This is a genomic window from Amycolatopsis bullii, from assembly GCF_014654205.1.
Taxonomy (GTDB): domain Bacteria; phylum Actinomycetota; class Actinomycetes; order Mycobacteriales; family Pseudonocardiaceae; genus Amycolatopsis; species Amycolatopsis plumensis.
The window spans coordinates 57,672-112,733 of record NZ_BNAW01000018.1; the positions used below are offsets into that span (position 1 = coordinate 57,672).

Annotated in this window: 59 protein-coding genes, 1 tRNA gene and 1 pseudogene (2 of these 61 running past the window's edge); 27 read left to right on the top strand and 34 right to left on the bottom strand. The window is 71.7% G+C overall.

Features of this window, described 5'->3' with window-relative positions; genetic code table 11:
- Positions 1-118, top strand: the end of a protein-coding gene (gene acs, locus IE317_RS21170) for an acetate--CoA ligase (RefSeq protein ID WP_191312654.1). Its footprint begins 1,874 nt before the window's first position; 118 of the gene's 1,992 nt are visible here — the last part of the coding sequence; its start codon lies beyond the left edge, outside the window; its stop codon occupies positions 116-118.
- A gap of 143 nt (positions 119-261) precedes the next feature.
- Positions 262-747: a DUF6319 family protein gene (locus IE317_RS21175; protein WP_191312656.1), complete on the top strand. Its 486-nt coding sequence runs from the start codon at positions 262-264 to the stop codon at positions 745-747.
- A gap of 54 nt (positions 748-801) precedes the next feature.
- On the opposite strand, the gene IE317_RS21180 is transcribed toward IE317_RS21175, so the two are convergent.
- Both IE317_RS21180 and IE317_RS21185 read right to left on the bottom strand, forming a co-directional pair.
- On the bottom strand, positions 802-1,077 hold the full coding sequence (locus tag IE317_RS21180; RefSeq protein ID WP_191312658.1) for a hypothetical protein: 276 nt from the start codon (positions 1,075-1,077) through the stop codon (positions 802-804).
- Between the two features lie 298 nt (positions 1,078-1,375).
- Positions 1,376-1,729 carry a cupin domain-containing protein gene (locus IE317_RS21185; protein WP_191312815.1) on the bottom strand — a complete coding sequence of 118 codons (354 nt, stop codon included), beginning with the start codon at positions 1,727-1,729 and terminating at the stop codon, positions 1,376-1,378.
- 118 nt (positions 1,730-1,847) lie between these two features.
- Here IE317_RS21185 and IE317_RS21190 point away from each other — a divergent pair, with 118 nt between their 5' ends.
- Positions 1,848-2,564 carry a VIT1/CCC1 transporter family protein gene (locus IE317_RS21190; protein WP_191312659.1) on the top strand — a complete coding sequence of 239 codons (717 nt, stop codon included), beginning with the start codon at positions 1,848-1,850 and terminating at the stop codon, positions 2,562-2,564.
- Here the strand turns inward: IE317_RS21190 and IE317_RS21195 are convergent.
- Positions 2,561-4,018 (bottom strand): peptide MFS transporter, encoded by a 1,458-nt coding sequence (locus IE317_RS21195; RefSeq protein ID WP_191312661.1) that lies wholly within the window; start codon positions 4,016-4,018, stop codon positions 2,561-2,563. The two genes, IE317_RS21190 and IE317_RS21195, sit on opposite strands and share 4 nt — an antisense overlap.
- Positions 4,019-4,207: 189 nt before the next feature.
- Here IE317_RS21195 and nhaA point away from each other — a divergent pair, with 189 nt between their 5' ends.
- From nhaA to IE317_RS21210, 3 genes are read left to right on the top strand one after another with little or no spacing between them, the layout of a single operon-like run.
- A complete protein-coding gene (nhaA, locus tag IE317_RS21200) occupies positions 4,208-5,464 on the top strand; it encodes a Na+/H+ antiporter NhaA (protein ID WP_229902825.1) in 1,257 nt (418 codons plus the stop codon).
- Between the two features lie 42 nt (positions 5,465-5,506).
- Positions 5,507-5,998 (top strand): phage holin family protein, encoded by a 492-nt coding sequence (locus IE317_RS21205; protein WP_191312663.1) that lies wholly within the window; start codon positions 5,507-5,509, stop codon positions 5,996-5,998.
- 5 nt (positions 5,999-6,003) lie between these two features.
- Positions 6,004-6,930 carry an alpha/beta fold hydrolase gene (locus IE317_RS21210; RefSeq protein ID WP_191312665.1) on the top strand — a complete coding sequence of 309 codons (927 nt, stop codon included), beginning with the start codon at positions 6,004-6,006 and terminating at the stop codon, positions 6,928-6,930.
- Here the strand turns inward: IE317_RS21210 and IE317_RS21215 are convergent.
- Positions 6,917-8,005, bottom strand: a complete 1,089-nt coding sequence (locus tag IE317_RS21215) for an FAD-dependent monooxygenase (RefSeq protein WP_191312667.1) — start codon at positions 8,003-8,005, stop codon at positions 6,917-6,919. The two genes, IE317_RS21210 and IE317_RS21215, sit on opposite strands and share 14 nt — an antisense overlap.
- A 109-nt stretch (positions 8,006-8,114) precedes the next feature.
- On the opposite strand from IE317_RS21215, the gene IE317_RS21220 reads away from it, so the two are divergent.
- Entirely contained in the window at positions 8,115-8,996 is an 882-nt protein-coding gene (locus IE317_RS21220; protein ID WP_191312669.1) for a GntR family transcriptional regulator, read from the top strand.
- On the opposite strand, the gene IE317_RS21225 is transcribed toward IE317_RS21220, so the two are convergent.
- The 4 genes from IE317_RS21225 to nth are packed head-to-tail and all read right to left on the bottom strand — an operon-like array spanning position 8,993 to position 12,156.
- Positions 8,993-10,177 carry a MarP family serine protease gene (locus tag IE317_RS21225; RefSeq protein WP_191312671.1) on the bottom strand — a complete coding sequence of 395 codons (1,185 nt, stop codon included), beginning with the start codon at positions 10,175-10,177 and terminating at the stop codon, positions 8,993-8,995. The two genes, IE317_RS21220 and IE317_RS21225, sit on opposite strands and share 4 nt — an antisense overlap.
- A 4-nt stretch (positions 10,178-10,181) precedes the next feature.
- Positions 10,182-10,880 (bottom strand): NUDIX hydrolase, encoded by a 699-nt coding sequence (locus IE317_RS21230; protein WP_191312673.1) that lies wholly within the window; start codon positions 10,878-10,880, stop codon positions 10,182-10,184.
- Complete coding sequence (locus IE317_RS21235) at positions 10,877-11,476, bottom strand: TlpA family protein disulfide reductase (protein ID WP_191312675.1); 600 nt, start codon at positions 11,474-11,476, stop codon at positions 10,877-10,879. Before IE317_RS21235 ends, IE317_RS21230 begins: the two co-directional genes overlap by 4 nt.
- Positions 11,473-12,156, bottom strand: a complete 684-nt coding sequence (gene nth / locus IE317_RS21240) for an endonuclease III (RefSeq protein WP_229902832.1) — start codon at positions 12,154-12,156, stop codon at positions 11,473-11,475. Before nth ends, IE317_RS21235 begins: the two co-directional genes overlap by 4 nt.
- A 226-nt stretch (positions 12,157-12,382) precedes the next feature.
- Here nth and IE317_RS21245 point away from each other — a divergent pair, with 226 nt between their 5' ends.
- The 4 genes from IE317_RS21245 (at position 12,383) to IE317_RS21260 (ending at position 16,246) form a co-directional block, all read left to right on the top strand.
- Positions 12,383-12,634, top strand: a complete 252-nt coding sequence (locus IE317_RS21245; RefSeq protein WP_003081722.1) for a hypothetical protein — start codon at positions 12,383-12,385, stop codon at positions 12,632-12,634.
- 149 nt (positions 12,635-12,783) lie between these two features.
- Positions 12,784-13,458: a Crp/Fnr family transcriptional regulator gene (locus IE317_RS21250; protein WP_003081747.1), complete on the top strand. Its 675-nt coding sequence runs from the start codon at positions 12,784-12,786 to the stop codon at positions 13,456-13,458.
- A 432-nt stretch (positions 13,459-13,890) separates the two neighbouring features.
- Positions 13,891-15,144 carry an MFS transporter gene (locus tag IE317_RS21255; protein ID WP_191312679.1) on the top strand — a complete coding sequence of 418 codons (1,254 nt, stop codon included), beginning with the start codon at positions 13,891-13,893 and terminating at the stop codon, positions 15,142-15,144.
- 40 nt (positions 15,145-15,184) lie between these two features.
- Positions 15,185-16,246 (top strand): DNA polymerase III subunit beta, encoded by a 1,062-nt coding sequence (locus tag IE317_RS21260; RefSeq protein ID WP_191312681.1) that lies wholly within the window; start codon positions 15,185-15,187, stop codon positions 16,244-16,246.
- A 1-nt stretch (position 16,247) separates the two neighbouring features.
- On the opposite strand, the gene IE317_RS21265 is transcribed toward IE317_RS21260, so the two are convergent.
- Both IE317_RS21265 and IE317_RS21270 read right to left on the bottom strand, forming a co-directional pair.
- Positions 16,248-17,165 (bottom strand): hypothetical protein, encoded by a 918-nt coding sequence (locus IE317_RS21265; protein ID WP_191312682.1) that lies wholly within the window; start codon positions 17,163-17,165, stop codon positions 16,248-16,250.
- A 31-nt stretch (positions 17,166-17,196) separates the two neighbouring features.
- Positions 17,197-18,180, bottom strand: a complete 984-nt coding sequence (locus tag IE317_RS21270; protein ID WP_229902826.1) for an Lrp/AsnC family transcriptional regulator — start codon at positions 18,178-18,180, stop codon at positions 17,197-17,199.
- Positions 18,181-18,245: 65 nt separating this feature from the next.
- Here IE317_RS21270 and IE317_RS21275 point away from each other — a divergent pair, with 65 nt between their 5' ends.
- Both IE317_RS21275 and IE317_RS21280 read left to right on the top strand, forming a co-directional pair.
- A complete protein-coding gene (locus tag IE317_RS21275; RefSeq protein ID WP_191312684.1) occupies positions 18,246-19,067 on the top strand; it encodes a VOC family protein in 822 nt (273 codons plus the stop codon).
- Positions 19,064-20,230, top strand: a complete 1,167-nt coding sequence (locus tag IE317_RS21280; RefSeq protein WP_191312686.1) for a carboxylesterase family protein — start codon at positions 19,064-19,066, stop codon at positions 20,228-20,230. The genes IE317_RS21275 and IE317_RS21280 overlap by 4 nt, the downstream gene beginning before the upstream one ends.
- Here the strand turns inward: IE317_RS21280 and IE317_RS21285 are convergent.
- The 7 genes from IE317_RS21285 to IE317_RS21315 form a co-directional block, all read right to left on the bottom strand.
- The gene (locus IE317_RS21285; RefSeq protein ID WP_191312688.1) at positions 20,208-20,462 is read right to left on the bottom strand and encodes a glutaredoxin domain-containing protein; all 255 of its coding nucleotides are present in this window, start codon (positions 20,460-20,462) and stop codon (positions 20,208-20,210) included. The two genes, IE317_RS21280 and IE317_RS21285, sit on opposite strands and share 23 nt — an antisense overlap.
- Positions 20,459-21,229 (bottom strand): MBL fold metallo-hydrolase, encoded by a 771-nt coding sequence (locus IE317_RS21290; RefSeq protein ID WP_191312689.1) that lies wholly within the window; start codon positions 21,227-21,229, stop codon positions 20,459-20,461. Before IE317_RS21290 ends, IE317_RS21285 begins: the two co-directional genes overlap by 4 nt.
- Positions 21,226-22,044 carry an NUDIX hydrolase gene (locus IE317_RS21295; protein WP_191312691.1) on the bottom strand — a complete coding sequence of 273 codons (819 nt, stop codon included), beginning with the start codon at positions 22,042-22,044 and terminating at the stop codon, positions 21,226-21,228. Before IE317_RS21295 ends, IE317_RS21290 begins: the two co-directional genes overlap by 4 nt.
- 106 nt (positions 22,045-22,150) lie before the next feature.
- Entirely contained in the window at positions 22,151-23,275 is a 1,125-nt protein-coding gene (locus IE317_RS21300) for a hypothetical protein (RefSeq protein WP_191312693.1), read from the bottom strand.
- Positions 23,276-23,311: 36 nt separating this feature from the next.
- Complete coding sequence (locus tag IE317_RS21305) at positions 23,312-23,938, bottom strand: hypothetical protein (RefSeq protein ID WP_191312695.1); 627 nt, start codon at positions 23,936-23,938, stop codon at positions 23,312-23,314.
- A complete protein-coding gene (locus IE317_RS21310) occupies positions 23,938-24,393 on the bottom strand; it encodes a RidA family protein (RefSeq protein ID WP_103340129.1) in 456 nt (151 codons plus the stop codon). The genes IE317_RS21305 and IE317_RS21310 overlap by 1 nt, the downstream gene beginning before the upstream one ends.
- A gap of 3 nt (positions 24,394-24,396) precedes the next feature.
- Positions 24,397-24,558 (bottom strand): DUF4177 domain-containing protein, encoded by a 162-nt coding sequence (locus tag IE317_RS21315; RefSeq protein ID WP_003068074.1) that lies wholly within the window; start codon positions 24,556-24,558, stop codon positions 24,397-24,399.
- A gap of 127 nt (positions 24,559-24,685) precedes the next feature.
- On the opposite strand from IE317_RS21315, the gene IE317_RS21320 reads away from it, so the two are divergent.
- From IE317_RS21320 to IE317_RS21330, 3 genes are read left to right on the top strand one after another with little or no spacing between them, the layout of a single operon-like run.
- A complete protein-coding gene (locus IE317_RS21320) occupies positions 24,686-24,934 on the top strand; it encodes a hypothetical protein (RefSeq protein WP_191312697.1) in 249 nt (82 codons plus the stop codon).
- Positions 24,935-24,955: 21 nt separating this feature from the next.
- A complete protein-coding gene (locus tag IE317_RS21325; RefSeq protein ID WP_191312699.1) occupies positions 24,956-25,963 on the top strand; it encodes an ArsA-related P-loop ATPase in 1,008 nt (335 codons plus the stop codon).
- Positions 25,960-27,081 (top strand): ArsA family ATPase, encoded by a 1,122-nt coding sequence (locus tag IE317_RS21330; protein WP_191312701.1) that lies wholly within the window; start codon positions 25,960-25,962, stop codon positions 27,079-27,081. Before IE317_RS21325 ends, IE317_RS21330 begins: the two co-directional genes overlap by 4 nt.
- Before the next feature lie 82 nt (positions 27,082-27,163).
- Here the strand turns inward: IE317_RS21330 and IE317_RS21335 are convergent, their stop codons facing one another.
- Entirely contained in the window at positions 27,164-27,460 is a 297-nt protein-coding gene (locus tag IE317_RS21335; RefSeq protein WP_103340124.1) for a WhiB family transcriptional regulator, read from the bottom strand.
- A gap of 344 nt (positions 27,461-27,804) precedes the next feature.
- On the opposite strand from IE317_RS21335, the gene IE317_RS21340 reads away from it, so the two are divergent.
- Positions 27,805-29,988, top strand: a complete 2,184-nt coding sequence (locus tag IE317_RS21340) for a transglycosylase domain-containing protein (protein WP_229902827.1) — start codon at positions 27,805-27,807, stop codon at positions 29,986-29,988.
- An 80-nt stretch (positions 29,989-30,068) separates the two neighbouring features.
- Here IE317_RS21340 and IE317_RS21345 read toward each other — a convergent pair whose 3' ends face one another.
- Positions 30,069-31,769 carry a serine/threonine-protein kinase gene (locus tag IE317_RS21345; protein ID WP_191312703.1) on the bottom strand — a complete coding sequence of 567 codons (1,701 nt, stop codon included), beginning with the start codon at positions 31,767-31,769 and terminating at the stop codon, positions 30,069-30,071.
- Positions 31,770-31,888: 119 nt separating this feature from the next.
- Here IE317_RS21345 and IE317_RS21350 point away from each other — a divergent pair, with 119 nt between their 5' ends.
- Both IE317_RS21350 and IE317_RS21355 read left to right on the top strand, forming a co-directional pair.
- The gene (locus IE317_RS21350; RefSeq protein ID WP_191312705.1) at positions 31,889-32,869 is read left to right on the top strand and encodes a metallophosphoesterase; all 981 of its coding nucleotides are present in this window, start codon (positions 31,889-31,891) and stop codon (positions 32,867-32,869) included.
- A 29-nt stretch (positions 32,870-32,898) separates the two neighbouring features.
- A tRNA-Pro gene (locus IE317_RS21355) sits at positions 32,899-32,972 on the top strand.
- Positions 32,973-33,014: 42 nt separating this feature from the next.
- Here IE317_RS21355 and IE317_RS21360 read toward each other — a convergent pair.
- Positions 33,015-33,788, bottom strand: coding sequence for a methyltransferase domain-containing protein (locus IE317_RS21360; protein ID WP_191312707.1), 774 nt, complete (start codon positions 33,786-33,788; stop codon positions 33,015-33,017).
- 39 nt (positions 33,789-33,827) lie between these two features.
- Here IE317_RS21360 and IE317_RS21365 point away from each other — a divergent pair, with 39 nt between their 5' ends.
- The gene (locus IE317_RS21365; protein ID WP_191312709.1) at positions 33,828-35,678 is read left to right on the top strand and encodes a prolyl oligopeptidase family serine peptidase; all 1,851 of its coding nucleotides are present in this window, start codon (positions 33,828-33,830) and stop codon (positions 35,676-35,678) included.
- A 67-nt stretch (positions 35,679-35,745) separates the two neighbouring features.
- Here IE317_RS21365 and IE317_RS21370 read toward each other — a convergent pair whose 3' ends face one another.
- From IE317_RS21370 to IE317_RS21390, 5 genes are read right to left on the bottom strand one after another with little or no spacing between them, the layout of a single operon-like run.
- Positions 35,746-35,931: a tautomerase family protein gene (locus IE317_RS21370; RefSeq protein ID WP_191312711.1), complete on the bottom strand. Its 186-nt coding sequence runs from the start codon at positions 35,929-35,931 to the stop codon at positions 35,746-35,748.
- Positions 35,932-35,963: 32 nt separating this feature from the next.
- Complete coding sequence (locus IE317_RS21375; RefSeq protein WP_191312713.1) at positions 35,964-36,983, bottom strand: GNAT family N-acetyltransferase; 1,020 nt, start codon at positions 36,981-36,983, stop codon at positions 35,964-35,966.
- Positions 36,980-38,047 (bottom strand): hypothetical protein, encoded by a 1,068-nt coding sequence (locus tag IE317_RS21380; RefSeq protein WP_229902828.1) that lies wholly within the window; start codon positions 38,045-38,047, stop codon positions 36,980-36,982. Before IE317_RS21380 ends, IE317_RS21375 begins: the two co-directional genes overlap by 4 nt.
- Positions 38,044-39,084, bottom strand: a complete 1,041-nt coding sequence (locus IE317_RS21385) for a GNAT family N-acetyltransferase (RefSeq protein WP_191312715.1) — start codon at positions 39,082-39,084, stop codon at positions 38,044-38,046. Before IE317_RS21385 ends, IE317_RS21380 begins: the two co-directional genes overlap by 4 nt.
- Complete coding sequence (locus tag IE317_RS21390; protein ID WP_191312822.1) at positions 39,081-39,800, bottom strand: hypothetical protein; 720 nt, start codon at positions 39,798-39,800, stop codon at positions 39,081-39,083. Before IE317_RS21390 ends, IE317_RS21385 begins: the two co-directional genes overlap by 4 nt.
- Before the next feature lie 321 nt (positions 39,801-40,121).
- Here IE317_RS21390 and IE317_RS21395 point away from each other — a divergent pair, with 321 nt between their 5' ends.
- The 5 genes from IE317_RS21395 to IE317_RS21415 are packed head-to-tail and all read left to right on the top strand — an operon-like array spanning position 40,122 to position 46,153.
- Positions 40,122-41,132: a glycosyltransferase family 2 protein gene (locus tag IE317_RS21395; RefSeq protein ID WP_191312717.1), complete on the top strand. Its 1,011-nt coding sequence runs from the start codon at positions 40,122-40,124 to the stop codon at positions 41,130-41,132.
- Entirely contained in the window at positions 41,129-42,370 is a 1,242-nt protein-coding gene (locus IE317_RS21400; RefSeq protein ID WP_191312718.1) for an ATP-grasp domain-containing protein, read from the top strand. Before IE317_RS21395 ends, IE317_RS21400 begins: the two co-directional genes overlap by 4 nt.
- A complete protein-coding gene (locus IE317_RS21405) occupies positions 42,367-43,620 on the top strand; it encodes a hypothetical protein (RefSeq protein ID WP_191312720.1) in 1,254 nt (417 codons plus the stop codon). Before IE317_RS21400 ends, IE317_RS21405 begins: the two co-directional genes overlap by 4 nt.
- A 23-nt stretch (positions 43,621-43,643) precedes the next feature.
- On the top strand, positions 43,644-45,455 hold the full coding sequence (locus tag IE317_RS21410; protein WP_191312722.1) for a carbamoyltransferase family protein: 1,812 nt from the start codon (positions 43,644-43,646) through the stop codon (positions 45,453-45,455).
- Positions 45,452-46,153, top strand: coding sequence for a hypothetical protein (locus IE317_RS21415; protein WP_191312724.1), 702 nt, complete (start codon positions 45,452-45,454; stop codon positions 46,151-46,153). The genes IE317_RS21410 and IE317_RS21415 overlap by 4 nt, the downstream gene beginning before the upstream one ends.
- Here IE317_RS21415 and IE317_RS21420 read toward each other — a convergent pair.
- The 5 genes from IE317_RS21420 to IE317_RS21440 all read right to left on the bottom strand — a co-directional run bounded on the left by IE317_RS21420 (position 46,119) and on the right by IE317_RS21440 (position 49,884).
- Positions 46,119-46,745 (bottom strand): TIGR03085 family metal-binding protein, encoded by a 627-nt coding sequence (locus tag IE317_RS21420; protein ID WP_191312726.1) that lies wholly within the window; start codon positions 46,743-46,745, stop codon positions 46,119-46,121. The genes IE317_RS21415 and IE317_RS21420 overlap by 35 nt on opposite strands.
- A 48-nt stretch (positions 46,746-46,793) precedes the next feature.
- A complete protein-coding gene (locus IE317_RS21425; RefSeq protein ID WP_191312728.1) occupies positions 46,794-48,182 on the bottom strand; it encodes a glutamate decarboxylase in 1,389 nt (462 codons plus the stop codon).
- Between the two features lie 72 nt (positions 48,183-48,254).
- A complete protein-coding gene (locus IE317_RS21430) occupies positions 48,255-48,731 on the bottom strand; it encodes a Dps family protein (protein ID WP_176174268.1) in 477 nt (158 codons plus the stop codon).
- 46 nt (positions 48,732-48,777) lie between these two features.
- A complete protein-coding gene (locus IE317_RS21435) occupies positions 48,778-49,200 on the bottom strand; it encodes an organic hydroperoxide resistance protein (RefSeq protein ID WP_191312730.1) in 423 nt (140 codons plus the stop codon).
- A 135-nt stretch (positions 49,201-49,335) separates the two neighbouring features.
- Positions 49,336-49,884, bottom strand: coding sequence for an NADPH-dependent FMN reductase (locus tag IE317_RS21440; protein WP_373309089.1), 549 nt, complete (start codon positions 49,882-49,884; stop codon positions 49,336-49,338).
- Positions 49,885-50,034: 150 nt separating this feature from the next.
- Between IE317_RS21440 and IE317_RS21445 the strand changes: the two genes are divergently transcribed.
- Positions 50,035-51,087, top strand: coding sequence for an alpha/beta hydrolase (locus tag IE317_RS21445; RefSeq protein WP_191312734.1), 1,053 nt, complete (start codon positions 50,035-50,037; stop codon positions 51,085-51,087).
- A gap of 196 nt (positions 51,088-51,283) precedes the next feature.
- Here the strand turns inward: IE317_RS21445 and IE317_RS21450 are convergent, their stop codons facing one another.
- Both IE317_RS21450 and IE317_RS21455 read right to left on the bottom strand, forming a co-directional pair.
- Entirely contained in the window at positions 51,284-51,892 is a 609-nt protein-coding gene (locus IE317_RS21450; RefSeq protein WP_191312736.1) for an acyl-CoA-like ligand-binding transcription factor, read from the bottom strand.
- A complete protein-coding gene (locus IE317_RS21455) occupies positions 51,873-53,141 on the bottom strand; it encodes an MFS transporter (RefSeq protein ID WP_308443404.1) in 1,269 nt (422 codons plus the stop codon). The genes IE317_RS21450 and IE317_RS21455 overlap by 20 nt, the downstream gene beginning before the upstream one ends.
- Here IE317_RS21455 and IE317_RS21460 point away from each other — a divergent pair.
- A pseudogene (locus tag IE317_RS21460) lies at positions 53,141-53,641 on the top strand (MFS transporter); the annotation flags it as partial. The gene IE317_RS21455 and the pseudogene IE317_RS21460 overlap by 1 nt on opposite strands.
- Before the next feature lie 12 nt (positions 53,642-53,653).
- Here IE317_RS21460 and IE317_RS21465 read toward each other — a convergent pair.
- Together IE317_RS21465 and IE317_RS21470 are read right to left on the bottom strand one after the other, a co-directional pair.
- Positions 53,654-54,034, bottom strand: a complete 381-nt coding sequence (locus tag IE317_RS21465) for a hypothetical protein (RefSeq protein WP_191312738.1) — start codon at positions 54,032-54,034, stop codon at positions 53,654-53,656.
- A 15-nt stretch (positions 54,035-54,049) separates the two neighbouring features.
- Positions 54,050-55,062, bottom strand: partial view of an RtcB family protein gene (locus tag IE317_RS21470; protein WP_191312740.1) — the 3' portion only. It continues 178 nt past the right edge of the window; only the last 1,013 of its 1,191 coding nucleotides appear in the window; the start codon falls outside the window, past its right edge — the gene reads right to left on this strand; the stop codon is at positions 54,050-54,052.

Below are 55,062 nucleotides of genomic sequence, written 5' to 3' on the forward strand. Positions count from 1 at the left end.
CCGTCTTTTGCGCGACGTCGCGGAGAACCGGCAGGTCGGCGACGTCACCACGCTGGCCGACTCGACGGTGATGGACCTGATCTCGTCGGGCCTGAAGACGGGCAAGTCGGAGGAGTGAGCTAGCGTTCTCCTCGTCAGAGCCCTTCCGGCTTCGCGCCGGGAGGGCTCTGCCATGACACCCCCGAGTGGCACGAGTCGAACGCATGTTCTACGCTGTGCCGCGAACCACACCCACTTCCCGGGCAAGGAGACGACACGACGATGACCGTGGATGTCCTGACGCACGACGAGGAAACGGCTTCGGCTCCGGTTTCCGCTCCGGTTCCGGCTTCGGAGGTTTCCGCCGACGAGGCGGCCGTCACCGAGTCCGCGTCCCCGGCCCCCTCGGAGGACTCGCCCGAGCCCGCCGCCGAGGAGGCCCCGAAGCCGAAGCGCGGCCGCCCGAAGGGCGCGGCGACGGCGTCGACGGCGAAGAAGACCCGCACGGTCGAGCTGACCCTGACGGTGACCGGCACCGCCGACGGCGAGTGGCAGGCCGAGCTGAAGAACGGCTCGAAGTGGGTCGCCAAGGGTCTCGAGATCCCCGCCGCGGCGGTTTCGCGCGCGGCGAAGGAGCTGCACAGCGACCTCTCCGGCCCGATCGACGAGGTGATCAACCAGGCCCGCGAGGCGCAGGCCGCGAAGGTCGCCGCGCTGGAGGCCGAGCTCGAGAAGGCCAAGCAGGCTCTGGCTGAGCTGGACGCCTGAGCTTCACTCCGGGAGACGCCCGGTCCGCTTTCCGCGGGCCGGGCGTTTCCGCTTTCAAGGCTTCAGGCGTGATTCGAAGTCCGCCAGCCAGGCCCGGAAGTCGAGCGGGCCGTACAAGTACTCGCCCGGCGCAACAGGCATGTCCGCGCCCCACAGATTCTGGATCGCGTCGAAGACCAGCTCGTCCTCGACTTTGCAGTCCGATCCGACCCATCGGCCGGCCCAGTCGGAGGCTTCGACGGCGGTGAGTCTTCCGGCGGCGAGGCCGCTCAGCACGTGCCACACCTGTCCACGGGTCGGTTCCGCTGTTTCGCCGAGCTCCAAGTGCATCGCCCTCCCCCGGCCCCGAAGAAAGCTGCCCCCACCCTCTCCGGGGGGACGTCCCAGTTCCAGTCTATCGGCTCCCACCTGCGAAAACCGGCCGTTCGTCGATCTGTGGACAACTCGCGCCAGATGACAGACAAGAGCCGGACCTGTGGATGGACGGTTGCGGCTCGGCCGAAAATCAGCTAGCAAAACCACTCCGACCCGTGGCTCAAGCGATCGACTCGCGTACCCGGGAAGTCGGCTCGGCGCACCCCAAGGGTCGGCCTGCGTACCTGGAGGGTCGGCCTGCGTACCTGGAGGGTCAGGCGATCGGTGGCCGGGCGGGCAGGGGTGACTTGAACTCGACCCACATCGAGTCCGTCAGGGCCTCGACGTGGTGCGTGACCCCGCGTGGGTGCACCACCGAATCACCCGGCTCGAGGACGGCCTCCACGCCGTCCACCGCACCGCGCAGCCGGCCCGACAACACGTAGACGATCGAGTCGTGGTCGTGCGCGTGCGGCGGTGACGCCACTCCCGCCGGGTAGTGGATCAAGTAGGCCAGTCCGCTCGCTGCGTGCTCCAGCAGCCGGAACCGGCCTTCGCCGCCGAGTAGCGGCAAGCCCTCCACCGTCACCAGCGGCTGCCACACCTGCTCTTCCATGCCGTCCATCATGACCCAGCCCGGCTGAGAGTCCACACAGGACCAGTTAGGTAAGGCACTCGTTATTTAGGCCCACCTGACCGAAAACTCTGGTCTCGCCACCATTCCGCTTCCGTGTTTCACTGGTCCGGTGACCGATACGGCCGTTGAGCACGCCCACGAACCGCACCAGGGACTGGGCGGGAAGCTGAACTGGCTGCGGGCCGGGGTGCTCGGGGCGAACGACGGCATCGTGTCCGTCGCCGGCATCGTCGTCGGCGTGGCCGGGGCGACCACGGAAAGCACCACGATCCTCACCGCCGGAATCGCCGGGCTCGTCGCCGGCGCCTTTTCCATGGCCGGCGGGGAATACGTTTCCGTGAGCACCCAGCGCGACACCGAACAGGCCTTGCTCCGGCTCGAAAAGCAGGAACTCAAGACGATGCCGGAGGCCGAGGAGCGCGAGCTCGCCGAGATCTACGAGGGCAAGGGCCTCTCACCGGAACTGGCGAGCCAGGTCGCCCGCGAACTGACCGAAAAGGACGCCCTGCAGGCGCACGCGGAAGCCGAACTCGGCATCGACCCCGGCAACCTCACCAGCCCGTGGCAGGCCGCGTGGGCGTCGCTGCTCGCGTTCTCCGTCGGCGCGCTGCTGCCGATCCTGTCCATCGCCTGGGCCGGCGTCTCCCTGCGGGTGTGGGCGTGCGCCGCCGCGGTCGTCGTCGGCCTCACGCTGACCGGGTGGATCAGCGCGAGGCTCGGCGACGCGAACGTGGTGCGCGCGATCATCCGCAACGTCGGTGTCGGCGCGCTCACCATGGTCGTGACCTACTTCGTCGGCGTCATCTTCGGGGTCACCGTGGGCTAGTGAACGCCCTTCATCAGCTTGCGGATGAAGGGGATGCCCAGGAACAGCAGCACGCCGACGGCGACGGCGATCCCGCCGACCGTGCCGAAGTACGGCGCCTCGTCGTCGACCGAGTAGTACTCGGAGAGCTTGCCCGACATCGCCGTGCCGAACGACACCGACAGGAAGTTCAGCGCCACCATCTGCGTCGGGAACGCCGCCGGGGCGAGCTTGGTCGACAGCGACAGCCCGACGGGCGAGAGGCACAGCTCGGCCATCGTGAAGACGAACAGGATGCCGATCAGCGCGAGCAGCGGGCTGGCGTTCTCGCCGCTGCCCGCCATCGGCAGGAACAGCAGGAACGCCACGCCCATCAGCACGGTGCCGATCACGAACTTCATCGGTGTCGACGGCTGACGCTCGCCGAGCTTCGTCCACAACGCCGCCAGCAGCGGCGCGAACACGATGATGAACACCGGGTTGATCGAGTTGACCCAGGCGACCGGCATCTCCCAGCCGAACAGGTTCCGGTCCAGCCGCTGGTCGGAGTAGACCTCGACGACGGTGAACTGCTGCTGGTACAGCGAGAAGAACACCGCACTGGCGATCCACATCGGGATGAACGAGAAGACCCGGCTGCGCTCGTCCCCGGTGATCTTGCGGCTGGCCAGGATGATCACGAAGTAGCTCACCGAGATGATCCCGACCACCCAGACGACGACGTCGGCGAGGTTGCCCGGGTTGACGACCCCGGTCAGCAGCAGGACGAGGACGACGGCGACCAGCACGAGCGCGACACCGGCGGCGAGCAGCCGCCGGGACGCGGGCAGCGGGTCCGGCACCGCCTTCGCGCGCTCGCCGAGGTTCTTGCGGCCGAGGGTGTACTGGACCAGGCCGAGGGCCATCCCGATCGCGGCCAGGCCGAAGCCGAGGTGGAAGCCGACGTCCTTCTGCGCCCAGCCGGTCAGCAGCGGGCCGACGAACGCACCGAGGTTGACGCCCATGTAGAAGATCGTGAAACCGGCGTCGCGCCGCTCGTCGCCCTCGGCGTAGAGGGTGCCGACGATCGCCGTCGCGTTCGCCTTGAGCCCGCCGCTGCCGACCGCGACGCAGGCGAGGCCGACGCCCACACCGACGAGGCCCGGCAGCACCGCGAGGCTGATGTGGCCGATCATGATCAGGACGGCGCTGGAGAACAACGTGCGTTCGGAACCCAGCAGCCGGTCGGCGACCCAGGCGCCGACGACGGCGAACAGGTACACGAGCCCGCCGTACGCGCCGACGATGCCGAGGGCGTCTTCCTGCGGCAGGCCGAGACCGCCCTCCGCGGCCGTCCGGTAGAGGTAGAGCGCGAGGATGCCGAGCATCCCGTAGAAGGAGAAGCGCTCCCACATCTCGATGCCGAAGAGGTTCGCCAGTCCTCGTGGGTGCCCGAAGAACCTCGTGTCCTGCTGGACCTCGGTTGAGGTGCTCACAACTCGTCTTCCTTTGTCTAGGGACTTCGTTGTCGATTCGCATGCTATGAGCCCACCGGGTTACCCACCACCGATACCCCGTGTGGCGGCGGTCATGACGATGCGTGACAAAGGACTGGTAAAATCGAGTGAAGGTGCGCCGGGAAGTCTGGTCGGCAACAGTGATCAGCAACCCCTGGAGCCGCCCCGATGACCCGCCCGTTCAGCGAATTCGCCCGCTACCTGCGCACCGAGACGACCGGTGGGCTGATCCTGCTCGGCGCGACGGCGGTCGCGCTGCTCTGGGCCAACTCGCCGCTGCGGGACAGCTACCACGCCCTGCGTGACTTCCGGCTCGGGCCGGAGTTCCTGCACCTGAACCTGACGCTGGGCGACTGGGCCAAGGACGGCCTGCTCGCCCTGTTCTTCTTCGTCGCCGGCTTGGAGCTCAAGCGCGAGCTCGTCATCGGTGAGCTCTCCCGGTTCAAGCAGGCGATCCTGCCGGTCGTCGCCGCGATCGGCGGCATGGTCGTCCCCGCGCTCGTCGCACTGGCCGTCGGCTGGGGGACGCCGGGGATCGAGCGGGCCTGGGCGATCCCGGTCGCCACGGACATCGCGTTCGCCCTCGGCGTGCTCGCGCTGACCGCGTCGAACCTGCCCTCGAGCGCGCGGGTGTTCCTGCTTTCCCTGGCCGTGGTGGACGACCTCGGCGCGATCATCGTCATCGCCGTGCTGTTCACGACGGGCTTCGACCTGGTCGCGGTGGCCGTCGCCGTCGCCGCCCTCGCGTTGTATGCGTTCCTGCAGCACCGCCGCGTCCGGACGCCGTGGCTGTACGTCCCCCTGGCGCTGATCACCTGGGTCGCCGTGCACTCGGCGGGCATCCACGCGACGATCGCCGGTGTCGCGCTGGGCCTGCTCACCCGCGTCCGCGCCGACGAGGGTGAGGCGGAGGCACCCGCGCTGCGGCTCGAGCACCGGCTCCAGCCGTGGTCGGCGGCGGTCGCCGTGCCGGTGTTCGCGCTGTTCGCGGCCGGGATCTCGGTCAACGCCGACGCGCTCGGCGCGGTGTTCACGACGGCGTTGCCGCTCGCGGTGCTCGCCGGGCTGCTCGGCGGCAAGGTCGTCGGCATCCTGGGAGCCAGCCTGCTCGCGGTGAAGTTCCGGCTGGCGGAGAAGCCGCGCGGGATGGGCTGGCGGGACCTGGCCGCGTTGTCCGTGCTGGGCGGGGTCGGGTTCACGGTGAGCCTGCTGATCGCGGAGCTGGCGCTGCCGGACGGCCAGAGCGAACTGGCGAAGGCGGCGGTGCTGATCGCGTCGGCGGTGGCGTCCCTGCTGGCGGCGGCGTTGCTACTCCGCCGTAGCAAAGTTCACGCGCAAATGTCCGACACTGTGTCTTCTGGGGCCGAGCCCCAGACCCCAGCCGGGGGCGAGCCCCCTGGACCCCCGAACCCCGACACGCGGTGACTCCGCCGCGCCCGGTTTCGCGACACATGGCACGATGACCCGGTGAGCAGCCCCAAGCACGAGCGCACCGGTCCCGACGGCGTGGGGGCCGTGCCTTACCTCCCGCTGTCCTCCGCCTCCGACGTCCCCGGCGACCAGTCGATCGGCCGCCTGGTCGGCGACGCGACGCAGCACATCTCCACCCTGGTCAGGGCCGAGATGGAGCTGGCGAAGTCCGAGCTGGTCGGCGAGGTGAAGAAGGGGCTCAAGGGGGCCGTCTTCTTCCTGATCGCCCTGACGGTCTTCCTGTACAGCACCTTCTTCCTGTTCTTCTTCGCGGCCGAGGGGCTGGCCGAGTGGGTGCGGTACCGCTGGATCGCGTTCGGCATCGTGTTCGTCCTGATGCTGCTCGTCGCGGGCGCGGCCGGGTTCCTCGGCTACCGCAAGGTGAAGAAGTTCAAGGCCCCGGAGCGGACCATCGCCAGCGTCAAGGAGACCGCCGCCGCGCTCAAGCCGCAGCGGGCGCCCGAAGCCGGCGTGGCCACGCGCGACTGAGTGCGTTGCACGCGTCCCCCGACCCGTCGATCGTCCGGCTCGACGGCCCGTGGGTCCACCGCGACGTCTCCGCGAACGGCATCCGGCTGCACGTCGCCGAGTGCGGCGACGGGCCGGTCGTGGTGCTGCTGCACGGGTTCGCCGAGTTCTGGTGGACCTGGCACCACCAGCTGACGGCACTGGCCGGCGCCGGGTTCCGGGCAGTGGCCGTCGACCTGCGCGGCTACGGCGACTCGGACAAGCCGCCCCGCGGCTACGACGCCTGGACGCTCGCCGGTGACGTCGGCGGGCTGATCAAGTCGCTCGGGGCGCGCCGCGCCCACCTCGTCGGGCACGCCTGGGGCGGCATGCTCGCCTGGACGGTCGCGGCGCTGCACCCGCGGCTGGTGTCCTCGGTGACGGCGATCGGTGCCGCCCACCCGCTCGCCCTGCGTTCGGGCGCGGCCCGCCCGTGGCGCGGCCAGGGCCGAGCGGCCGGGCACCTCTTCCGTTTCCAGGTGCCGATGGCGCCGGAGAAGTGGCTGGTGAAGGACGACGCCCAGGCCGTCGCGGACCTCTTCGGCGGCTGGGCCGGCCGCCGCTGGCGGTCCACCGCGGACTTCGACGGCAGCGTCGAGGCGTTCCGGCAGGCGATGCTCGTGCCCGGGGTGGCGCACAGCGCGCTCGAGTACTACCGGTGGGCGTTCCGCGCCCAGTTCCGCGGCGAAGGCCGCCGGTTCACCGACGCCGTCGGCACCCGGATCGCGGCACCGACGTTGCAGCTGCACGGCGCCGACGACACCTGCATCCTCCCGGAAACGGCGGCGTCGTCGACGCGCTGGGCGGGCCCGCACGCCGAGCCGGAGATCTGGCCGGACGTCGGGCACTTCCCCCACCTCGAGGTGCCGGACCGCACGTCGGCGACCCTGGTGGGCTTCCTCAAGCGAGACTGATGGCGTTCTTCGCCCGCTCCACCGACTCTTCCGAGGCCGGACCTTCGGCGTTTTCGGTGGCCAGCGCCTGGTTCAGCGCGGCGAAAGGCCGCATCCGCCGTTCGTAGGCCGCGAAGGCCTCTTCGCGGGTGCCCCGGCCGAGTTCCTGCGCGAGGACGTACGCGCCGACCAGCGCGAGGCTCGTCCCCTGCCCGGACAGCGCCGAGGCACAGTAGCCGGCGTCGCCGACCAGCACGACCCGGCCCGCCGACCAGCGGTCCAGGTGGATCTGAGCCATGGCGTCGAAGTAGAAGACGTCCGCGTCGGCCATCGCCTCCAGCAGCTTCGGCACCTCCCAGCCGACCCCGGCGAGCCGCTCGGCGATCAGCCGTTTCTGCTCCGGGACGGCCAGCCGCGGCAGCGGTTCCGAGCCGAAGCCCAGGGTCACGCGGAGCTCGGTGTTCTCCCGGACGGGGTAGACCACCCCGCCGGTGTGCTCGTGCCGGAACCAGACCTGCCAGTCCTCGAGCCCCAGGAAGTTGGCCGTCGGGAAGATCGCCAGGTACTGCCCGAGGTGCCGGGTGAAGTCCTCCTCGGGTCCGAAGGCCAGCCGTCGCACGACGGAATGCAGTCCGTCCGCGCCGACGACCAGGTCGAACGTCCGGAAGCCGCCGCGCTCGAACTCCACGCGCACCCCGTGCGCCTCCTCGGTGAGCGCGGTGATCGTGTCGCCGAAGACGTACTCGACGCGGGGCGCCTCCAGCAGCATCGCGACGACGTCGTCGCGCAGGATCTCGAAGTCGGCGCTGTCCAGCCGTCCGCTGCTGTAGGTGAACTCCTCGGACCGGAACAGCTCGTGGCCGTCTCCGTCCACCACGGACATCCCGCGCATCCGCGTCCGCAACGCGCGCATCCGGTCGCCGAGACCCAGCTCGTCGACGACGTCGAGCGCGACGCCGCGCACGTCGATCGCCTGGCCGCCGGTGCGCGGGCCGGGCGCCCGATCCACCACAGTCACCGCCCAGCCCGCACGGGCCAGGAGCCAGGCCAGCGTGCCGCCGGCGACACCGGCGCCGGAGATCAGAACGTTCCGCATGGTTCCTCCAGAGTTGTACGCTTGTCCGCGTCACTGTGGAGAACAGCCAGTTCGCAGGCCATTTCTGTCCTAGTACAGATGACTGTCTGTACTAGGTCAGGAGACCGCCGTGAAGTACGTGGCCATCGCGGACGAACTGCGTGAGCGGATCGCGCGCGGCGAGCTCCCGCCCGGCGCGCGGGTGCCCTCCACGCGGCGGCTCGCGGCCGAGCACGGCGTCGCACTGGCGACCGCGGCGAAGGCCCTGGAACGGCTGAGCCAGGAAGGCCTCGTCCGCGCCGAGCCGCGATCCGGCACGGTCGTCGCCGACCGGGACCGCCGCGGCGGCCAGCGGGGGCTGACCCGCGAGCAGCTCGTGCGGACCGCCATCGCCATCGCCGACACCGAGGGCCTCGGCGCGCTGTCCATGCGCGGGGTCGCGGCCCGCCTCGGGGTGGCGGCGATGGCGCCGTACCGGTACGTGCGGGGCAAGGACGAGCTGGTGCTGCTGATGGCCGACGCCGCGTTCGGCGAGCGCGGCTATCCGGCGAAGCCGTCCGGTGACTGGCGTGAACGGCTGACGCTCGGCGGCCGGACGCTCTGGGCGCTCTTCCGGCGGCACCCGTGGCTGGCCCAGCTGGGGCCGATCACGCGGCCGCTGCCGCTGCGCAACCTCGCCGTGCACGGCGAGTGGGCCCTGTCCGCGCTGGCCGAACTGAACGTCGACGCGGCCACGCTGTGCAACCTGCACGTGCTGTTCTTCGGCCACATCCAGGGAATGGCGGTCCACCTCGAACGCGAGCAGAGCGCGCTGGCGTCGTCCGGGCTGACCGACGACGACTGGATGGACCACCAGGCCCCCGCGGTCGCGGCGATGACGACCGGGCACCCGACGTTCGCCAGGATGCTCGCCGACCTCACCGAGACCGGCTACGACCTGGTGCTGGACGACATCTTCGAGCTGGGCATGCGGGCCCTGCTCGACGGCCTGGCGCTGCGGTTCCGGCGTTAGGCCGCGCAGGAGCCGGTGGACACGTTCGTCGTCTGCGACGGCGCCGCGTCGACCTCGGCGCGCACCTGCTCGGCCGTCAGCGTGAAGCCGGTCTCCGGGTCCTCCACCGCCGCGCCGAAGACGACGCCGATGACCCTGCCGTCCGGGGTCACCATCGGGCCGCCGGAGTTGCCGCTGCGGATCTCGGCGCGGACCGTGAAGACGTCCCGCTGCACGGTGTTCGCCTCGTAGATGTCCGGGCCACGGAGGTTGATCCGGCCGCGCACGCGCGCCGGCGTCGCCCGGTACGGGCCGTCGAGCGGGTAGCCGAGCACGACCGCGCTGTCGCCCGCCGACGCCGTCTCCGGCGCGAACTGGAGCGGCTCGGCCTTCAGGCGCGGGACCGCGAGCACCGCGATGTCGACCTGCGGGTCGAAGTAGACGACGCGGGCCGGGTAGTCGCCCTGGGTCGTCTCGATGCCGACGGTGTCGGTACCGGCCACGACGTGCGCGTTCGTCATCACCCGCTGCGGCGCGATCACGAACCCGCTGCCTTCGAGCGACCGCGAGCACGAACTCGCGCTGCCGCGGATCTTGACCACGCTGCCGTGCAGCTGCTGGACGATCCCGCTGCGCTGGAGCGCGGGGTCCGGCGGCGAGGTGTCCGCCGTCGGCGCCTTCTGGAACGGGTCCACGATGGACGGGAAGCCGGACGCGTCGAGCAGCTTGCGCAGCTGGCTCGGGAAGCCCTGGGCGGCCTCCGGCATGGCCTCGTTGACCTTGCCGAGCACCACCGAGTTGTTGATCGCCTTGGCCAGCCCCGGCGCGCCCGACACGGCGGTCAGCGGCGTCGCGATCAGCCACGCCACCACGAACACGACGAGGGCCTGCACGACCGCGCCGAGCGTCTTGTCGATGCCGGAGAGCCGGACCGGGTTGATCTTCTGCCGCAGCCGCCGTCCGACGTAGACGCCGATCGCCTCGCCGAAGGCGACCAGGAAGACCACGGTCGCCACCGCGAAGGCGACCTTCCAGACGGGGTCGTCGAAGAACGCCACCACGACCGGCGCGAGCTTGATCCCGGCGACCGCCCCGAGCACGACGCCGACGAGCGAGGGCAGCGCGATGATCACGCCCTGGTAGGCGCCGGACACCCCCGCCAGCACGGCCAGCAGCAGCACCACGACATCGACCCAGTTCACCGCGTCACTCCCCGCCCACTACCCGCGCTTTGTACGCGGCCAGTGCTTCGTCGAGGTCCCGGACGTCGCCCGAGTCCCAGTCACGCTCCCAACCTCCCAGGCTCAGGAGCACCGACAGCAACCCCGCGGTGAAGCCCCAGACGAACAGGCCGCCGACCTCGAAGGCCGGCCCCTTCCAGGGCGCGCCCTTCTTCTGCACGGTGAACCGGTTGGCCGGGTCGACCAGGTCGGCGATGGCGACGCGCGCGACCGACGCCGTCTCGCCCGGGTCGACCGCGTGCACCGGCGAGGGTTCCGCCCAGTGCGCCAGCACCGGCGTCACGGCGAAGCCGGACACCGGGACGAACAGTTCCGGCAGCACCGCGACCGGCCGGACACCGGAGGGGACCACGCCGGTCTCTTCTTCGGCCTCGCGCAGCGCGGTGCCGATCGGGCCGCCGTCGCCCTCTTCGGCGCCGCCGCCGGGGAAGGCGACCTGGCCGGCGTGCGAGCCCAGCGTGTCGGCGCGGCGCTGCAGCAGGATGTCCGGCTCGCCGTCGGCTTCGCGTTCACCGAAGAGGATGAGCACCGCGGCCGGGCGGGTGTAGGCGTTTTCGGGTGGGCTGAACCGGGTGAACGTCTTCGAATCGACCTCGGCGCTCACCTTGACCAGCGGCCGGAGCCACTCGGGAACCGACTCGGGTTCGACCAGTGGTCCGATCACGATGCCCCCTCGACTGCCGCGCGCACCTGGTCAGTGTTCACGAACGAGCGAGGATTCGCGATGAACCGCACCTCGCCTCCGGCGGTGACCAGGTAGGACGCCGGGAGCGAGGAAGGCACCTTCAGCGCCGTCCGGACCGGCCCGCTCCGCCCGTCCCCGTCGAACACCGACGGCAGGTGCACCCCCAGCTTCGCCAGCAGGTCCAGGCCGTCCTCCGCCGGGCTCTGCACCTGGACGCCGAGGACGCGCACGGCACCCGGCTGCTTCGCGTACTCCTGGAGCACGGGCAGCTCGGTCCGGCACGGCTCGCACCACGACGCCCACACGTTGACCAGCGCCGGAGCCCCGGCGAGGGCTTGGCCGACGTCGACGCGCACCCCGTCGCCGAGGCAGTCCGCCGTGACGCCTTCGAGCTGCTTCACCGGCCGCGCGGCAGCCGGCGCCGGGCACGGCTGGAGCGCCGCCGCGGACCGGGCGGGCGCGAGGTCCCCCGACGGCTTCGCGGCGGTGTCGTCACCCCCGCGGGGCAGCAGCGCGACGATCAGCGCCACCGCCAGCACGGCGGCGGCCAGCGCGAACTTGGTGACTCTCGTCACCGAGGCGCAGCCAGGGCCAGGATGTGGTCCTTTTCGACGCCTTTGACGAGCTTCGCGGCTTCGTCGAAGCCGGTCGGGCCGGTGCCGTACGACGGGCAGTCCTTGGCCAGCGGGCAGGCGCCGCAGGCCGGCTTCTTGGCGTGGCAGACCCGGCGGCCGTGGAAGATCACCCGGTGCGAGAACATCGTCCACTCCTTGCGGGGGATCAGCTCGCCGACCGCGTGCTCGACCTTGACCGGGTCCTCCTCCGCCGTCCAGCCCCAGCGCCGGACCAGCCGGCCGAAGTGGGTGTCGACGGTGATGCCCGGGACGTCGAAGGCGTTGCCGAGGACGACGTTGGCCGTCTTGCGGCCGACGCCGGGCAGCGTGACCAGGTCCTCGAGCTTGGCCGGGACCTCGCCGCCGAAGCGCTCGACCAGCGCCGCGCCGAGGCCCATGACCGAGTTCGCCTTGGCCCGGTAGAAGCCGGTGCTCCGGAGGTAGTCCTCCAGCTCGGTGCGGTCGGCGCCGGCGTAGTCGGCGGCGGTCCGGTAGCGCTTGAACAGCGCGGGCGTGACGAGGTTCACCCGGACGTCGGTGGTCTGCGCGGACAGCACGACCGCGACCAGCAGTTCCAGCGGGGTGGTGAAGTCGAGCTCGCAGTGGGCGTCGGGATACACGTCGTCGAGGCAACGCTTCATCCGCCTGGCGCGTCTCACGAGAGCTAACCGGCTTTCACCAGCGCCCTCACGGGGGGCGTTCGTGGTGGCAGGTGGCACCCCGATAGCCTACGGGCGCCGTCGGACGAGCCGGTGACTGCACCGGTGGACGACCGACACGCCAGAGCACCACCTCGGCGCGTTTTCCGGCCGCCATGAGCGAGGATCTGGAGTAGATGCTTTCCATCGAGTGTTTCGGGGTCCGGTCATGACTGTCTGGTTCGTCATCCTGGTCCCCCTGGTGATCATGTTCTTCGCGCTCGGGATGGAGCGCGTCGAGAGCAGGCTGAAGCACGTCGCGGTGCAGGAGAACGAGGTCGAAGAGTTCCTCGAGCAGGCGCAGCCCAACGAGGTCAGGGCGCTCTACGGGCACGGCATCGGCCGTGCGCTGGAGCTGTTCCGGCTGCGTAGGCTGGGCGGACGGGCAGCCAGGCTACGCGCGCGTCGCGTGCGGAGTTAGGCTCCACGTTCGAACGAGATCGTTCCCGCCACGTGCGAGTCCGGCGGGCGATCTCGGGAGTACGCCCTAGACTGACGCGCAAGTGATCGGCGTCACGCTCTTCCAGCCAAGGGGGAGCGTGATCGTTTCTCGACGAGGAGGCACCCGAGGTGGACGAAACCCTGGCCCGTGCGGGCATTTTCCAGGGTGTGGAGCCGGCAGCGGCGGAGGCGCTGGCCCAGACCTTGGAATCCGTGGAGTTCCCCCGCGGCCATGTCATCTTCAACGAGGGTGAACCCGGCGACAAGCTCTACATCATCCAGTCCGGCAAGGTGAAGATCGGCCGCAAGTCCCCGGACGGCCGCGAGAACCTGCTGGGCATCTTCGGCCCGTCGGACATGTTCGGCGAGCTGTCCATCTTCGACCCCGGTCCCCGGACGTCGAGCGCGACCACGGTCACCGAGGTCCGCGCGGTCACCATGGACCGCCCGGCCCTGCGCCAGTGGATCTCGACCCGCCCGGAGATCGCCGAGCAGCTGCTGCGCGTGGTCGCGCGCCGCCTGCGCCGGACGAACAACATGGTCGCCGAGCTGATCTTCACCGACGTGCCGGGCCGCGTGGCGCGGGCGCTGCTGCAGCTCGCGCAGCGGTTCGGCAGCCAGGAGGCGGGCCTGCTGCGGGTCACCCACGACCTGACGCAGGAAGAGATCGCCCAGTACGTCGGCGCCTCGCGCGAGACCGTCAACAAGGCGCTCGCCGACTTCGCCCACCGCGGCTGGCTGCGGCTCGAGGGCAAGAGCGTGCTGATCCTGGACCCGGAGCGGCTCGCCCGGCGCGCTCGCTGAGCCTTCTCACGTCGAAGGCCCCTCGGTTCGCCGAGGGGCCTTCTGCGTTGACAGCAACGACTGCGCATACAACAAAGAGCCGGGCGCCACCCCCGACGTGGCGCACCGGCTCTTCGTTGTATGCGCGGACCATCCCCCGACGATCCGCGCTCCCCGCCCTCCGGGCCAGGCCCCGACCCGTGTGCCGGAGGGAGCTGGGTTTTTCTGTGCTGTCGTTCAACCATCACGGCCCATACCCACGAATTCAAGGCCATTCACTCTCAAGGACGCCGTCTGGGCCGTTTCGTTGCAGGAGTCCACGGAGAATATCGCCGACGTTACCGGATTGAGACCCGATGCCCGGGTTCCAAGATCCACTGCGCGTCCGGCGGTGACGAAGGCGACCGGTAAATAACTGGTACTGACGTACCAGTCTGCGGCATACTCGTACGCGTGTCCCAGTCTGTCTCGAACCACGAAAGCCGCACGTCCCTCGCCGACTACCGCACCGCGCTGACGACCAGGGCGGCCCGGCGGCCTGCCGTCGCATCCGTGCTCGCCCGCCTGCCGATCGCCATGATCGGCATCTCGGCGCTGCTCTACGTCCAGCGCGAGACGGGTTCCTTCGCCGTCGCCGGGCTCGTCTCGGCCGGTTCACTCGTCGGGGTGTCGGTGGGTGCGGTGGTGCAGGGCAGGCTGATCGACCGGTTCGGGCCGACGCGGCCGCTGCTCACCGTCTCGCTCCTGCTGGCGCTGTCGATGAGCACGCTGGTCGGGGCCATCGAGACGCACGCCGCGACCGCCGTGCTGGTGGCGCTGGGTGCGCTCACCGGGCTGACCGAGCCGATGGTCGGGTCGGCGTCGCGGGCGCTGTGGGGGCGGCTGCTCCCGCCGGGCGGTCCGCGCAACGCCGCCTTCTCGTACGAGGCGATCAGCATGGAGGTCTTCTTCATCCTCGGCCCCGGCGTGGCCGGGCTGCTGGTCATGGCGCCGTGGGCGGGCACCGGCCTGGTGCTCGGGGTCGCGCTGCAGTTCACCGGCGCGGTGCTGTTCGCACTGAGCCCGGCCGTGCGGGCGTGGGGCCCCTCTGCGGAGTCGCACGGGTCGCTGCTGGGCGCGCTGGCGAGCCCGGGCATGCGCACGCTGGCCGTCGCCGCGCTGGGCTTCGGCGTGGTGATCGGGTTCGTCGAGGTCGCCGTGCCGGCGGCGGCCACCGAGGCGGGCCACGCGTCCGTGGGTGGCCTGCTGCTGTCGGCGTGGTCGCTGAGCTCGGTGGCGTTCGGCGTCGCCTACAGCCTGCGGCCGTGGCCCCGGCAGCTGGGCCTGCGGCTGCCGGTGCTGCTCGGCGGGTTCGGTGCGCTGGTCGCGCTGCTCGCTTGGCCGTCCTCGCTGTGGGGCCTGGCGCTGATGATGCTGCTGGCGGGCGCGTTGATCACGCCGCAGTCGACGGCCCACTCGACGACGATCGAGGTGGTCGCGCCGTCCGGGACCGCGGCGGAGGCGTTCGGGTGGGTGCTCACGGCGGTGACGCTGGGGCTGGCGGCCGGCCAGTCGATCAGCGGGTACGTCGTCGAGCACGCCGGCCCGGGCGTGGCCTTCCTGGCGGCGAGCGTCGCCGGGCTGGTGCTCGCGTTCGTGGTCTGGCTGCTGCGCGGAACGGTCCGTTCGACTGCCTCGGAACCGGTGTCTGCGCTGGTCAACGCGTAGCCCGGCGGTTTTTGTCGGTGCCGGCCGCTAGCTTGCGGGCATGGACGTCACCGCGCCTGCCCACCGCCTCTCGGCGGCCGTCTCCGCCGCAGCACGCTTGCTGCCGGCCCGCGCCGGCCTGCGGCTGGAGGCGGCCGCGGCGGGGCTGACGGTCGCCGGCGCCGCTCCGGACCTGGCCGTCCGGTTCGGCTGCCCGGCGACCACCCACACCGACGGCGCAGCCGTGGTCCCGGCCGCCCCGCTGGTGGAGACGCTGAAGGTGCTCGACGCGGAGCTGGTGCGGCTGGTGGTCGAGGGCACGCGCCTGGCGTTGCGGCTGGACAACGCCCGGTTCGCGCTGCCCCTGCTGCCGGTTTCCGATGATGTTCCGGAGCCGCCCGCGCAGGTGTCCTCAGTGGACGGAGCAGCGTTCGCCGCGGCGCTGCGGATCGTCGCGGGCACGGCGGCGAAGGACGACCCGCTCCCGCTGTTCACCGGCGTCCGGCTGCAGTCCTCGGGCGAGCGGCTGACGTTGACGGCGTCCGACCGCTACCGGATGGCGGTGGCCCGGGTGCCCCTGCTGTCGCCGGGTGCGCTGGACGTCCTGGTCCCGGCGGCCCTCCTGTCGGAGGCGGCCCGGCAGGCCCGGGGCCGGGTGGGCCTGCACGTCGGCCCGGGGAGGTTCGGGGTGAGCTGGCCGGAAGGCCTGGTCGCAACGGCGGTGCTCGACGCGGGCTTCCTGTCGGAGAATTCGATCCCCTCGGGGGCGGTGGACACGACGGTGACGCTGCCGGCGGACGCCCTGGCCGCGGCGGTCCGTCGCGTGGGGGTGTACGCGGAGGACAGGCGGGTGCTGACGCTGGAGGTGGGCGACACCCAGGTCCGGCTGGCGAGCGCGAGGCAGGACACGGGCGAGGCGGAGGAAGTCCTGAAGGCGGAGGTCAGCGGCGGCCGGACGTCACCATCGTTCCAGGCCCGGTACCTGCTCGACGCACTGGCGGCGTTCGGGAGCGAGCGGGTGGTGCTGTCGATCCAGCCGGGGATGCGGGCGTGCATTCTGCGGGCCGCGGAGGCCGGGGAAGTGGAGCTGACGTACTACCTGATGCCGATGCTGCCGAGGTAGTTCAGGCGATTCCGAGCAGTTCGGCCAGGTCGATGAGGGCCACATCCGCGGCCGGGCCCGCGGTGAACTGGCTGACCGTCATCGCGGCGCTCCCGAAGTGCTGTTCGTAGGCCCGCCGGAGATTCGGCGACGAGCGGCCGAGCATCCACTCCACCGGCGAGTTGCTGGTTCGGAGGAACTCGACGGGCAACTGGCCGAGGACGTAGAGCTCGGCCCGGAGCTCACCCCGCCCGAGGACGAGCCCCACCAGGTCGGCCACGAGCATGCGTTTGCGCATCGTGTCGTGCCCCTTCCAGCCTGCGCCTTTGAACTCCGCCACCCGGCGGTCGGTCTGCAGGTCGAACTTCCGGTCCGGGTCGTTCCCGGAAGCCAGCGAGGGGCGGCGGGCGATCCGCTCACCTGGTTCGAGGATCTTCGGCAAAGCGCGGATGATCATCGAGGCGTGGATGAGGTCGTTGATCCGGCCGGCGTGCTGCCGGACCAAGAGCGCCGCCTCGAGCAGTTCGTCAGTCATGCCGCCCTCGCGATCGGCGAGGTCCGCGAGGCCGGCACCCGTCAGCTCCTTTTCCAGCCAGCCGACCCGAGCGGTCAGATCCTCGGTGGTCAGGAACGCGACCATGTCGGTGAAGGCTTGCCCGAGGTCGGTCACGCCCCGCCGGCCAGTGGGTTCGTGGGGCAGCGGGCTGGTCGAGAAGCCGAGCCGCCGGAACTGGCGGATGGCGAAGTGCGAGATGAACTCGGTCCGCGCCACCCCGAGCGCGCGCTCGAGCAACTGCTTCGGCGGCCAGGCCTGGTCCCCCACGGAAACCCAGTGCTCCCGGATCGGCTCCGGCCCACCCCGGGCGGCCGCGCTCAGCACTTGGGCGCGGCTCAATGAGTGCCGCTCACCGTTGAGCACGAAGCCGATCACGTCGTCCATGCGCAGTGAGTCGCGCACTTCCCTGCGAGTGCTACACCGGCTCCACCGTGCCGAACCGCTTCAAGGTCCGGATCATCGGCGCCGTCTCCACCTGCTGCACGCCCGGCAAACCGCCCAGCTCGTCGGCCAAGTACGCATACAGCGCCGCGTCGTCGCGGCAGCCCACGTTCGCCACCAGGTTCGCCGGGCCCGTTGTGGCCGCCGCGAAAGCCACCTGCGGGTGTGACGCCAGCGCGCGGCCTGCCGACTCCAAAGCCGAGGGTGCGACCGTCAGCCACAACGTCGCCGTCAACGGGTAGCCCAGGAGCGCCGCGTCCACCTCCACGTCGAAATACAGCACCCCCGACGAGCGGAGGACCTCCAAGCGACGGCGGACCGTCGACTCCGAACGCCCCGATGCGGCCGCCAGTGTCGACATGTCGGCTCGACCGTCGTGGGCCAGGGCCGCCAGCAAGGCCGGGTCGCCCGGCTCCGGCCGGTACGGCGCCTCCGCAACCACCCGGCGCAGCTGAGCCACCTGAGCAGCCGACAGCACGCCCGCCCGCCCTGGCCATCCCGCCGGGCCGCCGGCGAAACGGCGCAGCAGCCGGTACGCCGTCACCGAGACCACCCGGGGCGTGCGGGGCAGCTGCCCCAGGAGCAGGCCGTCCGGCTGCTCGCGCAGCGGCGCCCGGACGAAGCACACGATCTCCGTGCCCGCGGACATCAGGCTCACCCACTGCGTGTCGTCCCGCCGGGCCAGCGCCGTCGCGATCGCCGCCGCGGCGTCCGGGACGCAGCGCACGCGCGCCAGCCAGTGGACCTGCCCGAGCGCGGCCGCCTCCGGGACGCCGACCACCCGGAGCACCCCGGCCGACCTCAGCTTCCGGTAGCGGCGGGCGACCGTCTGGTCCGAGACGCCCAGCACCGACGCGATGGTGCTGAACGACGCCCGGCCGTCGAGCTGGAGCGCGTGTGCCAAGCGGCGATCGAGGTCGTCGAGCAGGCCGGATTCCACCAGATCAGCGTAAGACATGTCGGATTCCGGGCAGGATTTCCGCGTGGATGGAGCACCCGGGTCAGGCGCACCAAGCTGACGCCATGAACGTCGACCACACGATTTTCTTGACCCGTCGCTACGAAGCGACTTGGCGGCGCTACGAAGAACTCGGCTTCACGCTCAGCCCGCCGTCGCGGCACTTCGCATCCCGCACCGACGGCGGCGAGCTGGTGCCGAGCTGCACCGCGAACCGCTGCGCCTATTTCGGCGGCTCGTTCCTCGAACTGATCGGGATCGTTGACGAAGAAGCCGGCGATCCGTGGCGCGTGCTGCCGATCCTCGACGCCCGTGGCGACGGCCTGCACGGCTGCTCCTTCGGCGTCGACGACTCGGAGGAAGCCGAACGCCGGCTGCGCGCAGCGGGCCTTTCCGACTCCGGCGTGCTCCGGCTGCACCGTGAGGTCGAGCTGCCCGAAGGCACCGCCACCGCCCGCTTCCGCAGTGTCCACATCAGACGCGACCGCACACCCGAGGGCATCCTGCACACCGCTGAGCACCTCACCCCGGACTACGTCCACCAGCCGCGCTACCTCGGCCACGCGAACGGCGCCAGCGCCGTCACCCGGGTGCTGCTGGTCGTGCCCGACGACGAAGTCGCCGCCTACCGGGAGCGCTACGCCGTGATCACCGGCGGCCGGCCACTCGTCGACATCGCCGCGGTGAGCGACCTCGACACGGTCCTGCCAGGGGAACCCCGGAAAGAACCACCGTACTTCGCGGCGCACGGCGTCGCCGTCGGCGATCCGGCGCACGCGCGGAAGCTGATCGAGCAGTACGTTCCCACCACCACCCACCGCGGCGGATTCTTCGTCGGGGCCGAACACGCCTACGGCGCCGCGGTGTCCTTCGAGGAGGCGCGATGATCGTCGAAACCACCACCGGCCGGGTCCGCGGTGCGCACGGGGCGTTCAAAGGGATCCCCTACGCCACCGCGAAACGCTTCGAAACGCCGAAGCCGCCGAAGCCGTGGACCGGCGTCAAAGACGCGCTGGAAGCCGGCTCCGCCGCACCGCAGCCGCCGTCGCGCCTGGAACACGCGCTCGGGCCGATGCCGCTGCCGCAGAGCGAGGACTGCCTCAGCCTCAACGTCTTCACGCCCTCGACCACCGGGCAGCGGCCCGTCCTGGTGTGGATCCACGGTGGCGGGTTCACCAGCGGCTCGGGCGGTCAGGTCTGGTACACCGGCTCGCGCCTGGCCCGTGACGCCGACGCCGTCGTCGTGACGCTCAACTACCGCCTGGGGGTGCTCGGCTTCCTGAGCGCCGAGGGGATCCCGCCGAACCTCGGCATCGCCGACCAGCTCGCCGCGCTCGAATGGGTCCGGGACAACATCGCCGCCTTCGGCGGGAACCCGGCCGAAGTGACCCTCGGCGGGCAGTCGGCGGGGGCGCAGTCGACGCTCGCCCTGTGGTCGGCGCCGCGGGCGCACGGCCTCGTCAAGCGCATCGCGCTGCAGAGTGCGCCACTGGGCATGCGACCGTCCACACCGGACGAAGCCGCCGGGGCCGCCGCGCGGCTCGCCGAAGCGTTGACCGGTGAGGACATCCGCACCGTTCCGGTCGGCAGGCTGATCGCCGCGCAGCTCGCGGTCCCCGGCAGGCCGGGCTCGATCGAGCCGCCGTTCCAGCTGGTGGCCGACGGCGATCTCGTCGCCGCGGACCTCATCGAGGCCGCTCCGGAAGGGCCCGCGCTGATCAGCTGGACCCGCGAAGAACTCCGCGCCTTCGTCCCCGACGCGCCGCAGGAGGTGATCGACGAGGCGAACAGCTTCTTCACCAGCGACCGGCTGGCCGGCAAACTGGGCGCGTTCACCTACCGCTTCGACTGGCAGGCGCCGGGCAACCGGTTCGGCGCCTGCCACTGCATCGACATCCCGTTCCTGTTCGGCACCCACGACGTCTGGGACGCGCCGATGCTCGAAGGTGCCCCGAAGGGCCTCGAGCACGAGACCGGGCTGCGCGAGGTGTGGGCCGCCTTCCTCCACGGAGTGCGGCCCGCCGACCTCAGCCCGCCGAGGCTGCCTTGACCGCCGCTTCGACCTCGGCGAACGACGGGTTCACCATCGCCTTCGAGCCCACGATCACCGTTGGGACCGTCTCGTTGCCGTTCGCGACCTCGCGGACTCGTGCGGCCGCCGCCGGGTCCTCCCAGATGTTGATCGCGCGGACGTTGAAGCCGCTCTTCGACAACGGCCTCTCGAGCGCGGCGCAGAAGCCGCAGCCCGGACGCCAGTAGAACTCGACCTCGACGTTGCTCATCCGTTCTCCTCCGACCGCAAGTAGTCCAGCTGCGCCTGCACGCTCCACTCGGCGGGCGCCCACAGCGCCCGGTCGACGTCGGCGTACACGACCTCGACGACCTGGCGCGGGGTGGCGTCCGCCCCGAGCGTCTTCAGAGCCGAACGCACCTGGTCGAGCCGCTGTTCCCGGTGGGCAAGGTACTCGCGGGCGGTCGCGGGCAGGTCGGGGAGCTCCGGACCGTGCCCGGGCAGCCCGACCGTGCCGGCCGGCAGCTCGATCAGCTTGCGCAGCGACCGCAGGTAGTCGCCGAGGTCGTGCAGCACCGTCGTGCCGCGGCCGAGGATCGTGTCGCCGGTCAGCACCTGGCCGTCGAGCACCAGGGACACCGAGTCGTCGGTGTGGCCCGGCGTGTGCAGCACCCGGAGCGAAAGGCCGCCCGCCGCGATCACCTCGCCGTCCACAAAGGACGAAGCGTCGAGGCACAGCGCGGGGTCGAACGCCCGCACCGGCGCGCCGACGCGCTCGGCGAACCACGGCGCGCCTTCCGCGTGGTCGGGGTGGTGGTGCGTGAGCAGGACCAGCTCGACCGGACCGACCGCGGCCAGCAGCTCGAGGTGCTCGAGGTCACGGTAGCCCGGGTCGACGACCACCGCCGGGCTGGACGGCGTCGCCCGCAGCACCCAGCTGTTGGTGCCTTCGAGGGTCATGGACGACGGGTTGTTCTCCAGCAGCACCGACGCCGTCTCGGAGACCTGGCGCAGCACGCCGTAAGCGGGGGCGCTCATCGCGGCTCCAGGACGACTCGGACGTGGCCGTTCTCCCGCACCAGCGTCGGCGCGATCCGGACGATCTCGCGCGGCGCGGCCAGCACGTCGTCGGCGGTGGCGAACTCCGCCAGCTCGCTCAGCGTCAGCCACGTCGGCGGCATCAGCATCCGGCGGCCCTCGCGCGCGTCGGCGATGGCGTCTTCGGGACGCTGCCAGCCGGAGCTCGACGCCTCCGACGTCGCCCCGTCGGCTTCCTGGCCTTCGGGCAGCTTCGCCACGTAGAAGCGGGTGTCGTAGCGACGCGGCTCCTGCTCCGGCGTGATCCAGTGCGCCCACGGGCGCAGCAGGTCGGCCCGCAGCGTCAGGCCCGCGCCGGCGAGGAACCCGGCCAGCGAGACCTCCCGCGTCTCCAGGGCCTGGCGGGCCGCCGCGTACGGCGTGACGTCGGTGAGCACCTCGTCCGCGCCGCCCGCGAGCAGCACGCCGGACTCCTCGAACGTCTCGCGCACGGCCGCGCAGGTCAGCGCCCGCGCGAGGGCTTCGTCGCAGCCGAACCGCGAAGCCCACCACGACGGGTCCGGACCGGCCCAGGCCACCGACGTGTCGGCGTCACGCCGGTCGACCCCGCCGCCGGGGAAGACGGTCATCCCGCCCGCGAACGGCATGCCCTTGACCCGGTGCTGGAGGAAGACCTCGACGCCGTCGGCGCCGTCCTGGACCAGGATGACGGTGGCCGCGTCCTTCGGCGTCGCCGGCGGACCGTCGGCGTTCGCGCGGGTGGCCACCCCCGCGCCGACCGGGATGTCGAAGACGAACTCCTTTGGCTGCTCCACCCGGGCAACATACCTCCGGTACCCGACGCCCCGTCGCGCAGTTGTGGCATCCCGGACACAGCAAAAGGGGCACTTTCACGTGAAAGTGCCCCTTTTGACCGTGAACCTAGGGGGCGGTCCAGCCGCGCTGGTCGCCACCGGAGCGGGACGCGCCGTTGAGCCGCATCTTCGCCGCCTCGGCCCGCTCGCGCTCGGCCAGCTCGGCGTGCAGCTCGCGCAGCAGCGCCCGGTCGCGCTCGCTCAGGCTCGGGTCGTCCAGGTCCAGCGCGGGCAGCTCGACGACCTCGTGCATCGACGGCTTGCCCGCGGCGATCTCGCGGCCCTTCTCCGGGTCCTCGGCCAGCGCCTGCCGCAGCTGCGCCACCTCGGCCGGGGTCAGGTCGGCGGTGCGCTCCGCCCGCGTCTCCGACCGCGCCTTGCGGGGCGGCTCGGCGGCGGGCGGCGAGACGATCGGCACCACCGGGGCGACCGGCTCGGGCGGCGCCGTCGTGGTGCTGCTCGACCGCATGCTGTGCCGGCTGCCCGACTCCGCGACCGGCTCCGGCGTCACCGGGGCCGGCGGCTTCGCGGGCTCCGACCGGTACGACGACGAGCTCGACGTCGTGCTCCCGGTCACCCAGGCCGGCGACGCCGCGGCCGACGCGGCCTGGTGGTACTCGGAGTGCGCGACACCCGGACCGCTGACCTCGACGACCGAGTGGATCCCGGCCCGGCGCAGCGCCGTGTCGACGCGGAACGCGACGGCCGGCGGGTTGCCCTCCGGCCCCAGCTCGACGAGCACCACGCGCTGCGGCAGCGCGCCCGGCACGCTGCCGGCCGGGGTGTTGCGCCACACCGCGTGCACCGAGCGGACGTCCGGCAGCACCTGCAGGGTCCGGTCGAGCGCCTCGGCGATGCCGAACTCCGGGGCGTTGTCGCCGCTGAACCGGTGCGTGTTGACCGGCTCGGTCTCGTCGACCAGCAGATCGTTCGCCAGCGTCGCGTCCGAGCGGCTCATCTCGAGGACCAGCGCCAGTTCGCGCTGCTCGGCGGAGCTGACCGGGATCCGGCCCGCGATGAGCGTGCCGGTGGTCAGCTCGACCGCCTCGTCGATGTGGGCCCGGGCGATCAGCTCACGCGCTTCGGTGAGCGCGCTGTCGTCGATCCGGCCCGCCAGGGCCAGCAACAGGTTGTGCAGGCGCAGGGGCACCGAGAACCCGTCCATGGGCGGGCCGTCGTGGACCTCCACCATTGCCTTGCTCCCTCCCAGCTCGCTGGCGGGCGAGCGTTATGCGGCTACGAGCCGGGACCCCGCCACGGCGCCCACGCAGACCAGCTCTGAGTCGGCCAGCGCGGCCCGGTGGTACCCCGGCAGGTCGAAGCGCGGCGGGATGACCTCGACGCTGGGCTCTTCGTCGCCCAGGACCCGCAGCACCCGCTGCAGTTCGCCGGTCAACCTCGGCAGCCCCGCCTGCGCGGTGATCAGCAGGACGCGCTTGGCGGTGCCCTGCCCGACCACACCGACGTGTCGCCAGCTCTGCCGCACTTCCCCCACGTCCGGGCGCCCTCGCAACGTTGCGTGGATCAACACGGACACGGAGTCGACCGAGTTAACCCATTCGGGCGCACTCGACGTGAATGTGTACCGGTTCTCGGAGACGTCGTCTACCCCCAGCGTCGAACTGACCTGGTGCCAGTCGGCGCCGTGCGGGATGAGACCGGCCACGAGCAGCCGGTACTCCGTTTGGTCGAGGTCGATCCTGTGCTTAAGCAAAGACCTCGGCAGGGTCCGGGCGAGGGTGCCCATGGCGCCCTCGCCGAGCCAGTCGCGGAACCGCCACAGCAGCTGGTCGGGCAGCCGCCCGGCCAGCCGGATCAGCAGCTCGTGGGTGGACTGCTCGATGTCCGGGTCCATCACTGCACCTCCACGATCAGTTCGACCTCCACCGGCGAGCCGATGGGCAGCTCCGCGACGCCGACGGCCGAGCGGGCGTGGATGCCCGCGTCGCCGAAGACCTCGCCGAGCAGTTCGGACGCGCCGTTGACGACCGCCGGCTGGCCGGTGAAGCCCTCCGCGGAAGCCACGAAGCCGACAACCTTGACGATCCGCGCGACGTTGTCAATGCCGACCAGGGCGTGCACGGCCGCGAGCGCGTTGAGCGCGGAGGTGCGGGCGTGCCCCTTCGCCTCTTCGGGGCTGATCTCCGCGCCGACCTTGCCGGTCGCGGCGAGCACGCCGTCGACGAAGGGCAGCTGGCCGGAGGTGTAGACGTGCTTGCCGCTCTGGACGGCGGGCACGTACGCGGCCAGCGGGGCCGCGACGCCGGGGAGCTCGATGCCGAGCTCCTTCAGCCGTTCGCTCCAGGTCACCGGTCAGCCCTTCGGACGCTTCAGGTAGGCGACGTGCTGCTCGCCGCTCGGGTTCGGCAGCACGGTGACCAGCTCCCAGCCGTCCTCGCCCCACTGGTCGAGGATCTGCTTCGTGGCGTGGATCAGCAGAGGGACGGTGGCGTACTCCCACTTGGTGGCGCTCATGAACCGGGAGCGTAGCCAAGCGGGCAAGAGCGGCGGGGACGGCCGCCGGAAAACGGGCCGCGACGCGCCGAGGTGTGTCCCATCTCACGCCCGGCACGGTCTGGCCGGGCGTCGCTAGCGTGGGCGCGTGGAAACGTGGCGGGTGATCGCGACGGCGCTGCTCGCGGCGGCCGGGCTGCCGCTGGTGCTCGTCGTGATGGCGAAGGTGCGTGACCGGACGCAGAGCTCCGGCAACGTCGCGCTCGGCGGGGTCGTCACCTTCACCTTCCTGGTCGTGGTGGGCGTGCTCACCCTGACCGTGCTGCCCGGGACCGTGAGCTGGGCGTTCGTCGCTGTCGTGGCGGCTGCGGTCAGCGTCATGCTGCTGGCCGGTTGAGCGCTGAATTAGGGTGAAGAAGTGACCGCTTCCCACGCCGGCTGGACCGACGAGCTTGCCCGCGCCCGGCTGCACTTCGTCACCGGCAAGGGCGGGACCGGGAAGACGACGCTCGCCGCCGCGCTCGGCCTGGCGCTCGCCCGCGAAGGCCGCCGGGTGCTGCTCATCGAGGTCGAAGGCCGGCAGGGCATCGCCCAGCTCTTCGACACCGAGCCGCTGCCCTACGCCGAGCAGCGCATCGCCGCCGTCCCGGGCGGCGGGGAGCTGCGCGCGCTGCACATCGACGTCGAAGCCGCGCTGCTCGAATACTTCGAAATGTTCTACAACCTCGGCTTCGCCGGCCGGACGCTGCGGCGGATGGGCGCGATCGAGTTCGCCACCACCCTGGCCCCTGGCCTGCGGGACGTCCTGCTCACCGGGAAGATCAAGGAGTGCGTCGGCCGGACCGAGTCCGACGGGCGGCACACCTACGACGCCGTCGTCGTCGACTCGCCGCCGACCGGCCGGGTCGTCAAGTTCCTCGACGTCACCAAGGCGCTGACCGACCTCGCGAAGACCGGCCCGATCCGCGGCCAGGCCGACGGCGTCGTCCGCCTGCTGCACTCCGGCGAGACCGCCGTGCACCTGGCCACGCTGCTGGAAGAGATGCCGGTGCGCGAGACCGTCGAGGCCGTGGCCGAGCTGGACGGCGCCGACCTGCGCCCGGGCGCGGTGCTGGTCAACCGGGTCCGGCCGGAGCGGCTGCCCGCCCGCTCGATCACCGCGGCCGCGGACGGGCGCGTCGACGCCTCCCGCGTCCGCACCGGGCTCGCTTCGGCCGGGCTGAAACTGCCGGAAGACACGTTGGACGCGCTCGTGGAAGAAACGGTCGAACACGCCGTGCGGGTCGCCGCCGAGCAGCGGGCCCGCGAGCAGCTCGCCGAGGCCGACCTGCCGACCCTCGAACTGCCGGACGTGACCGACGGCATCGACGTCGCCGCCCTCTACGAGCTGGCGGAAGCCCTGACCGACCAGGGGGTGCGGTTGTGACCACGATCGACATCGACGCCCTGCTCGACGCCCCGGAGAGCCGCGTGATCGTCTGCTGCGGCTCCGGCGGCGTCGGGAAGACGACCACGGCCGCGGCGCTGGCCCTGCGCGCGGCCGAGCGCGGCCGCCAGACCGTGGTGCTGACCATCGACCCCGCCCGGCGGCTGGCCCAGGCGCTCGGCCTGCGCGAACTCGGCAACCACCCGAAGCAGGTGCAGGTCGAGGGGTTCGAGCCCAAGGGCGAGCTCTGGGCGATGATGCTCGACATGCGCCGCACCTTCGACGACATGGTGCGCGTGCACGCCGGGCCGGAACGCGCCGAGCAGCTGCTCCAGAACCCCTTCTACCAGACGATTTCCACGTCGTTCTCCGGCACGCAGGAGTACATGGCGATGGAGAAGCTGGGCCAGCTCGCCGCCACCGGCGAGTGGGACCTGATCATCGTCGACACCCCGCCGAGCCGGTCCGCGCTGGACTTCCTCGACGCGCCGACCCGGCTGTCGAGCGCGCTGGACGGCCGGATGATCCGGCTGCTCACCGCGCCGGCGAAGGCCGGCGGCTGGGGCCTGCGCAAGGTGGTCAACGCCGGGTTCTCGATGTTCGCCAAGGCCGTGTCGACGATCATCGGCGGCCAGCTGCTGACCGACGCGTCGGCGTTCATGCAGGCCTTCGACAGCATGTTCGGCGGCTTCCGCGAGCGCGCCCGCAAGACGGCTGAGCTGCTGCGCTCGTCCGGGACGTCGTTCCTGGTCGTCGCCGCGCCGGAGCCGGACGCGCTGCGCGAGGCGTCTTACTTCGTGGAGCGGCTGTCGGCCGAGTCGATGCCGCTGGCCGGGCTGATCGCGAACCGGACGCACCCGGTGCTCGCGAAGCTGTCCGGCTCGGAGGCGCTGGCCGCGGCCGAGTCGCTGGAGGAGGGCGACACGAACGCGCCGCTGGCCGAGGCCGTGCTGCGCCTGCACGCCGACCGCGTCGAACTGGCGGCGCGCGAAGAGCGGCTGCTGGCCCGGTTCACCAGGGCGCACCCGGAAGTGGCACTGGCGAAGGTGCCGGCACTGGCCGGCGACGTCCACGACCTCGACGGCCTGCGCGACATCGGCGTGAAGCTCGCCGGCTGACCCCGCCGCATGCAGTGAATGACTCATTCCTGGCGTCGGATGCCAGGAATGAGTCATTCACTGCGTCTGTGCGGCAGGACGCTCAGCCGACGGAGACGCGTTCCTCCGCGTCCCGCTTGGCGGCTTCGAGCAGCTCCGCCCAGCTCACCACGTCGGGGCGGCGGCGCAGCAGCGCCCGCCGCTCCCGTTCGGTCATGCCTCCCCACACGCCGAAGTTGATCCGGCCGTCGAGTGCTTCGGCGAGGCATTCCGTCCGGACCGGGCAGCCCATGCAGACCGCCTTGGCCCGGTTCTGCTCCGCGCCCCGGACGAACAGGCCGTCCGGATCGGCGTCCCGGCAGGACGCGTTGATTCGCCAGCTCGACTGGTTGGTTTCCATACCCCCAGCTCCCTACCCTGGTGATCGACGCACCAGCGGGGAAAGGCACTGCGCGCCCTGCCCCCGCGAGCGTGTCTCCCTCAGCTCACGTCGGTTACCCGGGCACCTCCCCGGTGCCGGTGCCGCCGAACGGAGCAGGCGAGCTCCCACTCGCGTTGATCCATCCGACGGCTTTTCTTCGTGAGACGTTGACGGACTGTAGGGGCCCTCGGTTCCCCCCGTCGAGACCCAGAATGCCTTCCGTTACCAGATGTCACCGAAGGGGGGCTGTTTTGTCACTGAATCCACACCTGTGGAGACACGGCGTCACCGGCGCCTGAGCCGTTCCGGGTAGCCTGGCCCTCGTGCGAAAAGCGGATGGTTTGTTCAAGCTCATCGGCCTCTGTCTGCTCGCGGGGGTGCTCGTCGCCGGCATGCTCTTCCCCGTCGTGGGGGCCGCCGGCGTCATGTCGAACCAGGCCAGCGAGACGGTGGAGAAGACCTCCTCCGACCTCGCGGACATCCCACCGCCCCTGGTGACGACGGTCACCGACAACACCGGCAAGCCGATCGCGACCCTGTACAACCAGTACCGGCTGCCGATCAACGAGAACCAGGTCAACGAGGCCATGAAATGGGCGCTGGTCTCGGTCGAGGACAAGCGGTTCTACGAGCACCACGGCGTCGACTGGCAGGGCACGCTGCGCGCGGCCGTCAGCAACAGCACCGGTGCCGACACCCAGGGCGCCTCGACGCTGACCCAGCAGTACGTGAAGAACTACCTGATCAACGTGGTCTACCGAACCGACCAGGTCGGCCAGAAGAAGGCCCAGGAGCAGTCGATCGCCCGCAAGCTCAAGGAAGCGCGGATCGCGATCCAGCTCGAGACGAAGCTGACCAAGCAGCAGATCCTGGCCGGTTACCTCAACATCGTCGAGTTCTCCCGGCAGATCTTCGGGATCGGCGCGGCGGCGCACGCGTACTTCGACACGACCCCGGAGAAGCTCACCGTGCCGCAGGCCGCGCTGCTGGCCGGCCTGGTGAACAACCCGATCAACAACGACCCGTGGAACCACCCGGACAAGGCCACCGCGCGCCGCAACCTGGTGCTCGACCGGATGGTCGACAACAAGAAGCTGGCCAAGGCCGACGCGGACCGCTTCAAGGCCGAGCCGCTGGGCGTGGTCCCGGACTCCCCGAAGAAGCCGCCGGCCAACTGCATCGGCGCGGGCCCGGAGGCCGGCTTCTTCTGCCAGTACGTCGAGGACTACCTCCTCAAGGCCGGCGGGATGACCAAGGACCAGCTCTACACCGGCGGCTACACGATCAAGAGCACGCTGGACGAGCGCGCCAACCACGAGGCGAAGGTCTCGGCGGAGGCGCAGGTCAAAAAGACGCAGCAGTACGTGGCGAACACGTTGTCGCTGGTCAAGCCGGGTAAGGACCGGCACGAAGTGGTCGCGTTGGCGGCGAACCGGGACTACGGCCAGAACCAGGACGAGGGCCAGACGACGTACGCGCTGCCTGCGGGTGTCTACAACACCGGTGGTGCGGGGTCGACGTACAAGATCTTCACCAGTGCGGCCGTCCTCGACAAGGGGCTGGCGGGCATCTACTCGCCAGTGGACCTGCCGGAGACCTACACCTCGCACGTGTTCACGACCGGCAAGGGCGGGTGCAGCACCACGCCGACGGGCAAGCCCAACACCTACTGGTACTGCGTCGGCAACGCGGCCGACTACAGCAAGACCGCCGCGAATGCGACGCTCCAGACCGCACTGGCGACCTCTCCGAACACCACGTTCGTGGAACTCGAGGACCGGCTCGGCAGCACCGGTCCGGCCATCGACATGGCCAAGCGGCTCGGCATGCGCGAAACGATGGCCAGCAACATCGGGGGCGGGCCGGTCGACCCGAAGGCGGAGCGGGACGAGAAGCGCCTGAGCCAGGCCGAGTTCTACGGCCCCCGAGGCAACAGTCCCGGCCTCGGCGCCTTCACCCTGGGCTTCAGCCCGCTGAGCGGCCTGGAGCTGGGCAACGTCGCGGCGACCATCCTCTCCGGCGGCGTCTGGTGCCCGCCGACGCCGATCGCCGGGGTGACCGACCGCAACGGGAACCCGGTGCCGGTCAAGGAAGCCCCGTGCGAGCAGGCGGTGCCCGAGGGCCTGGCGAACACCCTCGCCGTCGGGATGAGCAAGGACGACCAGCCGGGCGGCACGTCGTTCGCCGCGGCCAACGGCGTCGGCTGGGACCGCCCGATGATCGGCAAGACGGGCACGACGCAGGGCAACGTCTCGGCCACGTTCGTCGGCGGCACGCCCCAGCTGGCGGGCGCGGCGATGACGTTCAAGTTCGGCGGCGGCCAGGGCGGTATCTGCGACGCGGGTCCCGGCAACGTCCGCGTCTGCCCGGGCGGCGGCAACATCTTCGGTGGCAAGGCCCCGGCCCGGACCTGGTTCGGCGCGATGAAGAACATCATGGACGCCAGCCAGCCGAGGATGGAGCTTCCCGCTCCGGACCCGAAGTACACGGGCGGCGGCCCCCGCTAGGCAGCTGCTCTCCAGCACCGGCGGTCGTGAGTGGTAGGGCGGGTTGGAACCCGCCTTACCACTCACGAGGGGCTACGCGGTCAGCTGCTTCCCATGTCCACCAGGATCAGCGAGTTCCACCACGCGTAGAGCTTGTCGAGATCGTCGTTCGTGGTGACCTTCGTGGACAGCAGAATGCCCGCCACCAGGTTCTTCTTCTCCGTCCACACCAGCTGGGCCGGGTCGCCCAGGAAGCAGGTCAGGTACTCGCCCGGGACCGGGTTGGGCACCTCCGCCCGGTAGTACGTGCCCCAGATCTTGGGGTACTTCTTGGGGCGGCACGCACCTTGGGCGTCGTTGCGGGTGAGGCCCTGCGTCTTCACGATGTCCTGGAAGAACGCGTCCATCGCCGCGGCATCGGCGAAGCGGAGGAACCGCGCGCCGGTCGGTTCCGGGAACCAGACGTTGCCGATCTTGACGTCACCGACGGCCGAGGCGCCGCACTCGACCGCCGCGGCCGTCCCGGCGGGGGCCGCCGCGTCGGTGCACGTCCGGTAGATCGGCGGCAGGGCGGCGTGCAGCTTTTCGTCGCGCAGCGGCTTCGATTCCGAAGTGGACGGTCGCTCGTCCGAAGTGGCCGGTGACGGCGGCGTCGACGGCGTGGGAGATTCGCTGGTGCTCGGCGGGTTCGTCGGGCCCGGCCCCGCGGTCTGGGTCGTTCTGTCCCGCGTCACGACGTAGGTGACCACCAGCGCCACCACGACGATCCCCGCCAGTGCGGCGCACAGCGCGATCCACCGGTTCCGCTGCGACTTCGGCGGTACGGGCGCGGCCGGGCTGACCTTGCCCGACGGCCCGGTGAACCGGATGGGCGGTGGCGGCGCGGGGTGGAAGCCGGTCGGCGGGCCGAGCGGGATCGGCCCGGACCGGGTGGGTGGCGGCGGCACCGGGCCCGGCAGCGTCTTCTGCCACGTCGGCATCGGCGGCGCCGGGGCGGTCACGGCCGCGCGGACGGCGTCGGCGAACGCTCCCGCCGTCGGGTACCGGTCCGCGGGGTCCTTCGCCATTCCGCGCGCCACCACGGCGTCCAGCGCCGGCGGGAGGCCCGGCCGCGCGCGGGAAAGCACCGGCGGTGGCGCGGTCAGGTGCGCGCCCATCTGCGCGGCCGCGCCCTCGGCCGGGAACGGGCGGTGGCCGGTGAGGCACTCGAAGAACACGCACGCCAGCGCGTAGACGTCGACGAGCCCGGTGATCGGGGCGTCGCCGAAGCGTTCCGGCGCCATGTAGTCGAGGGTGCCGATCACGTTGCCGGTGCCGGTGATCGACGTCCCCTCGGCGGTCATCGACCGCGCGATGCCGAAGTCCACCAGGTACACGAAGTCCGCACTCGTGACGAGCACGTTCGACGGCTTGACGTCGCGGTGCACCAGGCCGTCGGCGTGGGCGGCGTCGAGCGCCCCGGCGACCTGGGCCACGATCCCGGCGGCCCGCGCGGGGTCGAGCGGGCCGTCCTCGAGCAGCTCCTTCAGGTCGCGTCCTTCGACGAGCCGCATGTCGAGGTAGAGGCGGCCGTCGATCTCGCCGTAGGCGTGGATCGGGATCACGTGCGGTTCCCGCAGCCGCGCGACGATCTGCGACTCGCGGCGGAACCGCGCGCGGAAGGCCTCGTCGGTGACGAACGGCTCGGACAACAGCTTCAGCGCGACGACGCGGTCGTGCGCGGTGTCGTACGCGCGGTGGACCTCGCCCATGCCGCCGCGGCCCAGCACGCCTTCAAGCCGGTACGGCCCGAACTGCTCCATCGTTCTCCCCAAGCCCCCCGGCTTGAACACCCTTCTCCGGGCCGACGCAAATGCTATGCGGGAGGTTCCCCGTAACGGCGGCGAAGTCATCCAACTGTTGAGCACGTATCCTGGAGCTTGTGAGCACGCTCAGTAACACACGCACGTCGGGGGCGACCGCCGCGCGCCTCGCCGCGGGGACGGTGGCGCTCGGCGCCGCCACCCTCGGTTACGCCGTCGGCATCGAACGGCGCCGCTGGACCCTCCGCACCGCCGAACTGCCCGTTCTGGCCCCCGGGTCGCGGCCGTTCACCATCCTGCACGTCTCCGACCTGCACATGCTGCCCGGCCACCACAGCAAGCAGCGCTGGGTCGCCGCGCTCGACGAGCTGAACCCGGACCTCGTCGTCAACACCGGCGACAACCTCTCGCACCGGACGGCCGTCCCGGCCGTGCTGCGTGCGCTGGGCCCGCTGCTCGACCGGCCCGGCGTGTTCGTCTTCGGCAGCAACGACTACTACGCGCCCAAGCCGAAGAACCCGGCCCGCTACCTGATGCCGCAGGGCAAGAAGAAGCGCATCCACGGCGTCCAGCTGCCGTGGCGCGACCTGCGCGCGGCGTTCGTCGAGCACGGCTGGACCGACCTGACGCACGTGCGCCGCACCATCGACGTCGGCGGGCAGCGGGTGTTCGCGGCCGGCGTCGACGACCCGCACCTGCGCCGCGACCGCTACACCGACATCGCGGGCCCGGCCGACAGCGGCGCGGCCGTCCGCCTCGGCGTGACGCACTCGCCGGAGCCGCGCGTGCTGGACACGTTCGCCACGGACGGTTACGACCTGGTCCTCGCGGGCCACACCCACGGCGGCCAGCTCCGGCTCCCGGGCTACGGCGCCATCGTCACCAACTGTGACCTGGATCGCAGCCGGGCGCGGGGAGCCTCGCGGTGGGGGGCGCACATGTGGCTGCACGTCTCGGCCGGCTTGGGGACGTCGCCGTGGGCGCCCGCCCGGTTCGCGTGCCCGCCCGAGGCGAGCCTGTTGACGCTGGTCCCGCGCGGGTCGGGCACTGATGAGCCGCGAAAGGCAGCCCCCCGTAAAGCCCGCGACAGCGTCCGCTAGACTTCTCCTCGACCCGTTAAGCAGTACCTCGGGGTGTGGCGCAGCTTGGTAGCGTGCCTCGTTCGGGTCGAGGAGGTCGTGGGTTCAAATCCCGCCACCCCGACGAGTAAGAGCCGGTGTCTTCGGACACCGGCTCTTCTGGTTTTCAGGGTCTGGTCGCCGTCACCTCGACCCAGCACTGGCTGAAGTCCCCGTCGCCGCCGCGGGTCCAGACCACGGCCGAGCGGGCCGCGCTCGCCAGCTGGTCGCGGTCGCGAGCGAACGCCGGGTCCGCGATCGCCGCGTCCAGTCTCGACTCCACGTACTTCGCCAGCTCGCGGTAGCTCATGTCCTCGCGGTACTTCGCCCGCGACGCCACCTCCGTGAAGCCCGCCCGGACGCACTCCTCCGCGATGTGCCGCCCCGCGAACGGGTCACCACCCGCACGGCGGCGCAAGAGGTAGTGACCTCTCAGCGCCGCGTCGACGTTCGCCGTCTTCGGGCGCAGGCGAGCCTTGCTCCAGTCCGATGTGGACAGCGCCAGCTTTCCGCCCGGGCGCAGCACCCGGCGCAGTTCCGCCAATGCGTCGGCCGGAGAAGCCAGGTGCTCGAACAACGCGTGCGAGAACGCCACGTCCACGCTGCCGGAGGCGAACGGCAAGTCGTACGCCGACCCGACCACGAAGTCCACTGTGGACCTACCGGCGCGCCGGGCCGCCTGGCGGGCGAGGACCACCTGGCCCGCGTCGCGGTCGACACCCGCCACCCGGGCCTCCGCGGCCAGGCCCAGGGTGATCGAGCCGGGGCCGCAGCCGAGGTCGACCACCCACATGCCCGGCCGGAACAGGGGCTGGGCGAACACCGCGCGCTCCGCCGCCGTGCGCGCGGACATCATCGACACCGCGTCTGCACCGTAGCCCGGCGCGTAACCCTCCAGCACCCCGCACACAGTACGGCCAGAAGGTGGCAGGATCGAGGGGTGAGCACGCAGTCAGCCAACCAATATCCGCCCGCGGTGGTCCCGGACCGGCTGTTCGACGACGCCGAAGCCGAAGCCCGCTGGCGCGCCCGCTTCCACGCCCCGCGCATCTCCGTTCCCGAGTGGGCCCGCGACGCCCCGGAAGCCAACGTCTACGTCTCCAACGCCAGCGGCGTCTGGGAGGTCTACGCCTGGAACCGCGCGACGGACGAGCACCGCCGCGTCACCGACCGGCCCAACGGCACCCTGCACGCGACGCCGTCCCCCGACGGCGAGTGGATCTGGTGGTTCGACGACACCGACGGCGACGAGTTCGGCTCCTGGGTGCGCGAGCCGTTCGCCGCGACCGAGGGGAGCAAGCCGGAGAAGGCCGTCCCGGACGTCCACGACGGCTACCCGGCCGGCCTCGAGATCGGCACGCGGCTGGTCGCGGTCGGCGTCTCGACCGACGACGGCAGCGAGCTGTTCGCCCGGATCGGCGGCGAGACGCGCCGCTTCTACAGCCACCCGGACGACGCCGGCATCGCGTCCCTGTCCCGCGACGAGAGCCTGATCGCGATCTCGCACTCCGAGCACGGCGACTCGCGCCACCCGGCGCTGCGGGTGCTCGCGACCGACGGGTTCGGGACGGTCGCCGAGAAGTGGGACGGCGAGGGCAAGGGCCTGTCCGCCCTCGAATTCTCCCCGCTGCCGGGCGACCAGCGGCTGCTGGTGCTGCACGAGCGCCGGGGCCGCGAGGAGCTGCTCGTCTGGGACGTCCGGGCCGGCACCGAGACCGAACTCGAACTGGACCTGCCCGGCGAGGTCGTCGCCGGCTGGTACCCGGACGCGCGCGCCCTGCTCGTCGTCCACTTCCACGAAGGCCGCAGTTCGTTGTACCGCTACGACCTCGAGACGGCTGACTTGTCCTCTGTGGACACCCCGGCCGGCCGGATCGGCGGGGCGGGCGTCCGCCCGGACGGCACGGTCGAGTACTCGTGGTCCAGCGCCGCCGAGCCGGCCGCGGTGCGGGCGCGGACCACCGACGGCACCGACTCGATCCTCCTGGAGCCGCCGGGCGAGCGGGCGCCGGGGTCGGAGCCGGTGACCGACGCGTTCGTCGAAGGCGTCGGCGGGCGGATCCACGCGCTCGTCTCGCGGCCCTCGGGCGCGCCGGAAGGCCCGCTGCCCACGGTGTTCTCCCTGCACGGCGGCCCGCACGCGGCGGACGAGGACCGCTTCTCCGCTTATCGGGCGACCTGGCTCGACGCCGGGTTCGCCGTGGTCGAGGTCAACTACCGCGGCTCGACCGGCTACGGCTCGGCCTGGCGCGACGCCATCGAAGGCCGCCCCGGCCTGACCGAGCTGGAAGACGTCGCCGCGGTGCACGACTGGGCCGTCCAAACCGGACTGAGCGACCCGGCGAAGTGCGTCGTGAACGGCGCTTCCTGGGGCGGCTACCTGTCCCTGCTCGCACTCGGCACGCAGCCGTCGCGGTGGGCGGCTGGCGTCGCCGGGGTGCCGGTGGCCGACTACGTCGCCGCGTACGAGGACGAGATGGAGCAGCTGCGCTCGTTCGACCGCGCGCTCTTCGGCGGCTCGCCGGAGGACGTGCCGGCGGTGTACCGGGAGTGCTCGCCGATCACCTACGTCGACGCCGTGACGGCGCCGGTGCTCGTGCTGGCCGGCGACAACGACCCGCGCTGCCCGATCCGCCAGATCGAGAACTACCTCGACCGGCTCGGCGGCCGCGACCTGCACCACGAGTTCTACCGCTACGACGCGGGCCACGGCTCCCTGGTGATCGCCGAGACGATCAAGCAGACCGCGATCGAGGTCCACTTCGCGCTGCGGGCCCTCGGCCTGCGCTGACCCCGGACCGGCACTTTCACGTGAAAGGTCCCTCGCGAGGGGGGGGCACTTTCACGTGAAAGTGCCCTCAGCGGTCCGAGTAGAGGACGCCGCCGGACGCCCAGTGGTCGGCGCCGATCTCGACCAGCGTCACCTGGACGCCTTCGGGCTTGCCGCCACAGGTGCGGACGAAGGCGTCGGTCAGCTCGCGGACCAGAGCGCTCTTCTGGGCCGGCGTCCGGCCGGGGAACATGGCAACGCTGATCATCGGCATGGCGGCTCCTGCAGGTAGGTGACGCCCGGAAGCTAGCACCACGCCGGTATGGCGGCCGCGTACTGGGGTACCAGCCGCGCGCCCAGCGAGGCCTTCATCTCGGCCATCTTCTTGCCGAACACCACGGACGTGCGCCCGCACCCGACCGCCCAGCGCACCGCTTCGCCGTAGAAGTGGAAGTACAGGTTCGGCCGGCCGCCGTCCTCGGGCCGGAGCGCACCCCAGTGCCGGGCGATCGGCTGCTCCGGGTGGTCGAACAACGTCGCCAGGGCGATCAGCCGGCCGGTCCGCGTGTCCCGGTACTCGATCACCCCGACGTCGGGCTGGCGCAGCAGCGCCGTCAGGTAGCCGGTGAAGTGCGGGAGCGGCACGATCGGCACGTCGTGGTGCTTGCGCTCGTTCACCCGGAGCACCTCCGCGACGGCGACCGGGTCGGCGTCCTTCCCCGGCACGAACCGCACCTCGACCGACGGGTCGGCGTCGAAGGTGCGGAAGATCTTGCGCAGGTTCTGCTTCCGCTTCCGGGCCAGGGAGTTCATCCAGTCGTCGCGGGAGCCGAACTCCGCGACGTCGAGCACGGCGACGTCCTCGGTCCGCCGCACCAGCCGGAACCGGCCGGAGACGGCGTCCTGCCCCGCCGCCCCGACCTGCCGCAGCAGCAGCCCGCCGAACCCCGGCCCGAGCTCGGCCCGCATCGCCGGGACGTACGTTTCGAGCAGCCGCCGCACGCCGCCGTCGGCGTCGTCGCCGTCGAACCACCAGCCGGGTTGCGAACTCGCGCCCGGCCCGCGGACGTCGAGACCGCCCACGCGGCCCCGGCCGGCCCCCGCGAACCGGTACCGCCGGGTGCGGGCGGTGACCCACGCGGCGCTGACCACCCCGCACGGCCGGTCCCCGTCCCGGAACACCGTGATCGGCTGCGGGGTCCGCGCGGCCCAGGCCTGCGTGGCCAGCACCTCCCAGCTCCAGTCGGCCCGGAGCCCGGCCCGCTCGCGCAACGCCGTCCAGTACCCGGGTTCCGGGTCGTGGCGCGGGTCGAGGACGTCGATCATCGGCCCAGCACCGGCCGGGGCACGGCCACCGAGAACAGGCTCCGCGTGCCGAAGCCCAGCGCGGACTTCTCGGGCAGCATGGCCCGGCCCGCGGTCAGCTCCGGCCTGCGCGCGGCGATCATGTGGGCCACGCACTTCGCGTAACAGTCGACATAGAGACCCTTCCGGCCGCCGGCCGCGCTCGGCAGCGCGGCCCAGTGGTGGACCGCGCAGCCGCTCTCCTGGTCGATCATCGTGTTGAAGCCGAGCAGCCGGCCGTCGCCGTCGCGGTAGGTGCGGGTCAGCACGTCCGGCCGCCGGACGAGCGCGTCGAGGTACCCGGACGCGATCGGGCTGCGGGTGTCCAGGTGCAGCCCGCCGACGCGCGAGCGCTGCCCGCCCGCCCACGCGCGTTCGTCCTGCCGGGCGCGGTGGGCGTTGAGCAGCACCGCCAGCTCGTGCGGGTCGAGGTCGGTCCGCCCGAACGCCGCTTCGGTGGCGACGTCGGCGTGCAGGTACCGCCGGACCTCGGGGCTCAGCGACGCCTCCCACTCGGCCGGTGTGGCGTAGGTGTTGCGCAGCACGGCGGCCGGATCGATCTCGCGGCTGATCCGGCCGCGGCCCGTCAGCGCCGGCACCAGCTCCGGATTCATCGCCCGGTAGACCACCCCGAGCAGGCCGGCACCGACGTACTGCCGCAGCGCCCGTTCGAACTCGCGGATCGCCTCGCGCCGCGAAGGCGCGTCGACGTCGTCGTCGAAGACGCACGCGGGATAGCCGCTCAGCAGCGGGAGGTAGACCTCGGCCCAGCGCAGCGGGAACCGGCCACCGGACACCGGCGCGAACTCCCGCGCACCCCAGCCGCGGCACACCATCACCGACAGCGCGCCGACGACCCGGGCGCCCCGCCGGACCACCGCGAGCACCGGCGGGTTCTTCGCCAGCCACGCCTCGCGGCGCAGCAGCTCGTAGTCCCACACGGGCGGCAGGCAGCGGCTGCGGAAGGCGGCCCAGCCGTCGGGCGGCGGGTCGGTCCGCGGGTCGTGGACCGACACGGCTGTCGTCGTCGAAGCGAGCGCGGTCATCGGCCGAGCACCGGCCTCGGTGCCGCGGCCGCGTAGAGCTTGCGCGGCAGGAACCCCAGCTCCTCCTTGAGCTCGTTCATCCCGCGGCCCGCCGACAGCTCCTTCGCCCCGCGCTGCGTCATGAACCGCACCGCGCGGACGTAGGAATCGAAGTACAGCCCCGATCCCCGGCCGCGCTCGTCCAGCGGCAGCGCCGCCCAGTGCTGCAGGCACGGGCTGTCCGGGTGGTCGAGGAGGGTGTTCACCGCGAGCAGCCGGCCGCTGGGGTCGGCGTAGGTGAGCGTGTGCACGTCCGGCCGCCGGATGAACCGGTGCAGGAAGCCCGCGGACGGGACCGTGCGCGTGTCCAGCGGCAGCTTCCCGTAGCGCTCCCGGTGCGCCTTGACCAGGGCGGCGACCTCGGCGCCGTCGACGTCGTCGCGGCCGGGTCCACCGCGGACGACCAGCTCCGGGTCTTCGGCGATCCGGCGGCGCCGCCGTCGCAGGCTCGAACGCCGGGCGCTGGGCAGCGTCTTGAGCCAGTCCTCTTCGGACTGGAACCGGTTCTCCAGCACGGCCGTCGACTGCGCGGGCCGGACCAGGCGGCCGAGGCCCGCGGTGTGCCCCGCGAACTCCTCGTCGATCGCGCGGTAGAGGACGCCGAGGAGGCCGGGCCCGAGGTGGCGCCGCAGCGCCCGTTCGAACTCGCGGAGCAGCGCGGCCCGGTCGCCGGCCGGGAAACCCGGCGCGAACACGATGCCCGGGTAGCCGCTCAGCCACGGCAGGAACACCTCGGCCCAGATCGGCCGCAGCGATCGCCGTCCCGGCGCGGGCGCGAACCGCGGAGCCAGCCGCGGGTGGCAGACCAGCACGGACAGCCCGGCCACGATCTCGCCGCCGTCCCTCGCGACGGCGATCCGCTGCGGGTTGCGGGCGCCCCACGCTTCGAGGCCCAGCAGCTCGTAGTCCCACACCGGGTGCAGCCGCGCGGTCCGGAAGAACTCCGTCCAGCCCGCAGGTGCCGGGTCCACGCGGGGATCGTGGAACTCGAACCTCATGTCAGGACGACCGGGGTGCCGTGGCGCGGGCAGGGAGCGATCTCGCCACGCACCCCACCGGCCGGGAGGACGTCCACGAACCGCGGGGAATCCTGGCGCAGCAGGGTGAAGGCGAGCCCGCCGGCGGTGGGCCGCGCGTAGACGTGCGGCCAGTCGAGGTGCCACCGGCCGCAGTTCCCGAGTGCGCCGAGGTACCCGAGCACCGGGTCGTGCAGCACGCCGTAGGGACCGCTGTCCAGCGAGTCCAGTTCGCGGTGCGGCACGGCCTCGATCCGGTGGGCCTCGGGGACCGCGGCGGTGACCGCGGTGATGGCCTTGTCTTCGCCGACCACGAGCACGCGGTGCCCCCGGTGCAGCACGGCCGTCAGCTCGCGAAGCACCGAGGCGCCCGGCCCGTTCGGGTCCGCGACGCAGCCGCGTACCCCCTTCGGCAGGTCGGACGGCGGCCGCAGGCCGTCCGGCCCGAGCAGGACGACCAGGCTCTCCGGCCCGGGAGCCCGGGCCGTCCGCAGCACCCGGCCGAGACCGCGCGCGGGGTCGGGCCGTGGCGCGCCGCCGGCGAGCGGCACGAGGTCGACGAGTTTGTGCACAGCTTCCGCGAGGGGTGCCGCGCCGCCGTTCGTCCCGGTGCGACCGGGCACGACAACCGGGTCCTCCCGGCCGTCGAGCGCCCAGCGCTCGCGGTAGAACGGCACCGTGGCGAACGCCGACCGCACCGCCCTGACGTAGGCAGCACGCCAGACGACCCCCGCCCCCAGATTCCACATGGCCGGGAAGTCTGCGTCATCCGCCGGGTCAGCGGAAGCACTTCGCCGGCAGGAAGCCCGAATGCCGGGTGGCTCACGACTTTAGTCTGCGTCTGAACGGACTAATTCATCCGGATTCCCTCCCGAACGACGATCCGCATGCTTATAACTCGGCGATGCCGTAAAACGGCATGCTGTCCAACCGGATCCAACTGGGGGATTCATGTTCAGCATTTGCACTGTCGGTGAGCGCGCGGACACAAATCCGGCAACTCGCCGTTGGCGCCGCAGATGACCACGGCCTTTCCCGACCCGGTCGACTGTGGACTCACCGTGGTCGTACCGTGCTTCAACGAAGTTGAAAATATCGAACCGTCCTATCGGGAAATAACCAACGAACTGGGCCACTATTCACTCGAACTTATTTTCGTCGATGACGGAAGCACCGATGGCACGCTCGCCGGTATCCGCGCGCTCGCGGCCGCGGACCCGCGCGTGCGGTACCTGTCTTTCACCCGCAATTTCGGATTCGAAGCGGCTTTCTCGGCCGGTTACCGGTATGCGTCCCGGCCGTGGGTCCTGCACGTCGACGCCGATCAGCAGTTCCCCGCCGCCGAGGCGGAAAAGCTCATCGAAGCCGCCCGCCAGGGCAACGACGCGGTCTTCGGGGTCCGCACCAACCGCCAGGACCCGCTGCTGCGCCGCTGGGGCACCGCCGCGTTCCACTTCCTCGGCCGCCGCGTGCTGCGCATCGAGATCCCGCCGGGCGCGACCGCGTTCCGGCTGGTCCGCACCGAGCTGGCCCGCCGGATCGTCGACCTGCGGCTCGGCACGCCGTACTTCCTGGCCACGGTTCCCCGGCTGACCAGCCGGTACACCTGCGTCCAGGTGGCGCACCGGGCCCGGGAACGCGGCGAATCGAAGGTCGGCTTCGGCTTCCTGGCTTCGCACGCCATCGAGCTGTTCGTCGGGTTCACCCGGAGGCTGACGACGGCGGCGTCCGCGACCGCCCTGTCCGCGGGCGGGCTCGGGGTACTGGCCGCCGCCGCGGCGGCCTTCGGGCTGCTCGGCGCGAGCGCCACGGCCGCGTTGCTGTTCGCGCTGCTCAGCGTGCTGCTGGTCGTCCTGTCGCTGACCGTGCGCTACCTCGTCGTGGTCGGTGCGGGACAGCCGCGGCCCCGGCAGTTCTACGTCCGGGAAGCGAACTTCGCCGTCGAGGCGGACGACCGGCTCTTCACTTCGGAGGACCCGGCGGGTCCCCGGCTCATCGATGTGCAACTGGGGAAAGGCGTTTCAGCGTGACGAGTTCGAAGAACGGCCCGGCGAGAACCCTGGTGATCCTGGGGGGCGCGGACGGTTCGGTCAGCACCTACGAGCGAGCGCGGGAACTGGGGTTCCGCACGCTCTGCGTCGACGTCCGGCCCGGCGCACCGGCCGTGGCGTACGCCGACGAGTTCCTGCAGGTCAGCGTGCGCGCGCCGGAGCAGATCGCGGCCGCGCTCGACGGCCGTGACGACCTCGCCGGCGTGCTGTGCCCGGCCAGCGACGTCGGCCTGCCCGCACTGGCCTGGCTGACCCGGCACTGGGGCATGCCGGATCCGCTGCCCGTGGCCGCGGTCGAGGCCTCGACCGACAAAGCGGTGTTCCGCGCCCTGTGCGACCACCTCGGCCTGCCGGGCTACCGCAGCGTCAGCGGCCGCCCCGGGCCGGAACTGGTCCACGCGGCCCAGCAGCTGCGGTTCCCCGCCCTGGTCAAGCCGGTCGACTCCTCCGGTAGCCGGGGCGTGGTCTCCTGCCCCGGCCCGGGCCGGCTGACCAGTGCGTTCGCCGAGTCGCTCGCGTTCTCGCCGTCCGGACGGCTGGTCGTCGAGGAACACCTCGACGGCACCCACTTCACGATCGAGGCGCTGGTCGTCGACGGCCGGGTCGTCTTCCACGCCGTCACCGAACGGACCCTCACGCCGCCGCCGTTCTTCGTGACGTCGTCGCACCTGCTGCCCGCCGCGCTGCCGGCGGACGCCGAACTGCGGCTGATCGAGGCCCTCGACCTGATCTGCACCGAGCTCGGCTACCGGAGCGGGCCGCTCACGCTGGACGCCGTGCTCGGCCGCGACGGGCAGCTGTACCTCGTCGAGATGGGGGCCCGCATGGGCGGGAACGGGCTCGCGGAAGCGATCGCGCAGTGCCACGGCGCCGACCTGATCGCCGCCGGGATCGCCACCGCGACCGGCGGTGAGGTGCGGCTGGACCTGCACGAGCCGAAGCCCACCCTGGTGCACGTCCTCGCGTCCGACCGCGGCGGGCACTTGTCCCGAGTGGACGGTGTCGAGGACGTGCGCGCGCTGCCCGGGCTGGTCGGGCTCCACCTGTTCGCCGACGAGGGTTCCTTCGTCCGGCCGTACGACCAGGCGGGCCACAAGCTGGGGTACGCCGTGCTCACCGCCGACTCGGTGCCCGAGCTGCTCGCCGCGGAGAACGCGGTGCGCGGCACGCTGAAGTTCCTGCTCCACGAGCAGGACATGGCGGTACCCCTGCCGTGACGGGCCCCTCCTCGGCCACCACCGCGCCGGCCGTGGCGCCGCCGCGGCCGGCGGTGGTGCTGCGGCTGCTCGCCGGCCGGGGCGCGTTCCGGCTGTCGGTCCAGCTGATGGGCCTGGTCCTGATCACCGCGTGGGGCGCCCGCGACTACGGGCGGTTCGCGAACGCGCTCGGCCTGATGACCTGGCTCAACTTCGTCCCGGGCGCGGCGGAGAAGGCCGCGCTCAAGGCTCTCCCCCGGCTGCGGCTGACCCTGGACGCGGTCGCCGCGCTCGCGGTCCGGGTCGCCGCGGTGCCGGTGCTGGTGGTGCTGGCCGCCATGGCCGTCACGCTCGTGGTGGCCCCGCGCTCGGACGCGGCGCTGTACCTGACCGTGGCGGCCTGGTCGATCTCCGGCGGCCTGCTGATGACCGTGTCCGGCCTGCACCGCCTGCGCGGGAAGTCCACATTGGACGCATTGGCGTTCACCGCCGGCTCGGTCGTCGTCGGCGTGGTGACCTGCCTGACGTGGGTGGTGCGGTGGCCGCCCGGGATGCACCTGGCCCTGCTGCTCGGCGGCCTGCTGGTGATCCTCGGCGCGTCGGTCGCGCTCCTGCCGCGGCCGTGGCTGGGCGGCGGCGGGCTGCCGGGGCACCGGCTCCTGCCGGCCTTCGGGCGCAGCACGGTCCTGCTCGGCCTGACCGAGGTGCTCGACGTGCTCGCGACGTCGACGGTGTTCGGCGTGTTCGCGCTGTCCGGACGGACCACCGAAAGCGGCCCGTTCTACCTGGCGCTGCTCGTGTCGAGCGCGTTCTGCTCGCTGGTGTTCTACCAGCTGAAACTGCACCAGCCGACGGCGTCGTGGCGGATGCGCGGCACCGGCGCGGCGGCCGGCCGGGCCCGGGCCGTCGAACTGCTGAAGCTGGTCGAGCGCGGCGGGATCGCGTTCGCCGTGCTGCTGGCCGCCGGGCTCGCGGTGCCGTCGACGCGGGCGTTGCTCACCGACGAAGACAGCTACGTCGTGCTCGGGGTGCTCGTGCTCGTCGAGACGGCGTTGTACGCGACCGGGATCTACGCGAGCTTCCTCGTCGAAAACACCAACAGCAAGGTGCTGACGCTGACGTCGGGCGCCGCCGTCGTCTCACTGGTCGCGACCGCCGCCGCCGCGGCCCTGCTCGTCCCGCCGCTCGGGCCGGTGGGCGGGTTCGCCGCGCTCGTCTTCGCGCTCGCGGTCAAGGCGGCCGTCCTGCGCCGTCTGGTCCGCCGTCACTGATGTCTGCACACTGGGAGGAAGTCATGTACGTACTGGGCATCAGCAGGGTCCACGACTCGGCCGCGGCCCTCGTGCGCGACGGCGAGATCATCGCCTTCGCCGAAGAGGAACGCTTCACGCGCGTCAAGCACGACGGCGGCTTCCCCGCCGAGGCCATCAAGTTCTGCCTGGAGCAGGGCGGGATCACCCTCGCCGACGTCGACCACGTCGCCTACTACTGGCAGCGCTGGAAGGAGGGGATCCACGCGGCCAAGGTGTTCGCCCGGTACTTCCCGGGCACGCTGGAGGTCTTCCGCAACACCAACGGCGACGAGGGCGGCCGGTCCGCGGGGATGGTGGACACGTTCAAGACCGGCGGTGGCTCGGGCAGCGACGACTACCACGTCGGCGGCGCGGTCCTCGCGCACATCAAGCGCTCCTACACGCTGGAGAAGGACGTCAAGGAAGCCGTCGGCTGGACCGGTCCGACGAAGTTCAAGACACACCTGGTCGACCACCACCGCGCGCACGCGGCCAGCGGCTACTTCATCTCGCCGTGGGACGAGTCGGCCGTGCTCACCTTCGACGGCATCGGCAGCGACGGCACGGCCACCTACCTCGCGCACGGCCGCGGCGACCGGATCGTCGACCTGCGGCGGATCAAGTTCCCGCACTCCCTCGGCGCGATGTACGCCGGCGTCACCGGCTACCTCGGCTTCTACCCGACCCGTGACGAGGGCAAGATCATGGGTCTCGCGCCGCTGGGCGAGGACACCTACGTCGACGCGTTCAAGCAGCTGATCCACCTCAGTGACGACGGCGGCTTCGAGCTGGACCTCAGCTGGTTCGGGCACCACCGGACCGGCAAGCACGTGATGGCGAAGAAGTTCACCGACACCTTCGGCCCGGCCCGGCCGAAGACCCGCGTCACGGCGGAGAACCCGGTGCCGCAGCACTACTGCGACATCGCCTACGCCCTGCAGGTGACGCTGGAGGAAGCCGGCCTGCACCTGGCCCGGTGGCTCCAGCGTGAGACGGGGTCGAAGCGGTTGTGCGTCGCCGGCGGTGTCGCGCTGAACAGCGTCATGAACGGCCGGATCCTGCTGGAGACACCGTTCGAGGACTTCTTCGCCCAGCCCGCGGCCGCCGACGACGGCTGCGCGCTCGGTGCCGCGCTCGAGGTCTCGGTCGGCAAGTACCACCGGCCGCGCCCGCGCGAGGGCTACACCTACACCGGTCCCGAGTACACCGAGGCCGAGATGGAAGTGGCGTTGCAGGACGCCGGGGTCGAGTACGCGCGTGTCGACGACATCGCCGCGCACACGGCCGCGAAGGTGGCCGACGGCCGCATCGTCGGCTGGGTGCAGGGCCGGATGGAGTGCGGCCCGCGGGCCCTCGGCAACCGCTCCCTCGTCGCCGACCCGCGCGACCCCGAATCGAAGACGCGGATGAACGAGAAGGTCAAGCACCGCGAGGCGTTCCGCCCGTTCGCGCCGTCGTGCCTGGCCGAGCGCGCGGGCGAGTACTTCGTCAGCGACTACCCGTCGCCGGTGATGCTGCTGGTGTTCGACGTCCTGCCGGACAAGCGCGCCGAGGTCCCGGCGATCACCCACGTCGACGGGACCGCGCGGGTGCAGACCGTCAGCCGGGAGGACAATCCGCTGTACTACCGGATGATCAGCGAGTTCGAGAAGCTGACCGGGGTGCCGATGGTGGTCAACACCTCGTTCAACGACAACAACGAGCCGATCGTGGCGAGCCCGCAGGACGCCATCGCCTGCTACCTGAAGACCGACGTCGACGCGCTGGCCCTCGGCCCGTTCTGGGTGGAGAAGCCGCGGCTGGAGGAAGAGTGACCGTCCTGGATTCACCCGGTTTGGTCGCCGCGCTGTACCGGCGGCGGCAGTGGCTGTGGCTGGTGGCCGCCGTTCCCGCGGTGGTCACCACGCTGCTGATCATGGTGGTGCTGCCGCCGGACCAGACGCTGGACAACGTCGGCGACTGGGCGTTCAAGCTGTGCCCGTTCGTCTTCGCGGTGCTGACCGTGGCGCTGTTCCCGCGCGGGCGGTTCGGGCCGGCCCTGATCGTGTTCGCGGTGTTCGTCTACATGTCCTATTTGGACACGGAACTGGTCATGCGGGTCCAGCAGTTCGCCAGGGAAGCGCCCACGAACGACGACGCGTTCCAGCCGGTGTACCAGTTCGAGCTGTTCGTGACGACGTTCATCGTGCTGTTCGCGCTGCTGGCCTACCGCCTCGGCGGCGGCCGGACGGCGAACGTGCTCAAGGTCGGCGTCGCGTCGATCCTGGTGGTCATCTCGGGTGTGAACGACCTGACGTTCTGGGCGCTCAACGACGTCTGGTCGGCGGGGACGAAGCCGACCGAGCTGAAGTGGGCGTCGCACATGATCGTGTTCCTCGGCGGGCCGCCGAGCGTGCCGGCCGCGGTCGCGTTCATGGCCGTGCACCTGGTGCTGGCCGCGATCGTGGTCGCGCTGCCGGTGGGGCGGTGGGTGACGGTCAGAGTCCGCGGTTCACAGCCTGCAGCTTCGTGACGGCGGCCGCGTCGCCCTCGAAGCCGAGCTTCACGGCGTCGCGGCCGAACACGAACAACAGCAGGTCGACCGGGTCGCCGACCACGGTGACCGGGTCGGGCCCGGTCTTGACCGCGGCCTCGCGGCCGTCTTTCGTGCGGAGGGTGACGCCGACCGGCGCCTTGCGCAGGTTCAGCTTGGCGGCCTGCTTCGCCGACTTCCAGGCGGCGGCGTCCCGGGTGGGGTCCGCGGGCCGCGGTTCCCAGCCGGGCTGCGCCCGCCGGACGTCCTCGTGGTGCACGAGGAACTCGGCGGTGTTCGTGAGCTCGTCGAGCGGGCCGATCGCGGTGGGCCAGAACTTCGCCGGGCCGGTGCGGACCTGGCCCACGAGCTCGCCCCAGGGCTTGGCGGCGTAGCGGTCCTGCACCTTCCGGGTGTACCCGGCGAGCGCGGGCACGAGGATGCCGGGCGCGGCGTCCGGCCGGTGCTCCCGCACGACGAGGTGCGCGGCGAGGTCCCGCGTGGTCCAGCCCTCGCACAACGTCGGCGCGTCCGGCCCGAGGTCTTCGAAGAGCGCGCTCAGCGCCCGGCGTTCGTCAGCAGCGACACCCATGGCCTCGACGTTACCCGCCGGTAGCCGCCCTGGCGATGTGGCGGTGAGCTAGTGGTGGAACGCCGTCGCCTGGGCCGGGTCCTTCGGGCGGCCGCCGAGCTGCTCCAGCTCCGGCAGCACCCGGGCCAGGTCCGCCAGCAGCAGGTCGGCCAGGTCGTGCGTGAAGCCGTTGCGGACCACGATGCGCAGCACCGCCAGGTCCGTCCGGTTCTCCGGGAACGTGTACGCCGGCACCAGCCAGCCCCGCTCGCGCAGCCGCCGGGACACGTCGAAGACGTCGAAGCCCGCGTCCGGAACGGTCGTGAACGCGAACACCGGCAGCTGGTCACCTCGGGTCAGCAACGAGAACGGCCCGAGCCCGGCGATCCCGGACGACAGGTGCGTGGCGACGTCCCGCGAAGCCTGCTGCACCGCCGCGAACCCGGAGCGGCCGAGCCGCACGAACGTGTAGTACTGGGCCGCGACCTCGGCGCCCGGGCGGGAGAAGTTCAGCGCGAACGTCGGCATGTCGCCGCCCAGGTAGTTGACGTTGAACACCAGCTCGGACGGCAGCGCGGCCTTGTCGCGCCAGAGCACCCAGCCGACCCCCGGGTACACCAGCCCGTACTTGTGGCCCGACGTGTTGATCGACGCCACGCGCGGCAGGCGGAAGTCCCACTCCAGGTCCGGGTCGAGGAAGGGGGCGATCATCGCGCCCGAGGCGCCGTCGACGTGCACCGGGATGTTCCAGCCGGTCCGCTGCTCCAGCGCGTCCAGGGCCGCGGTGATCTCCGCGACCGGCTCGTAGCTGCCGTCGAACGTCGAGCCGAGGATCGCCACCACGCCGATCGTGTTCTCGTCGCAGCGGGCCACCGCCTCGTCGGCGGTGAGGTGGTAGCGGTCGCCCTCCATCGGGACCAGGCGCGGCTCGACCTCCCAGTACTCGCAGAACTTCTCCCAGCACACCTGGACGTTCGCGCCCATCACCAGGTTGGGCTTGCCGCCGCGGCCGTGACGGTTCCAGCGCCGCTTCAGCGCCATCCCGGCGAGCATGCACGCTTCCGACGATCCGGTCGTCGAGCAGCCCATGACGTCCGCGGGGTCGGGTGCGTGCCAGAGGTCGGCGAGGATGTTCACGCAGCGCCGCTCGAGCTCGGCCGTCTGCGGGTACTCGTCCTTGTCGATCATGTTCTTGTCGACGCACTCGGCCATCAGCTCGCGCGCCTGCGGTTCCATCCAGGTCGTGACGAACGTGGCCAGGTTGAGCCGCGCGTTGCCGTCCAGCATCAGCTCGTCGCGCACGAGCTGCAGCGCGGTGTCCGGCGGCAGCGAGTCTTCGCGCAGCCTGTCGTGCGGCATGACGAAGTCCGCGGCGAGGGCCGGGTTCGCCCCGGCGTACAGCGGATTCGTCCCGGCCGCGCGGTTCGGGCGCTCGGCGTTCCCCTGATGCAAGACCATGCCACCGAACGTACTGGCCACACGCGCGCGAAAGGGGCCGCTCCGTCCGGAACGGCCCCTTTGGTGGGAAAATCAGGCCTGCTGGGCCTGCCACATCCAGTGCGCCTCTTCCAGCGCCCGGGTGATCTCGATCAGCAGGTCCTGCGTGACGAGGTCGCTCTTGTCGGTCTCGTCGATGCGCTGGCGCAGCCGCTCGATGAGGGCGGCCAGGATGTCGACGATCGCGGCGACCGTGGACTCCACCGACTGCCAGTTGTCCGGGTACTCGGGCACGCCCGAACTCTCGACGACGGTCTTGGCCTTGCCGTTCGGCGAGATGCCGATGGCGTTGGCGCGCTCGGCGACCTCGTCGACGTACTGGCGGGCGGTGTTCACGAGCTCGTCGAGCTGCAGGTGCGCGCTGCGGAAGTTCGACCCGACGACGTTCCAGTGCGCCTGCTTGGCGATGAGGGACAGGTCGACCAGGTCGACCAGCGTCGCCTGCAGGGCGTTGCCGGTGATCTCCTTGTCGGCCTCGGACAGCGGGCTCTTGATCGGAGACTTGCTCATCTGGTTGTGATCCTTCCTCGTACTGGTTCGGACCGGGGGTGGCGGGTCAGACGGTGGCGGAGAGCGCGACCTCGATGTTGCCGCGGGTCGCGTTGGAGTACGGGCACACCTGGTGCGCCTGCTCGACCAGCTGGTCGGCCTGGGCCTGGTCGAGACCCGGCAGCGAGACGTTCAGCGCGACGCCGAGGCCGAACCCGACCTCCTGCTTGAGCACGCTGACCTCGGCGGTCACCGTCGAGCCGGTCAGCTGCACCTTCGCCTGGCGGGCGACCAGCTGCAGAGCGCTGTGGAAGCAGGCCGAGTAACCGGCGGCGAAGAGCTGCTCGGGGTTGGTCTTGTCCCCGCCGGGCCCGCCCATCTCCTTCGGGACGGCCAGCGACTCGTCGATGACGCCGTCGGAGGACGTCACTTCGCCGTTGCGGCCGTCGCCGCGCGCCGTCGCCACCGCGGTGTAAAGCGCCTGACCCATGCTCAGCCTGCCTTCTGTCGCGGACGCTCCTCAACGAGCGTCTCACTGGGCACAACATCCCGCACCCGCGGAACGGTGCCCCCACATGGCAGGCATCACGTCTGGTTACGTACCCGGCGCCCCCAGGGCGAAACGTCATGCGGTGCGCGTCACCGCGAATTCGGCGACCTGCCGCCCGATCAGGCGAAGGGTGCGGACGCTCTTCTCGTCCGACGCGCCGCCGGCCTCGTCGAACTTGGTCTCGGCGGAGTTGATCGAGCCGCCCAGCGGGGTGGCCCAGCCGCGCAGCGCGTGCGTGATGGTGCGGAGCTGCTCGAGCGTGGTCACCGCGGCCTGCCAGCCGTAGGCGACGGCGGCGAGGCCGACCGCGCGGCCGTCGAGGTACGGGCGGGTGTCCCCGCGCAGGTCCTCGACGTAGTCCAGGGCGTTCTTGACCAGGCCGGACAGCGCGCCGTGGTAGCCCGGCGAGACGACGATGAGCCCGTCCGCCTCCCGGATGGCCTCCACCAGCCGGGTGGCGCGCTCGTCGCGCTCGGGGACACCGGCGTCGTAGAAGGGCAGCACGAGTTCGGGGCCGGTGATCAGCCGGGTCCGGACGCCCACCTCGGCGGCGCCGTCGAGCGCGATCTGCAGCGCGCGTTCGGACTGGGAACCCTCGCGGAGAGAGCCGCCGATCCCGAGCACGTTGATCGTCCTGGCTGAAGTCACGTTTTCAGGCTAACCCCTCTACTTAACTGGAGGACCAGACTCTGGGACCGAGGTGCCGGTCACACCTGGACCAGTTACCTACTGACAAGTAACCTCCCCTGCAGCCCTGACGCTGATGGAGGAACCATGGCGATCCCGCTCCCGGTCCGCGCCCAAGCCGCGGCTTCGCAGCTCGCGTTCTGGCTGCCCACGCCGATGCGACGGGCGGTCGCGGGCCCGACCGTCCGCATCGACGGCCAGGACCTCGCGCTCGACGCCCAGCTCCTCCTCCGGCTCCAGAAGATCGCCCGGGCCGAGCTGGTGCAGGGCTCGGTCGAGCGGTCGCGGGCCCTGCTCGACACCGGCAGGCACCTGGTCAGCGGCAAGCCGATCGAGCCGGTCTCGGTGCGGGAGATCGCCGTCCCGACGCCCGACGGGGACCTGCCGGCGACGCTCTACACGCCGGTCGGGCTGCCCGAGAAGTCGCCGCTGCTGGTGTTCTTCCACGGCGGCGGCTGGGTGATCGGCACCCGGTCGAGCCACGACAACGCCGCCCGCTTCCTGGCCAAGCACGCCGGGGTGCGGGTGCTGTCGATCGAGTACCGGCTGGCCCCGGAGTTCCCCTTCCCGGCGGCGACGGAAGACGCGCTGGCGGCGTTCGAGTACGTGGTGGCGAAGGCGGGCGACCTCGGCGCCGACCCGGACCGCATCGCGGTGGGCGGCGACAGCGCGGGCGGCAACCTCGCGGCGGTGACGGCCCAGCAGGCGGTGCGCCGCGGCGGCCCGGTGCCGGCGTTCCAGCTGCTGATCTACCCGGCGACGGACTTCGCGCGGCGCTACCGCTCGCAGGACCTGTTCGCCGAGAACCTGTTCCTGACCGACGTGCACATGAAGTGGTTCGAAGGCCACTACGTGCCCGAAGGCACCGACCTGACCGACCCGCGGCTCTCGCCGCTGCGCGCGGAGGACCTGAGCGGGCTGCCGCCGGCGCTGGTCGTCACGGCGGGGTTCGACCCGCTGCGCGACGAAGGCGAGGCGTACGCGGAGAAACTGCGTGAGGCGGGGGTCCCGGTGGCGTTGCGGCGGCACGAGGACCTGATCCACGGGTTCATCAACTTCACCGGCGTCGGCACCCGCTTCCGCGAAGCACTGGCGGAGACAGCGGGCGCCCTCCGGCAGGGTCTGTCCAAAGTGAACTGAAGCACGCGCGCGGCCCTCGTGAGTGGTAAGGCGGGTTAGGAACCCGCCTTACCGCTCACGACCCGCGGGTCGATTTTCTAGAGCGCGTGACTCCACTGCTCCAGATGGGGCGTCCCCCACGCTCACGCCGCCACCCACACGGTTTCCCGCGAGGTGGCCGGGGAAATGCGAAATCAATTCCGTAATCCGCCGCTGCTCACAGCGGCATCCCCGCCTCCAGGTGGGCGACGGCGCGGTCGACGATCACCAGCGTGTCGGCCTCCGGGTCCGCCGCCGCGCCGAGGAACGCGGCCAGCACCACGCCGACCACCGCGCCGGCCCAGTTGCGGACCTCGAAGTCGTCCACGGGCCGGCCGGTGCGCCGCGCGGCCAGGCCGGCCAGCACGTCGATGCCCTCGGCGAACTTGTCCATCACCGCGCTGCGCAGCTCCGGCTCGCGGAACACGAGCCGCTGCCGCTGCCGTTCCCGCTCCCACTCCCCGGCGGGCAGCTGCTCGCGGATGAAGTTCATCGTCGCCCGCAGCGCGCCGATCGGGCTCAGCTCGGGCGGCTGCGCGACCGCGGCCTCGACGAGCAGCGGGTCGAACGGGTCGTAGAGCACCGTCGCCTCCTTCGTCGGGAAGTACCGGAAGAAGGTGCTGGGCGAGATCTCCGCCGCGGCCGCGATCTGGTCGACCGTCGTGGCGCTGTACCCCTGCTCGTCGAACAGCCGCAACGCGTGCCGCTGGATCGCGGCCCGCGTCTTGGCCTTCTTGCGCTCGCGCAGTCCTACGGGCTCGGTGGGCTCAGCCGGCGACGACGTCATGCTCCGATTCTCGCGGCTGCACGTCAGCCGCCGTCCGGCCGGGCAGGAACACCAGCGCGAGCAGCGCCCCGGCGACGCCGAGACCGGCGCACACCCACAGCGTCGCGGCCATGCCGTCGGTGAACGCGGCCCGCGCGGACGCGGCCAGCTCGGGCCGGTGCAGCTGCCCGGCCACGGCGACCGCACCGGAGGCGCTGCCGCGGACCACGTCGGCGACCGGCGCCGGCAGGCCACCGACGTCGACGCCGTCGCGGTAGCCGCTGTTGAGCACCGTGCCCAGCACGGCGACCCCGATGGTGCCGCCGACCTGGCGCAGCACCTGGATCAACGCCGAACCGGCGCCGGAACGGCCTTCGGTGAGCGCGCCCATCGCCATCGTCATCAGCGGCGGCAGCGTGGCCCCGGTGGCCAAGCCGATCACGAGCTCCCAGCCCACGGTGGCGCCGTAGCCACCCGACGGCGACGTCGTCGAACCCCACCCCAGCCCGGCCGCGAGCAGGCCGAACCCGCCCGCGACGACCGCGCGCACGCCGACCGCGGCGACCAGCCGTTCGGCGACCTTCGCCGACACCAGCATCCCGCCGATCAGCGGCAGCAGCCGGACGCCGGTCTGCAGCGCGTCGGCCCCCTGCACCGCCTGGAACAGCTGCGGCAGCACGAACAGCAGGCCCATCAGCGCGAAGGACGCGACCGTGGCCAGCACCGCGCCCCAGACGAACCGCGGCTCGCGGAACAGCGCGAGGTCGGTGAGGGGCGCGGCCACCCGCGTCTGCGCCCAGCAGAACACCGCGACCAGCGCGGCGCCCAGCCCGATCAGCCCGTACGTCACCGGATCGGCCCAGCCGTGCTCGCCGGCGTGCACGAAGCCGTAGGTGAGCGAGACCAGCCCCGCGGCCGAGAGCGCGATTCCCGTGAAGTCGATCCGGCCGCGACCGGAGCCGGGGGTGAGCGGCAGGAGGAACAGCACCGCGACGACACCGACGGCCGTCAGCGGGACGTTGATGAGGAACACCGAGCCCCACGCGAAGTGGTCGAGCAGCCAGCCGCCGAGCAGCGGCCCGAGCGGGATGCCGGCGAACATCGCCATCACCCAGGTCGTCAGGGCCTTCGCCCGCTCCTCCGGCGGGAACAGGATGTTCAGCAGCGAGAGCGAGAGCGGGATGAGGAACGCGGCGCCGACGCCGAGCCCGGCGCGGGCGGCGATCAGCTCGCCCGGGGAACCGGCGTAGGCGCACCACAGCGAAGCCAGCGGCCCTGCGGGCGAACGGCGAGCTCGGCGTGACCGGGCTGGTCATCGCGGTGATGTGCGCGGCGTCGATCCTCGGCGGCATCCTGCACGGCGCGGCGAAGCGGACGCTGCCGCAGGGCGTGCTGATGCTGCTGCTCGCGCTGCTGGTGGTGCCGGTCGGCCTGGCCGACCACCCGTGGTGGCTGCTGATGCTGGCGCTGATCCCGACCAACCTGCTGTGCGCTCCGACGCTGGCGGCCACGACCGAGACGGTCAGCAGGCTCGCTCCGGCGCAGGTCCGCGGCGAGGCGATGGGCCTGCAGGACTCGTTCACCCGGCTCGGCCTGGCCGTGGGCGGCCCGGTGGTCGGCTTCGCGATCGACCACTCGAGCCCGGAGTGGGGTTTCGCGGCGGCCGGCCTCGGCGGCCTGGTGATCGCCTCGGCCGGCCTGCTCCGCCGCCGGACCCCGGCGCCCGCCCCGGAACCGGAGCTGGCCGAAACCCTGCCGCGGCCCTCGTGAGTGGTGGCCTCGCTAACCGCAGGCGGCGCGGAGCGCGTCGAGCTTCGTGAGGTTGCGCTGCACCCACTGGGCCACGACGCCGGCGTCCTCGATGTGTTCCTTCTGTACCTGGACGTACGAGTCGGCCATGCCGAGCAGCGCGTTCTTTACGTCCTCGTCCTGGACGTGCCCCGCGAGCTCGCGCAGCCGTCGCTCCTTGTCCTCGGCGCGCGCCTGGAGCCGGGCCGGATCGACCAGCGGGTTCAGGTCGGCGAGCCCGAGTGCCTCGGTGCACGCCGCGACCTTGTCCGCCGTCCAGCCCCCCTGGTCGACCGCGTTGCCGACCTCGCTGCACCCGCTCAGCAGCAGTGCGGCCGAAGCCAGCAGCGCGGCCGTGATCCCACCCCTCGTCATGGCGCCAAGGTACCGTCAGCCCTTGACGCAGACCACCTGCTTGAGGTGCGCGACCACCTCGACGAGGTCCGTCTGCGCGCGGATCACCGTTTCGATGTCCTTGTACGCCGCCGGGATCTCGTCGACCACGCCGGAGTCCTTGCGGCACTCGACGCCGGCCGTCTGCGCCGCCAGGTCGTCGGCGGTGAAGAGCTTCTTCGCCTTGTTGCGCGACATCCGCCGCCCGGCGCCGTGCGAAGCCGACTGGAACGATGATTCGTTGCCCAGCCCGCGGACGATGTACGAACCGGTCCCCATGCTGCCCGGGATGATCCCGAGGTCACCCGATCCGGCGCGGATCGCGCCCTTCCGGGTGACGAGCAGCTCGACGCCGTCGTAGGTCTCCTCGGCGACGTAGTTGTGGTGGCACGAGATCGCGTCGTCGAAGGTGACCTGCGGGAGCTCGTCGCGCACCGCCTGCTTCACCAGCGCGACCATGGTGGCGCGGTTGCGCGCCGCGTAGTCCTGCGCCCAGAACAGGTCACGCCGGTAGGCCTGCATCTCCGGCGTGCCGGCGACGAACACCGCGAGGTCGGGATCGGGCAGGTCGGCGTTGTGCGGCAGCTTGCGCGCGACGGCCATGTGCCGCTCGGCCAGCTCCTTGCCGATGTTGCGCGAACCCGAGTGCAGCATCAGCCAGACCCGGCCCTCATCGGCGCCGCCCTGCTCGAGGCAGACCTCGATGAAGTGGTTCCCGCCGCCGAGGCTCCCGATCTGCCGCGCGGCCCGGTCGTGCAGCTCCTGGACGCCGCTGTGCAGCTGGCCGAACTGCTTCCAGAACGCGTCCCAGCCGCCGACGCCGTGCACCTTCGCCGGGTTCACGGGCGTCTTGTGCAGCCCGAAGCCGACGGGCACGGCGCTCTCGATGCGCCGGCGCAGCTTGCCGAGGTCGTCAGGCAGGTCCTTCGCCGTGAGCGACGTCCGGACAGCGCTCATCCCGCACCCGATGTCGACCCCGACGGCGGCGGGCGAGACGGCGTCACGCATGG

Bases quoted from the DNA above. Each gene is read 5' to 3' on its own strand.
- IE317_RS21175 (WP_191312656.1), top strand. From the start codon at position 262: ATGACCGTGGATGTCCTGACGCACGACGAGGAAACGGCTTCGGCTCCG.
- IE317_RS21180 (WP_191312658.1), bottom strand. From the start codon at position 1,077: ATGCACTTGGAGCTCGGCGAAACAGCGGAACCGACCCGTGGACAGGTG.
- IE317_RS21185 (WP_191312815.1), bottom strand. From the start codon at position 1,729: ATGATGGACGGCATGGAAGAGCAGGTGTGGCAGCCGCTGGTGACGGTG.
- nhaA (WP_229902825.1), top strand. From the start codon at position 4,208: ATGACCCGCCCGTTCAGCGAATTCGCCCGCTACCTGCGCACCGAGACG.
- IE317_RS21215 (WP_191312667.1), bottom strand. From the start codon at position 8,005: ATGCGGAACGTTCTGATCTCCGGCGCCGGTGTCGCCGGCGGCACGCTG.
- nth (WP_229902832.1), bottom strand. From the start codon at position 12,156: ATGAAGCGTTGCCTCGACGACGTGTATCCCGACGCCCACTGCGAGCTC.
- IE317_RS21245 (WP_003081722.1), top strand. From the start codon at position 12,383: ATGACTGTCTGGTTCGTCATCCTGGTCCCCCTGGTGATCATGTTCTTC.
- IE317_RS21260 (WP_191312681.1), top strand. From the start codon at position 15,185: ATGGACGTCACCGCGCCTGCCCACCGCCTCTCGGCGGCCGTCTCCGCC.
- IE317_RS21265 (WP_191312682.1), bottom strand. From the start codon at position 17,165: ATGGACGACGTGATCGGCTTCGTGCTCAACGGTGAGCGGCACTCATTG.
- IE317_RS21270 (WP_229902826.1), bottom strand. From the start codon at position 18,180: ATGTCTTACGCTGATCTGGTGGAATCCGGCCTGCTCGACGACCTCGAT.
- IE317_RS21275 (WP_191312684.1), top strand. From the start codon at position 18,246: ATGAACGTCGACCACACGATTTTCTTGACCCGTCGCTACGAAGCGACT.
- IE317_RS21280 (WP_191312686.1), top strand. From the start codon at position 19,064: ATGATCGTCGAAACCACCACCGGCCGGGTCCGCGGTGCGCACGGGGCG.
- IE317_RS21285 (WP_191312688.1), bottom strand. From the start codon at position 20,462: ATGAGCAACGTCGAGGTCGAGTTCTACTGGCGTCCGGGCTGCGGCTTC.
- IE317_RS21290 (WP_191312689.1), bottom strand. From the start codon at position 21,229: ATGAGCGCCCCCGCTTACGGCGTGCTGCGCCAGGTCTCCGAGACGGCG.
- IE317_RS21300 (WP_191312693.1), bottom strand. From the start codon at position 23,275: ATGGTGGAGGTCCACGACGGCCCGCCCATGGACGGGTTCTCGGTGCCC.
- IE317_RS21305 (WP_191312695.1), bottom strand. From the start codon at position 23,938: ATGGACCCGGACATCGAGCAGTCCACCCACGAGCTGCTGATCCGGCTG.
- IE317_RS21315 (WP_003068074.1), bottom strand. From the start codon at position 24,558: ATGAGCGCCACCAAGTGGGAGTACGCCACCGTCCCTCTGCTGATCCAC.
- IE317_RS21335 (WP_103340124.1), bottom strand. From the start codon at position 27,460: ATGGAAACCAACCAGTCGAGCTGGCGAATCAACGCGTCCTGCCGGGAC.
- IE317_RS21345 (WP_191312703.1), bottom strand. From the start codon at position 31,769: ATGGAGCAGTTCGGGCCGTACCGGCTTGAAGGCGTGCTGGGCCGCGGC.
- IE317_RS21370 (WP_191312711.1), bottom strand. From the start codon at position 35,931: ATGCCGATGATCAGCGTTGCCATGTTCCCCGGCCGGACGCCGGCCCAG.
- IE317_RS21375 (WP_191312713.1), bottom strand. From the start codon at position 36,983: ATGATCGACGTCCTCGACCCGCGCCACGACCCGGAACCCGGGTACTGG.
- IE317_RS21380 (WP_229902828.1), bottom strand. From the start codon at position 38,047: ATGACCGCGCTCGCTTCGACGACGACAGCCGTGTCGGTCCACGACCCG.
- IE317_RS21385 (WP_191312715.1), bottom strand. From the start codon at position 39,084: ATGAGGTTCGAGTTCCACGATCCCCGCGTGGACCCGGCACCTGCGGGC.
- IE317_RS21395 (WP_191312717.1), top strand. From the start codon at position 40,122: ATGACCACGGCCTTTCCCGACCCGGTCGACTGTGGACTCACCGTGGTC.
- IE317_RS21410 (WP_191312722.1), top strand. From the start codon at position 43,644: ATGTACGTACTGGGCATCAGCAGGGTCCACGACTCGGCCGCGGCCCTC.
- IE317_RS21420 (WP_191312726.1), bottom strand. From the start codon at position 46,745: ATGGGTGTCGCTGCTGACGAACGCCGGGCGCTGAGCGCGCTCTTCGAA.
- IE317_RS21425 (WP_191312728.1), bottom strand. From the start codon at position 48,182: ATGGTCTTGCATCAGGGGAACGCCGAGCGCCCGAACCGCGCGGCCGGG.
- IE317_RS21430 (WP_176174268.1), bottom strand. From the start codon at position 48,731: ATGAGCAAGTCTCCGATCAAGAGCCCGCTGTCCGAGGCCGACAAGGAG.
- IE317_RS21435 (WP_191312730.1), bottom strand. From the start codon at position 49,200: ATGGGTCAGGCGCTTTACACCGCGGTGGCGACGGCGCGCGGCGACGGC.
- IE317_RS21445 (WP_191312734.1), top strand. From the start codon at position 50,035: ATGGCGATCCCGCTCCCGGTCCGCGCCCAAGCCGCGGCTTCGCAGCTC.
- IE317_RS21450 (WP_191312736.1), bottom strand. From the start codon at position 51,892: ATGACGTCGTCGCCGGCTGAGCCCACCGAGCCCGTAGGACTGCGCGAG.
- IE317_RS21465 (WP_191312738.1), bottom strand. From the start codon at position 54,034: ATGACGAGGGGTGGGATCACGGCCGCGCTGCTGGCTTCGGCCGCACTG.